Here is a 55,759-nt window from a genome sequence, read left to right as displayed (position 1 = left end):
CGAAGTGGGCGCCGCGCTCGCGGGGAAGGCGCCGAGGCCGCTGGTGGTCAGCACGGACGGCGGCGCGCCGAGCGGGGACGCATCGGCGCTCTCGACGCTGGTCACCGCGCGGCTGCTGCGCGACGTGGACGGCGAACGGGCGGGCGGGGCACGGGAGTAGGGCCCCGTTCCGCACAAGGAGCGGCTCATACGACGAGGGGTTCGAACGCCAGCGGCGGGTCGGCGGCGCCGGTGGCGTTGGCCTCGACGATCCGCGTCCACGGGTGGTCGCGGCCGAGCGCGCGGCGCATGTCCGCGACGCAGCGCTCGGCGAGCGCCGCCGCCGCCTCGCGCTCCCCGGCCGCGCGCAGCACAAGGGTGTGGTTGGCGAGGGCGCCGATGGTGAAGGGGTGCGCGTCGCCGAGCGCGGCGCGGTAGTCGGCGAGCACGCGTTCGCCCAGGTCGCGGGCGCGGTCGAGGTCGCCGTGCGCGCGCTGGGCGAACGAGTAGCAGGCCGCGATGCTCAGCGCGAGGGGCGCGGTGCGGCCGAGGACGCGCTCGACGCGTTCGAGGAGCGCGGCCAGCGCGGCATGGCCGCGCTCGCCCATCTCCCGTGTGTCGGAGGAGAGTTGGCACATGGCGGCGTTCCACTCGGCGGCCAGGGTCTGCGGGTGGTCGCGGCCAAGGGCGGAGCGGTGCTCGGCCACGGTGGGTTCGAGCAGCGCGGCGGCGGCCGCGGGAGAGCCGAGCAGCCGCAGGTCGAGGGCGTGCGCGTTGTGGGAGGCCAGGGTTCTGCTGTGCCGGGGGCCGTGCACCTGTTCGCGGGCGGCGAGGTTGCGGCGGTCGAGGTCCAGCGCCTCGGCGTAGCGGCCCGCGAGGCGCAGCGAGGCGGCGAGGTTGTGGCGGGCGTTGAGGGTGCGGGGGTGCCGCTCGCCGACCTGCTCCAGATAGCGGGCCAGCACGTCGCTCCCCACGCTCATCGCCTCGTCGTAGCGGGCTAGCCCGCTGAGGTCGGCGCACAGGCCCTCGGCGGCGCGCAGCACGGTGAGGTCGCGGGGGCCGCGCAGGGCGGAGAGCCGGGCGATGACCCGCCGGTCAAGGCGCTCGGACGCGGCGTATGCGCCGGTGGCGCGCAACAGGGTCGCGTGCTGCGACGCCAGATCCCATACGCGCGGGTCGTCGTCACCGAACTCCCGCCGCCAGGCGTCCATGGCGTGCTCGGCGAGCCGGACGCCCGCGGTGTACTCGCCTGAGGAGTGAAAGTAGTTCAGGCAGTGGAAGAGAAGCCGGTGCATGGTGGCGTCGTGGCTGGTCAGCGCGCCGGAGGGCTCCAGGTGCGGCACGATCCTGGCGAACCCGGGCCAGCGCCCGGGGTCCCATGGCGCGCCGGGGTTGGCGGCGGCGAGCGAGCGGCGCACGGCGCGGGAGTAGCGGTCGCGCTGCGCGGGGGTCAGGCCCAGGCGGACGGTCCTGTGGACCATCGGGTGCAGATGGATGTGATCGCCGCCCTCTTCGCCGCTCCCCCCGTCGCCGCCGCCCTCGCCGCCGCCCGACTCCCAGCGGATGACGGAGTACTGCGTCAACGCGGCCACCGCGGCGGCCTCCCGCCGGGGGTCACGGACCAACGCGGCGCCCTCATTGGCCAGTTGGTCCTCGGGGATGCCATGGATCAGGTCGACGGGGATGGCGCCAGGGGCGAAGAAGGCGCATAGCCGCAGCAGTTCGACGGACTCGGGGACCGTCTCCTCGAGCTTGCCGAGCAGCAGCGTGAACGTCGCGAAGTACGTCATCGGGAAGTCGGCCGCGACGCGCGGCCCGTCCGGGCCACCGGGGACGGCGTCGCCGCCCAGCAGCGCGAGGTACGCGTCGACGGACATGTCCGCGTCGTTGAGCCAGCCAGCGGCCTGGTCGAGCACCAGCGGCATGTCGCCCAGCGTCTCGGCGAGCCGGTCGGCCTCGTCGGGGCGGATCCTGGGGGCGCGGCGGCGGATGAACGCGACGGACTCGGCGCGGTCGTAGAGGTGGACCTCGTGGACGGCGGCGTTGTACTCGGCCCACTCGCGATTCTGCGAGGTGATGATCACATGACCCGGGCCGTTGGGCAGCAGATCGGCCACGTCGCCCGGCTCGTCGGCGCCGTCGAACACCAGCAGCCACCTGGCGTGCGGGCGCCCCCGGCGCAGCGCGTCGGCCACCGCCCGCAGCCGCTCGCCGTACTCGGGCCCCGTGGCCAGGCCCAGGTGCGGGGCCAGCTCGGCGAGCCACCGCCGCACCTCGCCTCGCCGGTCGGCCGCCACCCACCACACGACGTCGTACTCGGAGGCGAAACGGTGGGCGTACTCGGCCGCGATCTGCGTCTTCCCGACGCCCGAGAGGCCGAGCAGGGTGATCACGGCGGCGCCCGGCTCTGCGCCCTGGAGCAGGTCGTAGACGCGTTGCAGGGCCCCCTCGCGCCCCGTGAAACGGGCGTTGCGCTGCGGCACCCTGCCCCACACGCTCGGCTGGGCGCCGGGGAAGCGCGGGCCCTCGGCGCGGGGGGCGCGCGCCGGGGGCGCGCCCGCGGGGGACGGCCCGAGCAGCGCGGCGAGGCGTGCCTCGGCCTCGGCCGCGCCGCCCCTCCACAGCTCGACAACGGGCCCGAGCGCCAGCGCCTCGTCGGGCCAGTCGCCCGGGCCGACCGCCACCAGGCGGAAGCGGTGCGCGTGGGGCGCGACGACGGCGCGCAGCGCGGCATTCCACTCCTCGACGTCGCGGCGGCCGAGCGCGACATATCGCTCGCTGAGCACGACGACGATGTGGCCGTCGACCAGCAGCAGATCGCGCAGCAGCTCGTCGAGGGGCGCGTCGGCCACGGCGGTCCAGCGCTGGAACGCGACGTGCCAGCCGCCGCGTTCGAGCCGGTCGCCGATCCAGACGGCCCAGGCGCGGTCGAAGCCCGCGAAGCTGATGACCACGCGCGCGCTCCGCACGGCGGCCCTGCGGATCAGGGCGCGCGCGATCGTGGTGACGGCCATGCCGGGCAGGCCCGCCGCGGCGGCGCCCGCCGCGATGGCGACGAGCAGCCGCAGCCAGCGCGCCTGGTCGGCGGCGGGCTCCATCCCGGCCTCGGCCTCGGGCGCCTCGGCGTAGGGCCCGGCGTCGGTCCCGGGCTCGGGTGCCCCGGCTTCAAGCGCCCCGGCTTCAAGCGCCTCGGCCTCGGCGGTCGCGGCGGGCAGGAGCACGACGGGCTCGGGGGCGCGCGGCGCGACGCGCTCCCCCGGCCGGTGAAGGGGCGGCGCGCGGTGGTCCGTTCCGTTGCCGCCGCCGATCGTGACGCCGAGCGGCACGGTGCGGAACGGGACGCCGCCCGCCGTCACCAGCGTCAGCAGCAGCGGGCCCTCGGCCTCGGGCCCCGGCGCCTCGTCGACCTGCGCGACAAAGCGCGCCGGGCCGTATGTCCCGCCGAACCGGTGCAGCACCACGGCGGGGACGCCGACCGCCTCGACGGTGATCCCGGGGCGGCCGTCGAGCATGCAGCCGATCTCGAACTCCTCCCGCTCGTACGGCCATGGCCCCGCCGGATCCGCCAACTCCAGGTCGACGGTGATGACATGGGCGCGCCCCGGCGCCATCCGGCGCGGCCAGCCGACGACCGGGCGCAGCGCGACCAGCGGCTCGGCCGCCGCGGGGGCGGGCGGCTCCATCATGGCGCCTCCCGCGGGTCGGGGGCGACGACGCGCAGGCTGGAGTCGGGGTGCCCGTAGTACACATAGAGGAAGCTGTGCAGGAACAGCCTGAAGTCCGCCTCCGCGCGCCGGTCCTCCGCATCGGGCGTGCGCCGGGCGCGCCTGGCGTAGTGGCCGCGGTGCCGGTGCAGCGCGTCGGCGAACCGCGTGGGCCCCTCCTCGGCCTCGTGCAGGAGCCGCAGGGCGAAGTCGTGCGAGTGGTTGAGGTCGATGTCGCCGACGGTCGCGATAACGGCGCTCGCGCCCCGGCGCAGGAACAGCTCGGGGAAGCCGCGCGCGCCGGCGCCCGGCCTGCGCGGGTCGCGCACGGTCCGGCCCGAGGAGCACGCGTTGAGCAGCACAGGCGCGCGGTGGACGTCGAGCGCCGTCATGGGGAAGTCGGTGTACTCGTTGAGTGACAGGCCGCCAAGCGAGAAGTGCCGCGACGCGGGCGAGTGAACGCCATGGCAGCGGATCAGCAGCAGCCCGAACGGCTCGACCGGCTGGGCGAGCCGGTGCATCAGCGCCTGGACGGTTCGGGTGGGCGGCTCGACCAGATAGCGCCCGAAGTCGTCGCGCCCGTCGGCGAACCGCTCGTCCTCCAGCATCAGCACGCCGCCCTCGCTGGCGTGCCGCTCGGCCGAGTAGGACCGGGCGCGGGCGCCGTCGTAGACGCTGACCCAGCGGACGACGGGGATCAACTCGCCCAGCCAACCCTCGCGTTCGGCATCCCCGTCGCGCCGCGTGGATCGCGCGGGCTGGTGGTAGAGCAGCTCCCAGGGGATGTCATAGGGGGTGTTGTCCCAGACGACAAGCCGCGGTTGGCCCGCGGCGGCCAGTAACTCCCGCAGCCACTCGCCGAGTCGGGTCTCGGGGAGCCACCAGTTCATGATGTCGTAGTACGCCGCCCGCCAGGCGCGCTTCCCCTCCCCCTCGGCCGCGGCGCGCGCGACCAGCGCGGCCAGCGACAGCTCGGACAACGGCCCCTGCACGGACAGCCGTTCGTCGGGCGCGGTCCGCATCGTTCCCCTGTGGTGCCAGCTCAGGGTGAGCCGTTCGCTGCCGCCGTGCGAGGTGGCGGTGACCCGCAGCAGGGCGACATCGGGCGGCAGCGCGTCGGCCAGGCCAGCGGGCCGCGCCTCGAACGGGCTTGCCGGGGGCGGGGGTTCGGCGGGGCGTTCGGCGGGGCGTGCGATGGGGCGTGCGGCGGAGGGGTCGGTCGAGGGGGCCACCGCTGGCTCGGCGGCGCGGTCGGCGCCGAGGAAGGCCCGTATCCCTGGCTCGTTCACGCGCGCTCCCCCGCCCCGGCGCGCCGCGCCGCGGCGACCAGCCGCCCGCCGAGCGCCTCGGCCAGCTCGGCGGCCAGCTCGGGGTGGACATCGGGCGCGGGGGCGATCACCACGGGCTCCGCCCTGGGCAGGGTGCGCACGGCGGCGGCCACCCGCAGCGCGTCGTTCACGCCCTCACGCCCGACGCGCCGCGGGGGCCGCCCGCTGAGGCTGGCGTTCAGCGGAACGTTGCCCCGCCCGTCCGTCACCACGACGAGCAGCGCGTGTTCGAGCGCGGCCCGCCCGTTGCGTTGCAGCCTGCGCAGCTCCTGCACCGCGAGGTCGAGGGCGTGGGCGAGCGGACTGGCCATCCCGGGCGGGCGGTTAAGGGAGGCGAGCACGCGCGGGTGGAGCAGCGAGTCCACGCGGTAGCGCTCGGCGGTCAGCTCGTCCGCGGCGTCCTCGTGCCCGAACTCCACGATCGAGACCGAGGCGTTGTGGTGGTACGACCAGCGCAGATGGGGCGCGAGGGCCGGGGCCCAGTCCCAGCCCGCGTGGCACGTGTGGTCCAGGACGAGCACCAGCGCACGGCCGCTGTCGGGTCGGCGGCGGTACTGGCGCAGATCGGCCGCGTTGACCAGCAGCCCCTCCGCGCGGCTCCCCCGCGCGCGGCGGATCCGCTGGAAGCGCGCGGCCTCGAGCAGCGTGGGGATCAGCGCCACATCGCGCAGGTCCCGGGCGGGCCTGACGCCGACGGGGTGACCGCGCGATGGGCCCGCGCCAGCGCGCGCCACTCGGCTCGCGCGGGGCGCGCGCAACGATCCGAAGCGCGGCAGCGCCTCAGGGTCGTCCTCCGGATAGGGCCCGCGGTCCCCGCCCACCGGGGGCGCGGTCGCGGGCTCGAGCGGAACGGGCGCCCTGCCCGCCGTGACCGGGCGCACCCGCTGCCCCCGCGGCGCCTGGACGGCCCCCGCAGACTCAAGTCCCCCCGCGGGGGCGGGAGTTCGCCCGTTCGTGGGCGAGGGCGCGGGATCGCGGTCGGCCTCCTCGCGCCCTTCGTCATCGGGCGGCGGCGCGGGCAGGCCGAGCAGCGCGGCGGCCTCGCGCACCGCCGCCGTGCCCACGCGGGCGCGCCCGGCCGCGCGGGCGAGGGCGCGCGCCGTCCTGGCGAGCGCCAGATCGCGGCGCCTACTCGCGTTCGAGGGCATGAGCGCGACCACCTCGCGGGCCGCCTCGGCGGTGAGGGCGGGCGGCGGGCCCGCCCAGGGAGGCGCGGGCCGCGCGGCCTGCGCGGCCAACGCCGTGCGCAGCAGCGTGCGATCGTCGGCGCGCGTCGGCGCGCGCCTCCTGAGCGCGCGCAACTCCCGATGCGCCGACGCCGCGTCCACCCGCACGGGGAAGCGGTCGAGCAGGTGCGGCGAGAGCCGCCCCGCCTCCGCCCGCCCCACCGCGGCCAGCCAGCGGGCCATCGGCCGCCAGCGCATGCTGTGCCCGAACAGCTCCGCCGCCGCCGCCGCGTCGGCGTCGAGCAGCGTGACCGCGGCCTGCGTCACCGGCAGCGCGGCATGGCCGAGGTCGGGCACGAGCACCACGGGCGGCGGCGCGCCCTCGCTTTCCACCAGCGCCCCCGGCAGCACCGCGAACCCCTCCCCCGTCACGCCCGTGCGCAGCCACAGGTCCTCGGGCGCCGCCCACGAGCCAAGCGTCACGACGCGGGGGCGCGCGCCGTCCTCCACGAGCGCGCCGTCCTCCACGAGATCCGCGAGCAACTCGCCGACGAGCGGCAGCAACGCGGGCTCCAGGTCAAAGAACAGCACGCCGCCGAGGCGGGGTTCGGCCGCCGAGCAGCGCAGCACCGTCAGCACCCGCGCCAGCGTCCCGCCCAACTCCCCCTCGGACTCTGGGACGTTGGAGACCTCTTCCGCCGCCACCGCTCAGCCCTCGGCGTTCGGCAGCGTTCGCGCCACCCGCGCGTCGTCATCGGCGGTCCAGGGCGGCAGCGTCCCCGACTCCCCGCGCCCGCGCCGGTGGACCAGCACCAGCTTGGCGACGCGGGCCACATGCCCGGCGTCGGCCATCGGCGCGCCCTCGATCGCGGCCAACGCCCGTGCGGCGCGCCCGAGTACGAGGTCGCCCCGGTGGCCCACCAGATCGAACGCGTCAGCGACCCTGGCGCACGCGTCGATCACGCCTGGCCCGTACCGCACGGCGGTCAGCCGGGCGCGGGCCGCGTCGAGCGCCCTCTTCTTCTCGGCGTCCCGCGCCCTGGCCTTGGCCATGAACTCCGAGCCGGGATCGTCGCGTTCGGCCTCGAACCGCAGCACCGTCTCCACGATGCGCCGCCGCTACTCCGGGTCCTCCTCGGGCAGCACATCGGCCACCAGGCCGAAGCGGTCGAGGAGTTGGGGCCGCAGCCCGCCCTCGTCCGGATTCATGGTGCCGACGAGCGCGAAGTTGACATCGTGCAACTCCTCGGCGCGGCCCTCCCGTTGAACGCTGAGCACGCCGGTGGAGACGACATCGAGGATGATGTTGACGAGATAGTCGTCGAGCAGGTTGATCTCGTCCACGTACAGCATGCGCGCGGGCGACTTGGCGGCCTCGACCAGCAGCCCGTCCTCGGGCTCGGCCGCGCCCCGCATGAGCTTCTTGATCTGCCAGCCGCCAAGCACCCGGTCGTCGGTGGCGCCGATCGGCAGCGTCACCGGCAGGCGGCCCACCGTCATCATGGTGAACGCCCGCACCGTGGTCGTCTTGGCCGTGCCGCGCTGCCCGGTGGCGAGCACGCCGCCGACCGCCTCGTTGACATAGGCGATCTCCAGCGCGGTGCGCAGCTCCCGGTGGCCGACGAGCAGCGAGTAGGGCAGGATCATCGGGTCGTTCCTCCGGCGGGGCCCTGGTCGGGGGCCGTGTCCTGGGTGGGTTCAGGGGCGTAGCGCACGGCGGGGTCGAGCGGCACTCCCTGCCGCCACAGGTCGGACAGCTGGGCGTTGAGCGCCCGTTCGGGCAGGGGCCCGGTGGGGCGTTCGAGGCACAGCGCGCTCAGCAGGTCGAGGCGGTGCAGGTCGAACGCCACATGCACCGCCTCGCCATACGCCGACGCCGCCCGCACCGCGCCCCCGTAGGCGAGGCGCGCGGCCGCGAGCGGGATCAGCGCGAGCGCGAGCCACCAGCCGCAGCGCGCCAGCAGCAGCGCGGCGGCGAGCCCGGTCACGGCGAACACCGCCGCCATCCTGGCCGCCGCGTCGAGCGCGTCGCGGCGGTCGTCGACCACCGCCCTGGTCTCCTCGCCGAGCACGGGGTAGAGCCGGGGCCAGGCGGCGACCGCGTCGAACCCGTAGGCGCGCCCGGCGCCGTCCTCGATGGCGGCCAGCGCGTTCCCCAGCGCGGTGGGGCACACCAGGTGGTCAGGCAGCGGAAAGCGCCGGCGTAATTCCGAGCCCGCGCGCCCGGCGCGTTGCACGCGCTCCTCGGTGAGCGCCCCCGGGTCCGGCAGTGCGGCCTCGGCGGCGAGGGAGCGCTTCCTGGCCAGCTGGCGGCGCGTGGCGCGTCCGGCCCCGAGCCCCAGGCCGAACGGCCGCGGCCAGTCGCCCTCAAGCAGCCGGACGAGACCGAGCTGGAACGGCTGGAGCAGCACCGCCACCAGCGTCACCCCGAGCAGCAGCGCCACCGCCTCGCCCACGCCGAGCGCGCCCGCGGTGGCCCACGCGTCGTCGAAGCGCGGCGCGCCCCGGCGGGCGCTCCCAGCCGCGCGCCCCGGCCCAGCCGAGCACCAGCAGGAACAGCGCCGACGCCAGCACCGGCAGCTGGCCGACGGCGAAGAACCGGCGCCCGCCGCCGAGTTCGGGCGGCGGCCGCACCGCCGACGCCAGGCTCATCTGCGCAGCTCCATCGGCCCATGCCGCTCGTCAGGGCAGACGGGCACGGCGCGTTCGTCGTAGAAGCTGCGCGCCTCGGCGGCCCCGCAGCCCGGCGTGGCGCAGTCGAACCACACCGGCCTGTAACGCCCCGACCGCCCCGGCAGCCCGGCCCGGTCGCCCGCCCCCCACTCGGCCGCTGGCCCGGCCAACCCCTCGGCGGCGCGCAGGCGTCGGGGCGTCGCCACGCCCACGTCGCGCCCGTCGAGCCGGAGCATCACGCCCTCGATACCGGGGCGCGCCCCGAATAACTCCGCCAGCCTGCGGCTCACCTCGTCGGCCCGGTCGTCCGGATCGAGGTCGAGCGCGGCGCCGAAACGCGTGGCAGCGGTGTCGATCAGCCTCCCGTACAGGCCCCGCGCCCGGTTGACATCCGTGTCCACGATCACATCGTAGGAGGTGAACGGCGCGTGGCACCCCGTTCCGCCGAACTCGAGGCGGCGGAACGCCCCGCTGGCCAGTAGCCTCCCTGCGTGCGTTACGCCTACCGCTGCGAGACCTGCGACTCAACGGCCCCGGCCCGGGACACGGGCGTGGAGGCCGCGGTCGACCGCGACCACCACCGCGAGGAGCACCACACGACGTCCTGTCCCCCGATCGACCTGATCGTGGACTTCCCCCACGCGGGCGGCACGGCGAGAACGGCGGCGCACTTCCTGGTCGTCGGGGTGATCATGGGCGTGATCCAGGCCCTCGCGATGTGGCTCCAGGCGTCCCGCCGCCTCCACACGGCCATAGCCCTGACCGCGGCGTTCGTGATCACCCTGACCCTGGCGATCGCCTGGCTCTGACACCACATCGTCACGGACTGATCACAAGCGGAGCGATTCCGAAGCCCAACCCGGCTCTTTCCTCGACGATTTCCCGCACCCCCACACTCGCCACCATCGGAGGGGGAGCGCCCCCATGGCCCAACCCACCCTGCCACCCGCCCCGTCGTGGGCCGCGCCCCGCTGCTGCTGACGCACGCGGCGGTGGGCGTCGCCTGCCTGGCCATCGGCTTCGGCGCGGGCCTCACGCGAGCGGACGACGACGCCGCCCCGTCCGCCCCCTGGGCCCGAGCCGTCGCGACAGGCCAGGCCCGCGGCGTCGCCCTCGCCCTCGCCGGAGGCGGAGCGGGACTCGGACCTCACGGCGGGCGAGGCGGCCCCGGCGTACTTTGACGACGGCCACGAGGAGATCGCGGGCCGCCTGGCCCCCGGCGTGACGGAGACGAAGAACGCCGACTGGTCCCTGTCCGGGGAAACTACGGCCGCGACATCGTGGTCCAGGTCGCCCACTGGAACGAATCGGTCGACTTCCTGTCCCCCGACCCGGAATGGCTGATCACGATCACCTGGCCACGCACCACGGGCTACGGTGGCCCGGAGATCTGCTGGCCCGCTCGCCACCGGGCAGCCTGCCACTCGCCCACCTCAGCGGCCCGCTGCCGGGCCGCCGCGAGCAGCCGGAGCAGTGCCTGACCACCTCTCCGATGCCGTCCCCGCCCACCGTCCATGTGCTGGACCACTGCGACGACAGCGCCCTTGACTCCCCGATCCACCGCTTCCCGCTGCACGGCCTTCAGTTGCGGTGCCAGCGAGAAGTCCGCCCTGACATCCATACACGTGATTGTGACCGTCGGGTCGGACAACTCCCCTTGAAGGACCGGCTCCGCAACAACGTGGGTTGCTTCCCGGTATCGAAGTTGGCGGCAGGGGCACGCGCCTCCGTCACACCTGGTCACCATCGCACGAGGGCAACCACGTCGGCCTCACGAGTTGTTCGAGCTGATGTACGCCGGTCGCCGCAGGCTCCTTGGACTACACATCCGCGCACGTGGGCAGCGGGCCTGTCGGCCCGCCGGGGGACGGCCAGCGGGAGCGGGGCGTTCGTCGTGTGCGGGGGCCACCTCACCCTGTGCGGCTCTGCCTCGAACTGTACTTCAACGCCCGCCCAGAAGGCTTTCGCGCCCACTTCCTGACAGCGCTCGTCAACGCTTCCCGTGCATCGCTGAGCTCAGCGGCGGCCCGTTCACGCGCCTCCTCGCGCTCAGCTTTCCTCTCGTCGAGCTTCCTTCGGGTGTCGGCCGAGATGAAAAGGTCGTCGATCAAGTCATCCGAGCAGTACTCCGCACGCACAAGGGACTTCCGCACCGGAGCCGGGTCGGGCTCGCCTCCTTGGTCCTGTTCGGCGTAGAACGCCCTCAGCTCTTGACGCGCATACGACGCAGCGCCCTCACCCATGGGAATGCCGGTCTCGTCCTCTTCGACGCTCGCTGCGGCCCTTTCCCTGGCGACCGCCCGATCCAGAAGCGCGAGGCGATCGAAGTACGGGTGAGAGGCGCGGCTGCGAGGGCCGAGCTGCCGAAGAACATCCGCATGGACGAGGACGGACTGCAAGCCCTCGAAGTCATCCTTCTCTGTGGTCAGCCGGACCCGTGTGACAGCCGACTCGTAGCCAGGGCCGGGCGCTCCGTCGTTCCGCCACACGTCGGTCGCATCGAGTAAGTCGGCAAGGGCCTCGAACGTGCGGTCGGCGTGTGCGGCACGCCAAGACGTACCCGTCGTGCGTAAGGCCGCCCAGGAAGCGACCGAGGCGGTAACCAAGGCGGCGAGGAGCGCCGCAACGACAGTCATGTAGTCCACGCTCGTCACCATGCCATGGACAAGGAGTACGAGCCGGAGGCTTGAGGAAGTTCAGAGGCAGTCCTGAGATCAGCCACCACCTGGCGATAAACGCCCCACAATGGGATAAGCGAGACCTATTGCCCCATCTTCACAACTGCAGAATCATCCCATGCGGGCTCCATCGCCCTGTGAGGACGGCGTAGTCGTGGCGTGGCGGCACTAGAACGGCTCCTCGGGATTGCTCCCGAGGAGCCGTAAAACTCGCTGACCTGCGTCAACGCGCTGTGCCCCAGGCAGGATTCGAACCTGCGACACCCGCTTTAGGAGCGAGGCGGGGCAACGCGTGCACTCACCTGCGGTTCTCCCACCCTTCTCAATCCCCGCTCCGCTCGCCGACGTTCCCCCTCACTCCCCCCTCTTCCCCGCCCGACATGGCACGGACGTGGCACGGCCCCACAGACGGCCCGAGGGCGGTGGAACGGCTTTGGCCGGTGGCCTGCCCGGGTTGGGATCGAGCATGGCCAGGGGGCCGTACGCTTGCTGGCAACTCGGGCAGGCTTGACCCTGCCCGCAATGTGTCCGAGTGGCCCCCTGGTCTTGCTCGATGCGGGCCCCGGCCCGGGGAGGTGGGTAAAGCCGTGGAACCGACCGCCCCTGGCGCGACGGGAGTCCCCCGTTCATGGCCCATCTTGCTGCTGGTGCGCGGGCGGCGGGCTCGGGCCGGAGCGGGGCGGAGACAGGAGCGGCGGCCCGGGGGCCGCCGCTGCCGCGCGCGCCGCGCGGATGCGCGGCGCCTTGAAGACGTGAGGAAGGTTGTAACTCAACGGGCCTCGGTGGTGGGGTCGGTGAGGGTGAAGTGGTCAAGGCGCATGACGAGTTGGGCGGCGATGACCCACTGTATGGCGGGGTTGTCGAAGGGGATGCCCGCGGCGTCGGTGAGGACGGGGTGGGGGTGGCCTGGGCGGTAGAGGGCGCCGTGAACTCCGACCGGGGTCCAGGAGCGGACGCGTAGGGCGACATAGCGCTGTCGGAGGTGGGGGCAGGCGCGGACCGAGACGGACGCGCAGGGTTGGCAGACCGGGGGGTGGGTGGTCTCCAGTCCTTGGGGCCAGGTGCCGGGGGCGTCGGGTGCTTCGCCCATCAGCCACAGGACGCCGTGGTCGTTGCGGTCGGCGGGCCTGCCGCAGACCTGACAGAGCAGACCGGCCATGGCGACGCGTTGGCGGAGGGCGTGGACGGCGCCGAATTCGGGTTTGCCTTTGCCGGGGGTGGAGGGGATGCGGCGCCACAGGACGCCTCCGGTGTCGCGGTCGTAGGAGCGTTCGTCGGCGTAGGCCAGGCGGCCTCGGCGTTCGATGACTCGTACGTCGGCGGGGCGTTCGCCGCTCCACTGGGTGATGTACGGGACCACCCCCCTGGTGGTCACTGCGGGACTCGTCAGACATGCCGGATGGTTGGGCATGTGCGTCTTCTCCATGCTGGTGGGCTGGGGTCGTTGGCCGGGGCGTGGCGCCTGGCTCGGCAGGGGGCGCGCGGTGAGGAGGTAGCGCAGGGCGTCTTCGTGGATCGTGTGCGCGTACATCCCGCCCGTGGCCAGGACGTCCAGGGCGTATTGGTGCTCGTTGTCGTCGTGAAGCCAGGACTCGACCGGTCGGCGGTCGGGGCCGTCGAGCTGATCTCCTATGTGAATGGCGCGCTGTCGTAGCCACCTCAGGGCCAGGCGCGGGCTCGATGCCGGATGGGAGCTGAGCCAGTGCGTGTGACCGGTCGTGGCGTGAAGGGCTATCGCTTCGCACCAGTAGCCGGGCCGGAGTGCGGGAGTCGCTGCCGGGTGCATTGCTGGCTCAGGCGACGGGGCGGAGTTCGGCAGTGACGGTGTGGCCGTGGTTCTCGGTGTGGTGGATGACCACCTTGGCGGCGCAGGCTGCGACGACTTCGAGTCCGCGGCCGTGCTGAGCACTGGTGTCGGGGTGCTCGATGCGCGGATGGGTGGTGGCGCCTCCAGCGTCAGTGACCGTGATGGTCACGGTGCCTGCGGCCTGGTCGATGGCGAGGGTGAAGGTGCTGGTCGCGCTGGCGGTGTGGGTGATGGCGTTGGCGCCCAGCTCGGTGACGATCAGTGCGGCGTCGTCCGCGTGGGGATGGTTGCCGAGGATGTCGCGGGCCCAGTGGCGGGCTCGGCTGACCTCCTCCGGGAGTCCTGTGAAGGTACGGCGGTGGGTCGGCATTACGTTCCTCCGTCCGTCGTGACCTGCGGCTTTTCGCATCGGGGTGCGCGGTTGGGCTGACGCGGACCGCTAGGAGACGTAGAATTAGTACTAGCACCGTACCCAATGTACGCTCAGCGAAAGTATGCCATCGCACTTTTCGTGCGGGTCGTTGGCCGCTTAGCGTGGCTGAGGCGCGGTGCCCAACCGAGACGCCGACGAGAGAGGAACCGCCATGTTCGGACTGATGGTGCGCTTCACCTGCAAGGACGAGACAGCGGCAGCCGCGTTCGATGACCTGGTGGCGCGGACCGGAGAGCAGATCCGTGCGAACGAACCGGGAACGGTGATCTACACCGTCCACCGCGTTGACGGGCAGCCGCTTCAGCGGATCTTCTACGAGCTCTACCGCAACGTCGCCGCGTTCGAGGCCCACGAGTCGCAGAACTACGTGATCCACTTCCTCGCTGAACGCAGCCAGTACCTCGCCTCGACCGAGGTGGACCGTCTGGACTTCGTGTCCGGCAAGGGCGTCGACGTTGAGCGGTGAGGAGTACGAGAAGGCGCTCGGGCGCAAGATCGCCCGGCACCGGAAGCGGCGCGGCCTGTCACAGAAGGAGTTCGCGGGCCTGCTGGACCGGTCGGAAGCCTGGGTCTCGCAGGTCGAGCGGGGCGTTCGCCGCATCGACAGGATGACCGTCCTGGAGAAGGTTGCCGAAGTCCTGGACGTGCCGGTCGCCGAACTGGCCGCCGAAGCGCCGATCGTGGCGTCCGTCGTCGAGGGGGAGGCGCCTGGGGCGTCACGGCTGCGGCTGGTGCTGAGTACCGCGCACTCGCTGAAGGCGATCCTCGGGCAGTCCGAGCCCCCGGACGTTCCCGCGCTGCGGGCCGGGGTGGATCGGGCGTGGGCGCTGACCCACGAGGGCAACTACGCGGACCTGGCCGAGCTGCTCGAGGGCTTGGTGCCCCAGCTCGAATCCGCCACCCGGGCCGGGGCTTCGGAGGAGGAACGCGCCGAGCTGTTCCGGCTGCTGGCGTCGATGTACCACACGTGCAGCGCCGCCCTGGCGAACATGGGAGAGCCGGAAGCGGCCTGGATCGCCGTGGACCGCGCGGTCGTCGCGGCCGAGCGCGCGAACGACCCGCTGTTGATGGCGGCCGGTGAGTTCCGCCTGTCCATCGTGTTCATCGGCGCCCGCCACTACGGCCAGGCCGCCCAGGTCTCCGGCAGCGCCGCCGACGCCCTGGTGCCACTCGCCGAGTCCGGCGAGTCCGACGCCGTGGCACTGCGCGGAGCTCTCACCCTTCAACGCGCCCTGGCCGCAGGTCGGTTGAACCAGGCCGAGGAGGCGTACGAGCATCTGCGCCTGGCCAAGGAGCTGGCCGAACGCGTCGGCGACGGGCGCAACGACTACAACACCGAGTTCGGCCCCACCAACGTCGCCCTTCATGAGGTCGCCGTGGCCGTGGACCTGGGCGACGCGGGGGTCGCGCTGCGGGCGGCGGGGACCGTTGATCCGTCCGGCCTGTCACCGGAGCGGCAGGCGCGTTTCGGCATCGATCTGGCCAAGGCACACACCCAGCGCAGGCAGGTCGACGACGCCGTCACAGCCCTGGTGAACGTCCGCCGAACCCTGCCGGAGATGTTCCGCGCCAAGCCCGCCGTCAAGCAACTCGTCGCCGATCTTCTGGCGATGAGTCCGCTGCCGTCCGATCAGCTCCGGGCTCTGGCGAGCGAGTTGGGCGTACAGGAAGTGCGGACCGGCAGCTGAAGTGGCGCGCGCGGTGACACGACGAAGGGCCAGCGTCAGGGATCAAGCCCCTGAGCTGGCCCTTCGCTATGTGCCCCAGGCAGGATTCGAACCTGCGACACCCGCTTGAGGAGTTCAACTGGACACCACGCCCGCCCAGTGGGCACGGCACCCGGCCGTCCCCCGCAGTCCACATCAATCCGCCCTCATCCGGGCCCGTTGATGTCAACGATGGATGTCACGCGCGCCGCGCCCCTGGGTCACTTCCTGCGGCGCTTGGCAGCCTTCTCCGCCTCACGCTTCCTGCGTCTGGCGATAGCGTAGGACGTCCAGGCGCCCTGGTGCTCGCTGCATCGGGACGTGCCCTTCATAGGCGGCCGTGTGCAGGCACCGCCGCCCTTCCTACGTGCGCCACACTTGAATACCTGCTTCGCCAAACCGCATCCTCCTCGGTGCTCTGTGACAGGCCCGGCGGGCACCGGACCCGACTCGCCACCCTGGTCTTCGTCGCGCACGACAGGCAGGGCGCACAACCGGTCGCTGAGAGGCCCAAGGGCGCGTTCGCTCCCGAGTCGAACGCGCCTCCCTCGCCAACCGGCAAGGCAGGCGGTGGTCACTTCGCGCCATGATGAGGCCGTAGAGCTGTCTGCGGGCGCGTGACCGGGGGTAGCGTCGAAGGATCACCGGGCCTGGAGGTGCGCTGGATGGCGTCGGAGTTCACGGAGGACGTGGCGCGGGGCATTCTCGCGGAGGCGTGTGCTGCCGCGGGGCTGGACGCGGGCAGGGCCGAGCTGCTGCGGCTGGGGTCCAACGCGGTGTTCCGGCTGACCTCGGCCCCCGTGATCGTCCGGATCGCCCAGGATCCGAACGCCGCGGAGGAGATGAAGCGGGGCGCCGCGGTCGCCCGGTGGCTGGAGGCGGAGAACTACCCGGCGACCCGCCTCGTTCCCGGCCTGGCGCAACCGGCCGTGGTCGGCGGTCGGGTGGTGACGTACTGGGAGAGCGCTCAGGACCGGGTGGAGTATGTGCGGCTGGATGAGCTGGGTGATCTGCTGAGGCGGCTGCACTGGCTGGACGAGCCGGAGTCGCTTGGCCTGTCGTACTACGATCCGTTCTCGCGTGTGGCGGCGGGGCTGGCGGCGTTGACCGGGGTGTCCGAGGACGAGCGGGAGTTCCTGGAGCAGCGCGCGGCGCGGCTTCAGAAGGATCTGGCCCGGGTGGACTTCGTGCTTCCCTTCGGGGCGATCCACGGTGACGCGAACGTGGGCAACGCGATCCGGCACCGGGACGGGCACGCGATCCTGATCGATCTGGACAGCTTCGCGCTGGGGCACCGTGAGTGGGATCTGGTGCTGACGTCGCTCTACTACGAGCGGTTCGGGTGGCACACGAAGGCCGAGTACGAGTCGTTCGTCTACCACTACGGCTTCGAGCTGAGGAACTGGCCGGGCTACGAAGTGCTCGCCGACATCCGTGAGTTGATGATGACGCTGTGGCTGGGCACCCGGACGTCGGGTGACCCGAAGTTGGCGGAGGAGTTCCGGCGTCGGCTCGACGCGTTGCGCACCGACGGCAGTCGACGCGACTGGCGGCCGTTCTAGGCGAAGGGCTATGGGCGGGTGGCGAGCCAAAGCCGGTGTTCGGCCGCTTGCTCTTGGAAGTCGCGGGTCGCCGCGGTGTCGCCGACGTGGGCCAGGTGCTCGCGGAACTCGGTGAGGTAGCTGACGCAGCGGGCGGACTTGAGCTGTTCGCCGAGGTCCAACGCATCCAGCGCCACCCGGCACGCCTCCTCGACGTCACCGGCGCGGAGGTGGGCGTCGGCCAGGACCATGGTGGCGAAGAAGTCGCTGCGGATGTGGGAGCCGCTCATGGCGTTCTGGGCGTGGGCGACGGCCTGGCGGGCGCTGTTGACGTCACGGAAGCAGTGGGCGGCTTCGGCGGCCAGCTCGGCTTCGTCGAAGTAGGTGATCCACTCGGGCTCGTCGGCGTTGTTGCGGCTCTCCAGCGCTCTGGTCGCCTCGGCGAGCGCCATCTCGCAGGCGCGGGCGTCTCCGGTGCGGGCCAGGGCGCGGGCCTCCATCGCGTGGAACTGGGCCATGAGCGTCGGCGTCGCAACGCGGGCGATGCCCATGCGGGCGGCGCGGGCGAGGGTTGCGGCCTCGGTGTAGCGGCCGAGGAAGGTGGCCTGGTGGCTCATGGCCGACAGGATGCTTCCGGCGAGTCGGCGGTCGGCGCCGTCCTGGGCGAGCCGGAGCGCCTGGAGGAAGTACCGCTGCGCCAGGCCGTGATGGCATGCGTCGTAGGACATCCAGCCCGCGAGGAGCGTGGATTCGGCCGCGGTGGAGAACAACGCCCGCCCCACCGCCTCCTTGTACTGGCCTCCGAGGAGCGGGGCCACGTCCCGGCTGAGGTACTGGATCACGGAGTGCCGTGCGTGGTCCCCGCCGAAGCGGTCGTCCAGTTGCGAGAACAGGTCCGTCGTGGTCTTGATGGCCGCGACATCGGCCAGGCCGACACGCAGCCCGCTGCCGCGCTCGGCGGCCAGGGGCGCGGGGTCGGGCGCCACGAGCCAGGTCACGGATGCCTCGTGCCACGTCGGCTCGGACGGCTGTGACGTCAACAGCGGCTCATAGCCGTTGAGGTCGGCGCGCCAGAGCTGGGTCACCGTGGCGATGGCGCTTTCCACCGTCGCCGGGTAGCCGGTGTCGAGTAGCCGCGCGTCGTGGCCGCCGAGGTGGCTCAGCCCCAGCTCGGCGGCGCTCATCCCCAGGGCCCGGGAAAGGATGGGTCCGTAGAACTCGTCGGGAACGCTGTGACCGTTCTCCCAGCTGGCGATCCGCCGCTTGACGCTGGCGTCGGCGGGCAGCGACCTGCCGTGCCGGGCGGCGGCGGTGCGCATCTCCCGGACGAGCCGGAGCTGCCCCCAGCCGCGGTTCCTGCGGGCCTGGCGCAGGAGATCCCCGGCGAACGCGGGACTGTCGGTCATGGTTCGCCTCCTGCCTCGGCCGTTCCTCCGCTGGCATCTGACTGTACGGAGTCGAAGCCTCACTGTGAACCAATTCCCGTCTGCTATGGACCGCTTGGCCGGTGACGGGGGATGACGCAGACGAGTGTGACGCGTCATCCCCCGTCACCTGCCGTCATCTCCCGGGGCCCAGCCGGGGGCGCCGAAGCTGGGTGCACGGCGGCCGTCGGGGTCGTCCGACTGGCTCGGAGTGAGGTGAGTGGGCGTGCAGATGATGACGCGGCGGGGGCTCGGCTGGCTGTCGGAGGCGGCGGACCTGCCGGAGCATTGCCGCGAGGTGTGGGCGGACGACCCGCGCCGCCCCTACGCGCTGCCCACGGGCCGCGTCTTCGACATGGTGGTGCTTGAACAGCGGGTCGGCGTAGAGACGTTCGACCAACTGGAACGCCACCACATGCCCATCGGACCCGTCATGGCGGACTGGGCGACGCGGCAGATCGGCTTCTTCCTCGTGCCCGGCTCGCGCGAACGGTTCAAGCGCACCCTCTCCACCGAGACGGCCGAGCCACCCGCCTACCGTTACCTGGGAACGGACTGCGTGGCCGTCGTCCCCGGCCCCATGCCGCTCTCCGGCGACCGCTACACCTGGCTGCGCGCGCCGATGGTGCGCCTGGACAACGCCCCCACGCGCGCCGTCGCCCTGGCCGCGATGCTCGTCGCCGCCCACGAACTGGTCCGCCGCGCCGACCGATACGGCGAGGCGCTGTCACGCCGTCCCGCCGTTGCCCGGGGAGAGGAGCCCGGCCATGACCGGTAGCGACGACGAGCCGCCGATGGACGCGGCCACCTGGTCCCCGATCCACGGCCGCGAGTGGTACGCCGCCCGTGAGGCGGTTGCCGGACTGCGCGATGTCCTGATCGCGGCCGGACTCGACCGCGAATTCCCCTACCTGCGAGCGGACCTGAACGCGTTCGGCATGGGCCTGATCGAACTCGGCCGCATCTCCCCGGAGACGGCGGAACGGCTGGCGGAGCTGCTGCGCCTGGCGCTCACCTGTCAGCAAGAACACCAGGACATCGGCGGACTCGGAGGAGGGACGACATGACCGACGCACGAGGAGTCTGCGCGAGAAGCGCGACGGATCTGAGCGTCAACGCGCCATACGTCCGCGGCTGGGCAGAGGCCAAGCGGGCGGCCGACAGATTGGCTGAGCAACTCCACACCCTCGACCTGGACGCCCTCTTCCCCCAACTCAAGGCCGACGTCAACGTCTTCGGAGAAGGCATCGTCCGCCTCGGCACGGTCCGCCCGGCGGCGGCCGAGGCCCTGGCGACCCTGATCATGACCGGCCTGACCATTGAGGCGCTGCGCAATGCCACGCCCGAGGATGTTCCCCGGCCGACGGCCTGATCCACTCCCGCACTCCCGTGCCGCTGCGGGGAGAGAGGTCCACCCGCACCGACACGGGCCCCGGCCCCGCGTGCCACCGTTTGCCGTTTCCCCGACGGGCGGTCGGCGCGCGGGGCCTCTTTGTCACAGAAGTGTAAAGCTTCGCGCCGGGCAGACGTTTGGGCTGTTGGCGCGCCGTATTCAGGTAGGTGCACCGGACCGAGCGGGCGGCCGGAGAGTGTTGGGCCGGTGTCCTGCCCGGACTGGGGTCGGGCATGTTCAGGCGGCCGTACGCTGGCCCGCGAAATCGGGCAGCCCTTGGCCTGCCCGCTGTTGTGCCCGATTGGCCCCCTGGGCTTGCCCGACGCGGGCCCCGGTCCGGGGAGGTGGCTCAGGACTCGGAGGCCGTCAGCCCCAGCTACAAGGTACCCAGTAGTGGGTGGTGTCGCGCCGGGGCGTCCGCCCACCCGGCCGGACCGGCGCGTCAGCGCCGCAGCCGGGCCGGGGGCGGTGGGACGCCGGGCGGCGCGCATGCGCCGCCCTTGAAGACGTAAGGAAAGTCTGAGCCAACCGTGCTGCGGCAAGCGCCTCAAGGGCGATACATGAGCTCTACGTCGTCGCCTGGGATGTGGAACTCCTCCAGGGCGAGGGGCTTGGTGCCGTTGCCGTGCGTGACGCGGAGGATGTGGAGCAGGGGGACGCCTTCGGGGAGGCGGAGGGACTGGGCCTGGTCGGGGAGGGGCATCCGCGTGCGTACGTACTCGGTGAAGTCAAGTTCGTGGCCGAGTTCGGTCAGTGCCTCGTACAGGTGCGGCGCCGGAGGCGGTGCCTGATCCTCGTACTTTGTGCTGACCAACGCGGAGAACGGCACGTAGGTGCTGTGGAGTTGGCGGAGGCGGCCACGGTCGGCCGTTTGTAGGGCCTGGTACGTGAACAGCGGTTCGCCCGGGGGGATGCGGAGAAGGTCGGCGAGTGCGAGCGGGGCATCCGTGCGCGTGGCTGCTGGCTCCTCGGCGTCTTCCCAGCGGAGGCCGTCAGCCTCGGTGAAGCGGCCGTCCAGCTCGTGGCGGACCCCCCGGGGTCGGGTGAGGCTGGGGCGACCGTGTGGCGAGCGCACGAACATGCCCCGGCCCATGAGCACTTCGACCAGACCGTTCGCTCGCAGCTCCGCGACAGCCTGCCGGACCGTGGGCCGGGTCACGCCGAACTGCTTCGCCAGTGACTCCTCCGAGGGGAGCGGCTGGCCTGCCGGGTAACCGCCGCTGAGGATGCCTTCGCGCAGGTGGTCGGCGATGAGCCGGTACTTTGCCTGGGCTCTCTCTTGCGGCATGGGCTTCTCCGTGGGCTGTGGCTCTACGAGGACTTGTCCAAACAAGCTGACTTGCAGGGACAGGTTCCCGCACTTCGTCTCACTTGACAACCCGTACTACGGGCTCCACTCTTGAGGTCCACCCGTACTACGGGTGGAAGCCATCCCGGAGGTGTGACATGCCCCGGGCCCGAGAGAAGGGAGTTCGACAGTGGTAGCCCTACCGATCGACACCGCGAAGTTCACGGGGATCATCTGCGCCGTTCCGCCGATGCCGCGTGTCGCGAACCGGGAGACCGGTCAGCTTCGCGTGGACCGCGAAACCGGCAAGACGGTGTACCAGGTCGGCCTGTGCCTCATGGCGGGCACGTCGGCCGACGTCGTCAGCGTGAGCGTGCCGGGGGAGCCGACCGGCGTTCAGGTCGGCGTGCCCGTGCAGGTGCGTGACCTGGTCGCCACGCCCTGGGAGAACGAGGGACGGCACGGAGTCGCCTTCCGCGCGACGGAGATCAAGCCCCTGACCGCCTCGTCTGGGAAGGCGGCTTGACGGTGACCGTCGCGGAGGCCGGGCTGGCCTGGGTGCTCATGGTGGCCGCTGCGTTGGGCGTGGGCCTGCTCGTCGCGGGCCCGACCCTGCGCCGTCACTACCCGGTGGCCTGGTGGCTGTGCGTCGGATTTCCCGCGGCGGCCTGGCGGGTGGCGCGTACGTGGCGGCCGTTGATGGCCGCGTGCGGGCTGGCACAGAGCCGCAAGGCCGCGCTGACGGTGGTCTCCGGCCTGGTCGGCAACGGAGCGCCCCCGCCTCAGCCGCGCGTGCCCGGACGTGGGCGGATGCACCCGACGTCCGGCGGCTTCTGGTTCCTCGTCAGGACGCTGCCCGGCCAGGTCCCGGAGGACTTCGTCAAGGCGGCCCCGGCCATGGCACACGACTGGGAGATGCACGCCGTTCGCGTCACCACGTGGCGCCCCGGCGTCGTCCGGATCGCGGCGACGTTCGCCGATCCGCTGCACCGGCCGCGCGTTCCTCGGCAACGGGGCGCTGGTCGTCTGCTCCATGTGGCGGTTGGAGTGCTGGAGTCCGGCGCTCAGTGGGTCATCGACCTGCGCGAGGTGCCGCACTGGCTGATCGTCGGGGCGACACGGTCGGGGAAGTCCACGCTGGTCAACGCGCTCGTGGCGGGCCTCGCTCCGCAACGGGTCGCCCTGGTCGGCATCGACTGCAAGGGCGGCATGGAACTGGCCCTGTACACCCGGCGGTTGTCGGCCCTGGCCACCGACCGGGCCCAGGCCGTCACGCTGCTGGGCGCGCTGGTCGGGCTCACACAGGACCGGATGACGGTCTGCCGCAAGGCGCGTGTCCGGAACATCTGGAGCCTGGCCGAACAGGAACGCCCCGTCCCGGTCGTCGTCATCGTGGACGAGCTGGCGGAGCTGTTCCTCATCGCCAACCGCACCGAGAAGGAGGAGTCCCAGGCGGCGGCGACCGCGCTGGTCCGGCTGGCCCAACTCGGCGCGGCGCTCGGGGTCTTCCTCGTCGTCGCCGGGCAGCGTGTCGGTTCGGACCTGGGCCCTGGCGTTACCGCGCTGCGCTCCCAACTCGGGGGCCGCGTCTGCCACCGGGTGGCCGACTCCGGCACGGCTGAGATGGCCCTGGGGGATCTCAACCCGGACGCGTTGCATGCTGCGCAGTCCATAGCCCCAGGCGCGCCGGGAACAGCGGTGCTCGCCTCGGCCGACGGCTGGGAACGCGCCCGCTCGCACCTGGTCACGGAGACGGACGCGGAGGCGGTTGCCGCCGAGTTCGCCCACCTGACCCCGCTCCTGCCCGAACTCGCCGACCACGCCCCGTGAAAGGAGGTGTCCGATGCTGCTGTCCGTCTCCGCTGTGCTGCTGCTCGGCCTGCTGATCTGGTTCCTCGTCCGCATCCGCTACCTGAGGTCGCTTGAGGCCGTGCTCTGCACGACGTTCGGCTTCCTGCTCGGCCAGACGGCTGCCGCCCCGCTCATTCAGGCGGTGCTCAACGAGATCAGCGCGCTCCTGGCACAGATCCAGCTCTGACCCAACTCAACGACAGAAAGGAGAAGTTACCCATGCCCGCATACCAGATTCGCACCGGCGACCGGGCCGCGATCGTCGCGGGGCTCCGCGAGTTGGCCGACTTCCTGGCCGACCATCCCGACGTCCTGGTCCCGCCGTACCCGAGCGTGAGCGTCATCGTCCGGGCCGACGACGCCGACGTGCGCCGATCGGCCGCCGAGGCCGTCGCCGCGCCCCTGGGCGTCCCCGTCGAGTACTTCGGCGGGGGCCACTACGCCGCGCATCGAGACTTCGGCCCGGTGGCCTACCACGTCATCGCCCCGCCGCCCGAGAGGCGGCCGACATGATCCGCACGGAAACGGGCTCCCGACCGGGCGCGAAGTCGCCAAACCCGACCCGGTCAGGTGCCCACTCCAACCCCCGTATCAGGAGAGAAAGGAGCACCCCCACTGTGTCCAGCGCGAAGCGCTCGCGCAAGCCGCACTCGCCCCTGTGCGAGATACGCGAGGAGGAACGGCCCACCTGCGTGGGCCACGAACAGGTCGTCCTCGTCGGAACGGACGGTGCGGAACGGTGGCTGTGCCCGGCGCACGGCGCGGCCCTGTGGCTGACCGATCCGACGTTCCGCTTCTCAGCAAAGACCCGGCCCGCGGCCGTGGCGGCGGTCCTGCGGCAGGCGTTCGGGGAGCCGCGATGAACGACTCCCTGACAGCCCTGCTCGAACGCGCCGCCCAACCGGGCTTCGAGGACTGGCGACGCGGCATCGTCCGCCTCGGTGGCTGCACCAACCCCGTCAACCTGACCGGCCACGGCACCACCGTGGACCCGGCCACGGGCGAGGTGCTCCGCTCGCTGAACGGACGGCTGTTGGTCGCGTGCGGCAACCGGCGCGCGGTGGTCTGCCCCACCTGCGCCCGCGTCTACCGAGGGGACACCTACCACCTCATCCGGGCCGGACTGGTCGGCGGCAAGGAGGTGACAGAAGAGGTCGGCGGGCATCCCCGGGTGTTCGCCACCCTGACCGCCCCCGGCTTCGGCCCGGTCCACACGCGCCGCGAAGGGAACGGCAGGCTGCTCGCTTGCCGTCCCCGCCCGGCCAAGGACCGCTGCCCGCACGGGGAACCGGTCGGCTGCCACGCCCGGCACACCGAGAACGATGCCCGGCTCGGTGAGCCGCTGTGCCCCCACTGCTACGACTACGCGGGCGCCGTCCTGTGGCAGGCGTACGCGGGGGCTCTATGGCACCGCTTCACCTTGGAACTCCGTCGCGAACTGGCCCGGCGAGTTGGTCTCTCGCGCTCCGCCTTCGCCAAACGAGTCCGGCTGTCCTACGCCAAGGTCGCCGAGTACCAACGGCGCGGCCTCATCCACTTCCACGCCGTCATCCGCCTCGACGGACCCGACGGGCCCTCAACCACTCCACCCACCTGGGCAACGACCGAACTGCTCGCGGACACGCTCCGTTCGGCCGCTCAACGCGTCCGCCTCCGGGCGGTCGGCGCCGAGGTCGTAGGCCCCCACGTGCTCCGCTTCGGCGCACAGGTGGACGTGCGGCCCATCACCGCGTTCGGCGCGGAGGAGCGGCTGACCCCCTCCGCCGTGGCGGGCTACATCGCCAAGTACGCCACGAAGGGCGCTGAGGCGGCGGGCGCCGTCAGCGGCCGGATCCACCACGCCTCGGAACTGGTCGCGTTGCCGCTGCGCCGCCATGTGCTCCGCATGGCGGGCGCCTGCTGGTGGCTCGGCGGACTGCCCGAGTTCGAGCCGCTCGGCCTGCGCCGCTGGGCCCACATGCTCGGATACGGCGGCCACTTCACCACCAAGTCCCGCCGCTACTCCACCACCCTGACCGCCCTCCGCACCGCCCGCGCCACCTACCGTGCGGGCGGCACGGCCACGGTCACCGTGGGCCAGTGGCGTTATACCGGACGCGGCTACGACCCCGCCGGGGCCCTCATCGCCGCGTCCGTCCGCGCGGAAGGGGACGGCCATGGCGCGGTCTGAATCGGCAAGTGGCACCGCCCTGTTGACCGTGCCGGAGGTCATGGCCCGGCTCAGGCTCGGGCGTACGGCGGTCTACGAGCTGATCCGCTCGGGCCGCCTGTCCTCCCTCACCATCGGGCGCGCCCGTCGCGTCCCGGTTTCCGCCCTGGACGACTTCATCGCCAACGAGATCGAGGAGGTGGCCTGATGGCCCGGCAGCGCAAGCGGAACCCGAACGGCGCTGGCACGATCACCAAGCGCGCGGACGGCCGTTACCAGGCAGCGGTCTACGTGCCCCAGCCGGACGGGACCCGCGCCCGGAAGTACGCCTACGGCAAGACGTGGGCGGAGTGCGACGCCAAACGCCGTGAGCTGCTGGCCAAGGCGGAGAAAGGCGTCCCGGTGCCCACACGCTCGGCCAAGCTCGCCGAGTGGCTGCCGTACTGGCTGGAGCACATCGTCGGCCCTCGGCGGAGGCTGAGCACGTACGACAAGTACGAGGCGCACATCCGTCGCTACCTGGTGCCCATGCTCGGCACCAGGCGGCTGGAGTCCCTGGGCGTGGCCGACGTGCGGCGTTTCCTGGCCCGTCTGGAGAAGCGGACCACCGCCGCGACGGCCAAGGAGGCGCACCGGGTGCTGCGGAGCGCGCTCACGGCGGCCTGCCGCGAGGAGCTGATAAGCCGGAACGTGGCATCGCTGGTCGAGCCCCCGCGGCCCAAGTCCCGGGAACTGGCGCCCTGGACGCTGGACGAGACGCTGACGTTCCTTGCGGCAGCGCGCAAGGACCCGCTCTACGCGGCGTTCATGCTCGCCATCACTTTGGGCCTGCGCCGCGGTGAGATCGTCGGCCTGCGCTGGTCGGACGTGGACGTGGACAACCGAGTCCTGCACGTCCGGCAGCAGACCCAGCGGCGGCGCGGGCGGCTCTACGACGACGACCCCAAGGGCAGGCGGCAGCGGGCCGTTCCCCTCCCTGCGATGTGTGTGGCGCCGCTGCGCTGGCAGCGCATGCGGCAGACAGCCATCCGCAAGCAGGCGGGGAAGGAGTGGGTGGGCGGCGACTACGTGTTCACCACCCGCACCGGGCGGCCGGTCGAGCCGCGCAACGTGTACCGGTCGTTCACCCGGGTCGCCGCGAGCGCCGGACTCCGCGTGATCCGGCTGCACGACGCGCGCCACGGCTGCGCCACACTCCTGACCGCCGCCGGGGTGGCTCCTCGCGTCGTGATGGAGATCCTCGGGCACAGCCAGATCGGCATCACGATGGACGTCTACACGCACGTCGTCCAGGACACCCAGCGCGAGGCGATCAGCCACATGGACCGGCTGCTCAGGAGGCGTCCCGGTCGCGGCTGACCGCCGCCGTTGATGTCAAAGGTGGATGTCAAAGGTGGATGTCAAACGCCCCGGACCATGATCGGTCCGGGGCGTTTTCGCTTGTGCCCCAGGCAGGATTCGAACCTGCGACACCCGCTTTAGGAGAGCGGTGCTCTATCCCCTGAGCTACTGAGGCCGGGCTCGGCCCAGTGTAGCGGGGTCGGTCAGGTGCGGGTGGTCAGGAGGAGGGCGAAGCGGGATTGGGGGTCGGTCCACCAGTGGGTCGGGGGCAGGCCCGCGCGGGTCAGCTCCTCGGTCAGCGGCTCACGCCGGAACTTGGTCGAGATCTCCGTCAGGATGTCCTCGCCGCGCCCGAACTCCGCGGGCAGGTTCAGGTCGCGGATCTCCACGGAGTGGCTCACGCGGGCGCGCAGGCGCATCTCCACGCGCTCCGCCTCGGCGTTCCAGATCGCCTTGTGGTCGAACGCGCCCAGGTCGAACGTCGCGTGCAGCTCGCGGTTGAGGACGCGCAGGACGTTCTTGTTGAACGCCGCCGTCACGCCCTGGGCGTCGTCGTAGGCCCGGATCAGCGTCGAGGGCTCCTTCACCAGGTCGACGCCCAGGAGCAGCGCGTCGCCCTCGTGGGTCAGGACGGAACGCAGGCGCGCGAGGAACGCGGCGCGCTGGTCGGGGGTGAGGTTGCCGACGGTGGAGCCGAGGAACGCCACGAGCCGCGGCCCCGCGCCCGGCAGCGGGAGGTCCGTCTCGAAGTCGGCGACCGTCGCGGCGACCGTCAGGTCGGGGTAGTCACGGCACAGGCTCTCCGCCGCGCCCTCGAGGGCGGTGTCGCTCACATCCACCGGCGCGTACAGCTTGAGCGTGCCCGCCTCGGTCAGGGCGTCCAGCAGGATGCGGGCCTTCTCCGAGGTGCCGGAGCCCAGCTCGACCAGGGTGCGGGCGCCGGTCAGCTCGGCTATCTCGGCGGCGTGGGCGCGCAGGATCTGCTTCTCGGCGCGCGCCAGGTAGTACTCGGGGAGCCGCGTGATGCGGTCGAACAGGACGCTGCCGTGGGCGTCGTAGAACCACTTGGGCGGCAGCGTCCTGGGGCGTTCGGTGAACGCGGTCCCGGCGTCGGCGCGCAGGGCGCGGGCGGCGTGGTCGGCGGGCAGGCGGTTGTCGAGGGTGATGCGCATCCGGGGAATCCCTTCACTCGAACGTCACGCGGTCACAGGGGCTCGATTTCCGTGGTGCGGGCGGTGGCAAGGAGCAGGGAGTGGTCGGGGACCTCGCGCCAGCCGGACTCGTCGGGGGCGGGTTCGGAGGCGACGGTGATTTCGTCCGCGACGGCGCGGTACCAGAGGCTGTTGCCGTGCCGGGTCGCGGCGATCGCGTGGCCGTCGGTCATCAGGAGGTTGAGGCGCGCGGTGGGGCGCGCGGTGGTGGTGCGGCGGACGACGTCGGCGAGCGCCTCGCCGAGCGGGCGGCCCGCGGTGAGGCGGCGGCCGGTCATCGCGCACAGGAGGGCGGAGTCGCTGCGGGCCTCCATGCCGAGCAACTCCGCTGCCGTCAGCGGCTCGTCGGTGTCGGCGGGCAGCAACTCCCAGCGCGGCACCGAGCCGTTGTGGCTGAACAGCCAGCGGCCGAGCGCGAACGGCGCGGAGGCCGCCTCGTCCTGGCTGGTGCCCGGGGTGGCGGCGCGGACGGCGGCGAGAACGGCCCCGCTGTGGATCACGGCGGCGAGGCCCGGCAGGTTGGCGTCGGCCCAGATGGGCACGGAGCGGCGGTAACGCACCGGGCCCGCGCCGTTGCCCGGGGGGTACCAGCCGATGCCGAAGCCGTCGGCGTTGACCGTGGGCGCCGCCGCCTGCTGGGGGGCGTGCGCCGGCGCGTAGGACTGCTCGTAGAGGCTGTGCGCCGGGGCGGTCAGCAGCTCGGCGAGCGGGCGGGGCGGGCCGAGGTAGGCCAGGTGGCGGCACATCAGCCCGGCTCCGCGCCCCGGCAGGTGCGGAAGCCCGCGAAGATCTGGCGCCTGACAGGGAAGTCCCAGTTCCGGAACGTGGCGCGGCACGCGACGGGGTCGGTGCCGAACGAGCCGCCGCGCAGCACCTTGTGGAGCGCGCCGAAGAACACCTGGCTGTACTCGCGGTAGGGGTGCGCGGCGAAGCCGGGGTAGCCGGTGAAGTCGGTGGCGGTCCACTCCCATACGTCGCCAAGGAGTTGGCGGGCGCCGCAGGGCGCCGCGCCCGCGGGGTAGGACCCGGCGGGGGCGGGCTGGAGGTGGCGCTGGCCGAGGTTGGCGTGCGCGGGGGCGGGCGCGTCGTCGCCCCAGGGGTAGCGGTGCGAGCGGCCCGTGGCGGGGTCGTGGCGGGCGGCCTTCTCCCACTCGGCCTCGGTGGGCAGCCGCCGCCCGGCCCAGCGGGCGTAGGCGTCGGCCTCGAACCACGAGACGTGCAGCACCGGTTCGTCCGGTGGAACGGGCTCGGTGACGCCGAAGCGGCGACGCACCCACCCCGAGCCGTCGCGGCGCCAGAACGCGGGGGCGGCGAGGTCGGCGCGCTTGCGGTGCAGCCAGCCGTCGGGCTGCCACCAGCGTGGGTCGTCGTAGCCGCCGTCGTCGATGAACTCCTGGTAGGCGGCGTTGGTCACGGGCACGGTGTCGAGCCAGAAGTCGCGGACGTCGACGGTGTGGGCGGGCCGTTCGTTGTCGAGGGCCCAGGGGTCGCCGGTGGCGCCCATGGTGAACGGGCCGCCTGGGACGAGGACTTCGCGAGGCAGGGGGGTGGCGGGCGCGGTGCGCGGCGGGGGTGGCGCGTTCAACACGGCGGCGCCGCGCCGCAGTTGGTGGGTGGCCAGCATGGTCTCGTCGTGCTGCTGCTCGTGCTGGGCGATCATGCCGAAGAGGAAGCCGTCGCCCGGGTCGGGCGCGGAGGCGAGCACGTCGAGCGCCTGGTCGCGGACGCCCGCGAGGTAGCGGCGGGCGTCGGAGGGGCGCAGCAGCGGCAGCGCGGGGCGGTCGGAGCGGCGGTGCCTGAACGCGTCGTAGAGCGGGTCGAGATCGGGGCGGAGCGCGGGCCTGCCACCGGCGCGGCGCACGAGCCACAGCTCCTCCTGGTTGCCGATGTGCGCCATGTCCCACACCAGGGGGGACATCAACGGCGAGTGCTGCGCGGTGAGTTCGGGGTCGGGCAGGCAGTCGGTGAGGGCCTGGGTGCGGCGGCGCGCGGTGGACAGGGCGATGCGGGCCCGTTCGCGGACGGGGATGACGGTCGTTTCGGGGGCGAGGGTGTGCTCACTCATCGCCTGACTCCTTCGCGCTGGTCGAACGGGTCGAGCTGGTCGTCGGCGGGGCACCGGCCGCGGGCCGGGTAGCGCTCGGTGAAGTCGGCGACGGCGCGGCGCAGTTCGGCGCAGGCGGGGTCGCGGGCCAGCGCGCTCTCCGCGGCGGCGAGGCAGGCGTGGGCCGCGGTGGCGAGCGGCGGGTCGGCGGGGCCGAGGCGGGCGGCGCGCAGCCAGAGGTCGGGGCGGGGCAACGGGCGTCCGCCGGTGAGGGGTTCGGTGGCCCGCCATGCGGCGCGCGCGGCGTCGGGGTCGTCGAGCAGGGTGGTGGCGACGGCGAGGGGGACGCTCCAGTCGTCGCTCTGCTGGGCGTCGATCATCCTCAACTCCAGCCAGCCGCGCGGGCGTACGGGCGGGAAGAGGGTGGTCAGGTGGTAGTCGAGGTCGGCCAGGCGCGGGGGGCGTTCGCCGAACGGGCCGCGCAGCCACGAGCGGAACGTACGCCCCGGGGGCGCGGCCCATGGCGCGGGCGGGGTGCGGCGGACGCACAGCAGCTGGGCGTCCAGGGCGTAACGGGCCCAGTCGGCACGGGGGTTGGTCCCCTCGGGGGTGTCGGGGACGGCGGCGGCCTCGGGGGCGTCTGGTGCGGCCTCGGCCGGGTCGGGCGGGCGGGTGCGGCCCGGGTCGATGCGGGCCCACAGCGCCTGCCGCGTCGACTTCCAGCCGGTCGGACGGCCGCGCCACAGCGGGGAGTTGGCGAACGCGGCGACCAGCACGGGGCCGAGGCGGTGGGCCAGGAGCCAGCGGTGGCGGTAGCCGCTGACGCCGTCGCTCTCGTCGCCCGCCTCCAGGCTGATCTGGACGGACGCGGTGGCGCGCATCATGACGCGGCCCGCGGGACCGAACCGGTCGAAGTAGCCCTCCATCGCGCGGTAGCGCGGGTGGTCGAGGGTGCGCGGCGGGGTGAGGCGGGGTTCGAGGCCGAGGCCGACGGCGGCGAGGCCCGCGTCGGCGAGGGCGGCGCGGAGCCTGGCGACATCGGCCGCGGCGGCCTTCGCGCAGTCGGCGAGGGTCGGGCAGGCGCTGGTGGCCAGCTCGATCTGGCCGCCTGGCTCGCGCGTGATGCGGCCGCCGCCGGGGAGCGCGCCGGGCTCGGCGAGGGGCGCGAGTGCGGCGTCGAGCACCCCAGGCGGTGGGAGCCGCCCGGGGTCGGCGGGGTCGCGGACCAGCCATTCGAGCTCGACGCCGGTGCGCCCCGGCGGGCCAGCGGTGAAGCACGCGGCCCGCAGATATGCCTCGGCCTCGCGCTCGCCGAGGACCGCCTGCCCGGCGCGCGCGCCCTCGTCATCCGCCGGCGCGTCCCCCGGCGCGTTCGGTGTCTCGTGCGCCGCGGATCCGGGGCCCGGTTGCCACGCCATGTCCGCCACCCTCCTCCGCTGTCTCCGCCGTCGCGCTCGCTCCGACCAGCGACACCGAGAGAAGGAGAATCTCCCGGTATGTCGGATTCACGCTACGGCGGAAGGACGTGCCCCGCGCAGCGACGGGGGGCCAGCCGGGTGGCGGCGGAGCGGAGGAGGGACGGACGCCGCGTGGCGCGGCCGGGGACGGACGCCGCGAGGCGCGGCCGGGGACGGACGCCGCGAGGCGCGGCCCGACGCGGACGCGCCGCCTTACGCCGCGGCGGGCGCCTTACGCCGCGGCGGCCAGGCGCCGCACGGCGAGCTCGGCGTAGAGCGCCGCCCCGTCGGGCAGCACCGCCTCGTCGAACGCGGCCAGCGGCGAGTGGTTGGCGGGAGCGGCCTCGGGGTCGGCGCCCGCGGGGGTGGCCCCAAGGAAGATCATCGCGCCCGGCACGGCGTCGATGACCCGCGAGAAGTCCTCCGAGCCGAGGATGGGGTTCGCCATGGGGGCGTAACGTTCCTCGCCGTGCACCTCGCGCACGGCCCCCGCGGCGAAGGCGGTCTCGGCCGGGTCGTTGACCGTGACCGGGTACTGCTCGAAGAACGTCGCGTCCGCCGTCAGCCCGTGCCCCGCCGCGATGCCCTCACACAGCGCGACCGTGCCCTCGCGCAGCCGGGCGCGCGCCTCGTCGGAGAAGCTGCGGACGGTGGCGCGGAACGTCGCGCTGTCGGGGATGATGTTCGACTGCGTGCCCGCGTGGAACGTCCCGACGGTCAGGATCACCGGATCGAACACGTCGAAGCTCCGCGATATCCACGTCTGGAGCGCGGTCACCATCTCGCACGCCGCCGGGATCGGGTCCTTCGCGCGGTGCGGGGCCGAGCCATGGCCGCCCGCGCCGTTGACCGTGACCTCAAGGACGTTGGACGCCGCCATGGCCGGGCCGCCGCGCGCGGTGAAGACGCCCGACTCCCATGTGTGCGACATCACATGGAGCGCGTACGCCGCCACCGGGCGCTCCCCCGTCGCGTCGAGCAACCCCTCCGCGATCATGTGCCCCGCCCCGTCGAAGCCCTCCTCGCCCGGCTGGAACATGAACAGCACGTTCCCCGCCAGCCGGTCCCGGTGCGCGGAGAGCAGGCGGGCGGCGCCGGTGAGCATCGTCGTGTGCAGGTCATGGCCGCACGCGTGCATGCGGTCGGCTTCGGCGGCGAACGGCAGGCCCGTGCGCTCGGTGACCGGCAGCGCGTCCATGTCGCCGCGCAGCAGCACGGTGGGCCCCGGGCGCGCGCCGCGCAGCACGGCGGTGACGGAGGTCAGGCCCGTTCCTGTGCCGATCTCCAACGGCAGCCCGTCGAGCGCGGCGAGCACGGCCTCCTGAGTGCGGGGCAGGTCGAGGCCCAGCTCGGGGATGGCGTGCAGCGCGCGGCGGAGCTGGACGAGGTCGTCGGTCATGGCGCGGGCGTCGTCGGCGAGGTGCATGGTCGGGTCCTTCCCACGTGCGGTGTTGCGAGGGGCGTTGCGAAAGGCGTTGAGCGGGGTTCAGGGGCGCGGGGTGCGGGGCGGGAGGAGGGGGTCGGCGACGACCGGGGTGAGGATGGTGGCGTTGCCCGCGGGTTCGGTGCTCGACTTGCCCGCACCGTCGCTGACGCGGATGAGCAGCGCGACCAGCAGCCAGTTGGCGACGGTCGACGAGCCGCCCTGCGCGAGGAACGGCAGCGCCTTGCCGGTGAGCGGGATCAGCCCGGTGACGCCGCCCGAGACGATGAACACCTGGAGCGCGACCACCGCGGACAGGCCCATCGCCATCAGCTTGCCGAACGGGTCGGTGACCGAGAGGGCGGCGCTGACGCCGCGCTGGATCAGCAGCGCGTAGAGGAGGAGGACAAGCGTCACGCCGACCAGGCCGAGCTCCTCGCCCACGGTGGCCAAAATGAAGTCGCTGCGGCCCGCGAAGCCGATCAGGTACGAGTGGCCCTCGCCCAGGCCCGTTCCCGTGAGGTCGCCCGCGCCGAAGCTGAAGAGCGCCTGCGCCGACTGGTCCGATATCAGCCCGGGCGGGCGCTGGTCCTCGGGCAGGAAGATCGCCATCGGGTCGAGCCACGCCTGGACGCGGCCCTTCACATGCGGCTGCGTCGCGGCGACGACCACGGTGCCGAGGGTGGCCATCAGCCCGCCGAGCACGACCCAGCTGGTGCGCTCGGTGGCGACGTAGAGCATGAGGACGAAGACGCCGAAGAAGATCAACGACGTGCCCAGGTCGCGCTCGTAGAAGAGGACGACCAGGCTGACGGCCCAGACGAGCAGCACGGGTCCCGCGTTGCGCCCGCGCGGCAGGGCGAGGCCGAGGAAGCGGCGGCCGACGAGGGCGAGGGCGTCGCGGTTCGCCATGAGGTAGCTGGCGAAGAAGATCACGATCATGACCTTGACGAACTCGCCCGGCTGCGCGGACAGCGGCCCCACGGTGATCCAGCGCTTCGCGCCGAACTGGTCGGCACCGAAGAACGCCGGGGCCATCAGCAGCAGCATCGCGATGGCCATGCCGAGATAGGTGTACCGCTGGAGCACGCGGTGGTGGCGCAGCACGACCAGCGTGGCGATCAGCAGGCCCACGCCGACGACCGTCCAGATGACCTGGTCGGGGGCGGCGGGCGCGGACTGGTAGTTCTCCGGCGGGTACTGCTCGGCGTAGGCGTGGTCGAGGCGGTCGATGAGGACCAGGCCGATCCCGGAGAGCAGCACGGTGATCGGCAGAATCAACGGGTCGGCGTGCCGCGCGAACCGGCGCACGGCCAGGTGCGCGGCGAGGGCGAGCGCGCCAAGGCCCGCGGTGTGGGCGAGCAGGCCGGTCGGCAGCTCCTCCTCCATGGCGAGGTTCGCGGCGGAGTGGCCGAACGCGACGATGGCGATCGCGAAGACGATCAGGGCGAGCTCGGTGTTGCGGCGGCGGGCGACCCAACGCCTGACGGCGCCGTCGCGGCCTTCCTCGCGCTCGGCCATGAGGTCCGCCCCCTGTCCGTTCCTCGCCCCCGTCCCCGGCGCCCCCGGGGCTCCCCAGCCGACGGGGAAGGCGCTGACGGGAAACCTACAGGCGGCGGGGCGGGCCCACCAGAGCACCGCGGTCGCATGGGGGGGCAGGGCGTTGGGTACCCGGACGTAACCGGGGGAACGGGGGAAGCGGAAGCAACGGGAAGCAACTAACCGCGCGATTCGTTCGTCTTCAGGGATGTGGGGACATGTGGGGAGAGGGCGAGAGCGGGGGAGGGGTGCGGCGGGGCAGGATACTGCACCCAGGAAAAAAGATGCACCGCTTGGGAATTCTGTCCGGATTCCCGTCGTTGATTCGTTACGGACGCGGGAAACCAAGGGGGCGCCCCGGTCCGATCCGTTCTGATCACTTCGCAAGGGAGAGCACGTATGGCAACCCGTGCCGTCGCCCGGCGTCCGGACACCGATGACAGTGTCGAAGCGACGGGCAGTGTCCGGTCCAGCGCGGGCAGCGATGCCACGGAGCGCGATCTGGTCGGGATGTATCTCGACGAGATAGCCCGCACCCCGCTGCTCGACGCGGCGAAAGAGGTCGAGCTGTCTCTCACGATCGAGGCGGGGCTGTACGCGGAGCGCCTTCTGCGGGGCGAGGAGGAGCCCGCCGCCGGTGGCGCGGCGGCCACGGCGACCCGCGAGGAGCTCGAGGCGCTCGCGGCCGCCGGTGAGCGGGCGAAGGACGCGTTCATCCGCGCGAACCTCAGGCTCGTCGTCGCCGTCGCCCGGCGCTATCCGCGCAGCGGCCTGCCGCTGCTCGACCTGATCCAGGAGGGCAACGCCGGCCTGGTCAGGGCCGTGGAGAAGTTCGACTACAGCAAGGGATTCAAGTTCTCGACGTATGCGACATGGTGGATCCGTCAGGCCATCACCCGGTCCATCGCCGACCAGTCGCGCACCATCAGGCTGCCCGTCCACCTGGTCGAGGAGCTGGGCAGGATCCGGCGCGTGCAGCGTGAGTTCAACCGCGAGCATGGCCGCGAGCCCGAGCCCGGCGAGATCGCTGGCGAGCTCGGCACGACGCCGGAGCGCATCCAGGACGTCATCGACTGGGCGCGCGACCCCGTCTCGCTGAACATGTCGGTGGACGACGAGGGCGAGACCCAGTTCGGCGACCTGCTCGAGGACACCTCTGCCGCGTCGCCCGAGCAGTCGGTCATGGTGATGATGCGGCGCGAGGGCCTGGAGGACCTCATCGGCCGCCTCGACGACCGCACCGCGGCCATCATCAGGGCGCGATACGGCATCGAGGACGGCAGGGAGCGCACGCTGACCGAGGTGGGCAAGCAGCACGGGCTCACCAGGGAACGGATCCGGCAGATCGAGAAGCACGCGCTGCTGGAGCTCAAGCGCATGGCGAACGACTCGGGCTTCGACGCCGCCGCCTGATCCACTTGAGAGGCGGACCCCGGGGAGCGGACTCGACCCGGGGAACAGACTCGACCCGGGGAACGGACTAGAGGAAGGAGCGGCCGGGACCGGCGCCGATGAGGGCGCGGGTCCCGGCCGCTTCCGCGTCCCGGGGTGATGTGACGCGGAACACATGGGCTCCCGAAATAACCGGGGATGACTTCTCCGTTTTGGGGAGTGTTCTCAACCGGGGACTGGATCCCCGGTTGTTCACCGGAACGCTGGGAGGCGTTCAGATCCCCGGGAGTGACGATCATGGGTGCGACCTCGACGAGCACGGGCCCGCGCGCACGAACGCGTGCGGACGCCGTGCGCAATCGCGAGCGCATCCTCGCCGCCGCCAGGGAGGCCATCGTCGACCAGGGGCCGCACGCGCCCCTGGACGAAATCGCTCGACGCGCCGGAGTCGGGAATGCCACGCTGTACCGGCACTTCCCCGACCGGGAGTCGCTCCTGTTCCACGTGCTCCTCTACGTGAACGAGCGCATCGTCGAGCGAGCTCAGCAGACACTGGAGACCGAGCATGACCCCTTCGAGGCCCTGAGGTCGCTGATCCTGCACGCGGCCGAGGAGCGCGTCGGGGGCCTGTGCCCGATGCTGAGCTTCGGCGTCGACCACGAGGATCCCCGGCTGCTGGCCAGCAGGGAGACCGTGCAGAGGCTCACGCAACAGCTCATCGACCGGGCACACGCCTCGGGGCAGCTGCGGCGCGACGTCGGGGCGGGCGACCTGCTGGTCGCGGTGGCCCGGCTCACCCTCCCCGTTCCCGGGACCCATGGCAGCGACTCGGCCATGGCCCGCCGCCACCTCCAGATCTTCCTGGACGGCCTGCGGACCCCGCCGCACAGCGAGCTTCTCGGCGCGGCGATCACGTTGGAAGACCTCAAGGAAGAGTTCTGCCCGACGACGCCCTGAACACAGCCCGACGCCCGAACGGACTCCCAGCGCGGCCGGAACCGCGACGCTGAGTTTCCCCCGGCGCCGAGTCTTCCCTTCGAGACGTTCTCGCCCACCCTTTTTGCACCAATCGTCACGTGAGGTAGCTGCTTCCATGCCACCAGAAACCGCCGTGAGCAAAGCTCACAGCGCTCTCGACCCCTCGCGCTGGAAGGCGTTGATCTTCATCGCCCTGGCGCAGCTCATGGTGGTGCTCGACGCCACCATCGTGAACATCGCCATGCCATCGGCCCAGAGCGACCTGGGCATATCCGACGGCAACCGGCAGTGGATCATCACCGCCTACGCCCTGGCCTTCGGCGGTCTGCTGCTGTTCGGCGGACGCGTCTCGGACCTGTGGGGGCGGCGCCGGGCCTTCATCATCGGCCTGATCGGCTTCGCGCTCGCCTCGGCACTGGGCGGCGCCGCGCAGAACGAAGCCATGCTGTATGCCTCCCGCGCCCTCCAGGGTGTGTTCGGCGCGCTGCTCGCCCCCGCGGCGCTGTCGCTGCTGACCGTGCTGTTCACGGACGCCAAGGAGCGGGCCAAGGCGTTCGGCGTCTTCGGCGCCATCGCCGGGGCCGGTGCCGCGGTCGGCCTGTTGCTTGGCGGCGCGCTGACCGACTACCTGGACTGGCGCTGGACGTTCTTCGTCAACATCCCCTTCGCCGCCGTCGCCGCCCTTGGCGCCGTGCTGGTGATCCGGGAGCCGAACACCACCAGGGACGGCTCGTCCCTCGACATCCCCGGCGTGGTGCTGGGCTCACTCGGCTTGGTCGCCCTGGTCTACGGGTTCGCCCGCGCCGAGCACGAGGACTGGACCGAGTCCGGCACGATCGCCATGTTCGTCTCGGCCGTCGTGCTGCTCGCGCTGTTTGTGATCGTGGAGGCCCGGGTGAAGTCCCCGCTGCTGCCGCTGCGGGTGCTGACCGACCGGAACCGAGGCGGCGCCTATGCCGCCTTGGGGCTGGCGAGCATCGCCATGTTCGGTGTGTTTCTGTTTGTGACCTACTACCTCCAGATCGTGCGCGGCTACTCGCCGGTCAGGACCGGTATCGCCTTCCTGCCGATGGTGGTGGGCATGATCATCGGCTCAACGCAGATCGGCGCCCGCCTGGTGACCCGGGTGGCCCCGCGGAACCTGATGGTCCCCGGCTTCCTGGTCGCCTCCTTCGGCATGCTGCTGCTCACCCGGATGAACCTGGACAGCTCCTACACCGGCGTCCTCATGCCGTCGATGGTGCTGCTCGGCCTGGGGCTCGGCACGGCGTTCATGCCCGCGATGAGCCTGGCCACCGAGAACGTCCGGCCGTCGGACGCGGGCGTGGCCTCGGCCATGGTGAACGTGTCGCAGCAGGTCGGCGGCGCCATCGGCACCGCCCTGCTGAACACCATCGCGGCCAGCGCGACCACCGCGTACTTCACCGACCACCTCGCCGGGACCACCGACGAGCGGACCCTGACGTTCGAGTCGATGGTGCACGGCTACACGGCCGCCGTCTGGTGGGGCGTCTTCATCCTGCTGGGCTCGGCCGTGATCTCCGCCGTCCTCATCAACCGCAAGGGCGGCGGCCACGGCCAGGTCGCCACCGGCGGCGAGGGCGCCGAGGCCGACTCGGTCGTCCCGGTGATGGCGCACTGACGCGAGGCCCCTTCGAAGCGCCCGGCCCCCTCGCGGGGCCGGGCGCTTCGCCGTCCGGTTGCCGGGGGGACGGGGACGGCCACACGATGAGAGAGCCGGTGTCCCCGGACGCGCACGAACGCTCCGGGGTCACCGGTCGCCGTACAGCTCCCGATAGGACGGGAAGACGCCACCCGGGGTCTCCACTCCCTCGGCGGCGAGCAGCCCCTTGACCACCGCGCGGGTCAGCACATCGGCCCCCGCGGCGAGCAGCCCGTTGAACGCCAGCCCCACCTCGATCGGCGACCCCCCGCCCGGCCCGGGGCGCTCCCCGGTGGACAGCGCGAACACCGTGTCGCCGTCCGTCATCAGATGCGCGGGCCGCACCGCCCTGGCCAGCCCGTCGTGCGCCGTGCCCGCGAGCTTCCGCGCCTGCGCGACGGACAGCGCCGCATCGGTGGCCACGACGGCCAGCGTGGTGTTCAACGGGGGCCGCTCCCCCGCCGCCCGCGCGGCCGTGGCAGCCACCGCCTCCTTGAGACGCCGCGCCGCCTCGGCGTGCGTCGCCGCCGCCGGAACGCGCCCCGGCTCGCCGTGGAGCGCGCCCGTCGCCGGGTCGACCGGGGAGCCCGCGGCGTTCACCGCGGCGAGCGCCGCCACGGTGACTCCCGAGGGCAGCACCGCGCTGGCCGTGCCGATCCCGCCCTTGTACCCGCCGGCGACCGCGCCTGTCCCCGCGCCCACGCTCCCCTGGGCCACGGCCGCGCCCGGGTCCGTGTCCGCCGCGGCCTCGGCGGCGGCCCGGCCCAGGGCGGCGTCCGGCCTGGCCCGCCAGTCCCCGCCGCGCCCCAGGTCGAACAGCACCGCGCCCGGCACGATCGGCACCACCTGCCAGGGCTCGGGCCCGATCCGGAAGCCGCGCCCCCGCTCCTCGAGCCAGGCCATCACCCCCGAGGCCGCGTCGAGCCCGAACGCGCTGCCACCGCTCAGCAGCACCGCGTCCACGCGCTCCACCAGATTCCGCGGGTCGAGCACGTCGGTCTCCCGGGTGCCGGGGCCGCCGCCGCGCACGTCCACGGCCGCCACCGCCCCGCCCTCGGGCGGCAGCACCACCGTCGTCCCCGTCAGCCAGCCACCCCCGATCCGCTGGGCGTGCCCCACCCGCAGCCCGGCCACATCCGTGAGCGCGTCGCGCTCGCCCGTGCCTGCCGTTGTCGCTCGATCCATGGCCCATCCGTACCACGGGCCCGCCACGCCACCGGCCCGTCCACCGGGCGTTTATCGATCGTCAATCGCCGACCGGGATGCTGCGCGTCATGTCCGGAGATCACGAGGGCAGAGGGAGCGGCTCCGGGCCGACCGACGTCCTCAACCACACGCAACTGGTGCGCGAGGGCGAACGTGCGGCCCACGCCCTGGCCCGCCTCGGCGTGGCCCCCGGCGACCCGGTGGCGGTCATGCTGCCGATGTGCCTGGAGTCCGTGACCGTGACGCTCGCCTGTGTCAGCCTCTCGGCCGTGCGCGTCTCGCTGCCCGTCGGGCGGCACCCCAGCCTGATCCGGCAGCGGATCCGGAGCTCGGGCGCCCGGGTCGTGGTCGGCGCGGACGCCTGCCTGGTCGACGGGCGGGTGCTGGGCGTCAAGGCCGCGCTCGACCGCGCGCTGACCGGCTGCCCCGATGTGGAGCGGGTGTTCGTGGTGCGGCAGCTGGCCCAGCCCGTGCCCTGGCAGCCGGGCCGTGACCGCTGGTGGCACGAGGCACTGGCCGCCGAGACGCTGCCGCCCCGGCCGTATCCTGGCCGTGTGAACGACCACGCCAAGCCCGGCCGATCGCCCGCCCACCCGGCGAGCCGACTGGACTTCGACGACCCGCTGGAGCGGCCGTCGAGCGATGACACCGACCGGGGCTGGGGCGATGAGAGCCCCGAGGACCCGGGCTCCGGGGACCTGGCCCGCTTCCTGCGCGAGCGGCCCCCGCACCACCTCTGATCCCGGGCGGACTACTCCCGGGCGGACTACTCCCGGTCGGACTCCGCCGAGCGCTGCGGGCCCACGGTCAGCGCCGCCTCCCTGGCCCGCCGCTGGGCGACCAGCTCGTCGCGGATCTCGGCGAGCAGCTGCACCTCCGTCTCCGGCGGCTGCTCCACCGGAGCCTTGGCCGCCCGCCGCGCCATGTACCGGGTGAGGGGCATGATCATCAGGAAGTAGACCACCGCCGCGGTGATCAGGAAGGTCAGCGAGGCGCTGAGGACCGAACCCCAGCGGATCGGAATGCCGTTCATGATCTGGCCCGCGTCGTTCACCTCGCACGGGCCCCGCAGGCACGACTGGTAGGCGTCGAGATCCTGGGTGCCGAAGGCGCCCACCAGGGGGTTGATGATGCCTTCCACCACGGAGTTCACGATGTTGGTGAAGGCGGCGCCGACGACGACGGCCACGGCCAGCTCCACCACGTTCCCCCGGAGGAGAAAGACGCGGAAGCCCGCCAGCGTCTCCTTCGCCCCCGCCACGACGCCCTTGCGCTCGGTCACCGATCCGCCTCTCGTCCCTGGCTCCGCGCCTGCCGCGAAGCCGCAGCGGACCACGCTGCAACAGGCGCCGCAGGGCTGTCCAATCCGGCCACCACCGCGATGATCTTCCCCCGCTGACCGAAGGGTCCCGGCTCACGCTCACCATCGGGTCACCGCCAGCTCCGCGGCGGCCGCCGCACCCGCCAGCTCGGCGGCCGTGGCCGGGGGAACGGAGAGCACCACGAGCGCGCCGCCCACTCCGCCGGAAGGGGTCGAAGCCCCCTTGGCCGCGCCGCCGCCCGGCACCGACGTGACCCGCGCCCGACGCGCGACCACCCGCGCCGCCGCTCCCGCGTCGGGCCCGGCCCGCGCCGCGAGCACATCGACGCGGTCCCCCGGCCGCAGCAGCCGCACCGCCTCCGCGTCGGCGATGCGCACCGGCGCCATGACGAGGTCGCCAGACGCGGCGGATGCCTCATGCCCAGGGGCGGCGGCCCGCTCACCTGCGGCGGAACCCGCCGCTGAGCCGTCGGGCGAGCCCTCCGTCCCGGGCAGCAGCAGCGCGAGCACCGCCGTCATGATCGCGAGCGCGGCGCCCAGCGCCCGCCGTCGCCGTCGGCGCGGCCCGCGCATCAGCCACCACCGCGCCCCCCGCGGCCTGACCGGCGCGAACTCGGGCACGGGAACGGACGGCGCGACGGCCGAGAGAACACCGAGGGGAACACCCGCGGGACCACTCTCGGGAACGGACACGGGACCGCCCATGGGAACGGACAGGGAGGAAGGGGGACCGGCCGAGGGCCGCTGACCTGACGTCGTGACGCGTTGCATGGCACCACCGTGCCCGCTTCCCCACGATCCCGCCCGGCCCTGTGGACAACCCACGGCCTGTGGAAAACCGCCTCACCCGATCGAGTGAGAAGCCAGCCCCGCCCCGGGGGGACACGATCCACCGGGTAGGTTAGGGGCTACGGCAGCGCGATCCCCGGGGCCTGCCCGAGCAGCGCGGTCGGGCACAGACAGTCACGGTCCTTGGGCAGCCTGCCCACGACGTCGAACAGAACATCGCGCAGCCGCCCGATGTTCTCCGCGAAGACTTCGAGAACCTCCGCGTGCGAGACGCCCTCGCCCACCTCGGCCCCCGCGTCCAGGTCGGTGACCAGGCTCACGGACGTGTAGCACAGCTCCAGCTCGCGGGCCAGGATCGCCTCAGGGTGCCCGGTCATGCCGACCACGGACCACCCCTGGGCGGCGTGCCAGCGCGACTCGGCGCGCGTCGAGAAGCGCGGCCCCTCGATCACGACCATCGCGCCGCCGTCCACCGCGTCCCAGCCGTGGTCCCGCGCGGCCGCGAGCACGACCTCGCGCCCCGACGGGCAGTACGGGTCGGCGAACGAGACGTGCACGACGTTGGACTGCTGCCCGTCGGGGCGCGTCTCACCGTCGTAGTAGCTCTGCTGTCTGCCCTTGGTGCGGTCCACCAGCTGATCGGGCACCAGCAGCGTGCCGGGCCCGTACTCCGCGGTGAGCCCGCCGACCGCGCACGGGCCGAGGACCTGCCGGACGCCGAGCGAGCGCAGCGCCCAGAGGTTCGCGCGGTAGTTGATGCGGTGCGGCGGCAGCCGGTGCGTCCGGCCGTGGCGCGGCAGGAACGCCACCCGGCGCCCGGCGATCTCGCCCACGAACAGCGCGTCGCTCGGCTCGCCGTACGGCGTGTTCACAGTGACCTCGGTCACATCGTCGAGGAACGCGTAGAACCCCGACCCGCCGATCACCCCGATCTCGGCCCCTCGCCCGTCGAGGGCGCCCTGGCTCATGCGGCAGAGGCCGCGGCGCTGGACGACGAGCCCGACGAGGCCCCCTTCGACGCCCCCGACGCCCCCGACGCCCCCGAAGAAGACGAAGAGGACGAGGACGACGACGAGCCCGAGGAGGACCCGGAGGAAGAGGAAGAAGAGGAAGAAGAGGACGACTCCGCGCCGCTCTTCTTGCCGCCCGAGGACGCGGGGCTGCTCGAGGACGACGAGCTACGGCTGTCGTTCCGGTAGAAGCCGGAGCCCTTGAATACGATGCCGACGGCCGAGAACACCTTCTTCAGCCGCCCCTGGCACGCCGGGCACACCGTCAGGGCGTCATCGGTGAACTTCTGCACCACTTCAAGGCCCTCGTGGCACTCGGTGCACTGATACTGATACGTCGGCACGTCACCCTCCTGGCACTCATGGTCATGGAGTGCTAACGACGGTCCATCGTGCAGCATTCCGGCCCTCCAAGTCCACTGCCCCTCGCCTTCACCGCCCCTCGCCCCCACCGACCCCACTCCGACCGCCCTCACTCCGACCGCCCCCTCACTCCGGCGGTCGCCGCAGCCCCGTGCTGCCGCGCTGCCCGAGCCAGCCCGCCAGCTTGCCGCCGCGCCCGACGGCCAGCAGCCGCCGTTCGGTCGCGTCCCGCACCTCGTCCGTCGCCACCACCAGCAGCTCGTCGCCGCGCCGCAGCACGGTGGAGGGCTCGGGGACGAAGCTCGTGCCGCCCCTGACCACGAGCGTCACCGCCGCCTGCGACGGCAGCCGCAGCTCGCGGACCTCCACGCCGTGCATCCGCGAGGCCGAAGGGATCGCCACCGAGAGCAGATGGCCCCGCAGCCGGTCCAGCGGCGCCGACTCGATGTCCACGTCCACCGTCTGCTCGTCGTCGGTGATCCGCAGCCGCCTGGCCAGCCACGGCAGCGTGGGCCCCTGCACCAGGGTGTAGACGACGACCAGCACGAAGACGATGCTGAAGATGCGCTCGCTGTCCTCGACCCCGCCGACCACCGGGATGATCGCGAGCACGATCGGCACGGCGCCGCGCAGCCCGGCCCAGGACAGCAGCGCCTGTTCGCGCCAGCCCCTGCGGAACGGCAGCAGGCACAGCGTCACGGACAACGGTCGTGCCAGCAGCGTGAGAACGCCGCCGACGGCCAGCGCGGGGACCAGCGCTGGCCACAGCGCGCCCGTGTTGACCAGCAGCCCAAGCAGCACGAAGAGGCCGATCTGCGCCACCCACGCCACCGCGTCCGCGAAGCCGCGCGTGGCCGGGCCGTGCGGCAGCCCGGCGTTCCCCAGCGTGAGCGCCGCCACATAGACGGCGAGGAAGCCGCTGCCGTGCGCCAGCGCGCCCCCCGCGTACGCCAGGACGCAGAAGCCGAGCACGGCGATGGGGTAGAGCCCCGACGCGGGCAGCGCGACGTGCCGCAGCGCCAGCGTGCCGACGCGGCCGACGAGGAGGCCGACCGCCAGGCCGATGGCCAGCTCAAGGGCCATCACGCCGAGCAGGACGTACCACGTGGTGGTGTGGTGCGGGTCGGAGAAGGCGACGACGAGGATGATCACCGGGGCGTCGTTGAAGCCGGACTCGGCCTCGAGCGTGCCCGTCAGCCGCCTCGGCAGCGGCACGCGGCGCAGCACCGAGAAGACGGCGGCGGCGTCGGTCGACGAGACGACCGCGCCCATGAGCAGCGCGGGCGTCCACGCGAGCCCGACCAGGAAGTGCGCCGCGGCCGCGGTGACCCCGACGCTGACGCCGACGCCGAGCGTGGCGAGCACGGCAGCGGCCGGGATGGCGGGCCTGATGTCGCGCCAGCGGGTGGAGAGGCCGCCCTCGGCGAGGATGACCACGAGCGCCGCGTATCCGATGACCTGGGTCAGCTCCGCGTCGCTGAAGTCGCCGACGTCGACGCCGAACCCGCCCTCGCCGAGCGCGATGCCGATGGCGAGGTAGAGGAGCAGCGAGGGCAGCCCGGTGCGAGAGGTCAGCCGCACCGCCGCGACCGCGAGGAGCAGGATCAGGGCGCCGGCGAACAGGAGTTCGTTGAGGCGGTCGACAGTCAGGGGCGGATCCTCTCGCCGGTACGGCCGGTGAACCCGGATGAACGCGAGGTGGCCGAGGGGCCGGACGCAGCGTACAGGTACGGCAATTCACGCCGTTTGCACCGAATTTACCATCATATGAACGCAGGGGCCCGCGCGTGTGACTCCCCGTAGGCTCACCTCAGTGGCCGTATGTCTATGGTTGCCTCCTACCGCTCAGCTGCCCTCTGAAGGACAGAGATGCCCGCCAAGAAGCCCAGGCGACGCGGTCGTCTGACCGTGATCGCTCTCGTTGTGCTGCTCCTGGCCGGAATCGGCTACGGCGCTTACTGGAGCGTCAGTACCGTGCGGGCGTCCTTCCCGCAGGTCTCGGGGGAGATCGCGATCGAGGGCCTGTCCGCCCCCGTGACCGTCACCCGGGACGGCAACGGCATCCCGCAGCTGTACGCCGACAGCGCCGACGACCTCTTCCGCGCGCAGGGGTATGTGCACGCGCAGGACCGTTTCTGGGAGATGGACGTCCGGCGGCACATGACCTCGGGGCGGCTCTCGGAGATGTTCGGCGACGGGCAGGTCGAGACCGACGCCTTCCTGCGCACCCTGGGGTGGCGCGAGGTCGCGCAGGAGGAGTACGACACGCTCCTGACCGACGAGACCAAGGCGTACCTCCAGGCGTACGCGGAAGGCGTCAACGCCTACCTCGGCGAGCGCGACGGCGCCGAGCTCTCCGTCGAGTACGCGGCGCTCGGCTTCGTCAACGACTACGCGCCCGAGCCCTGGGACCCGGTCGACTCGGTGGCCTGGCTCAAGGCGATGGCCTGGGACCTCCGCGGGAACATGCAGGAGGAGATCGACCGCTCCCTGCTGGCCGAACGGCTCAGCCCCGAGGAGATCGAGCAGCTCTACCCCGAGTACCCCTACGACCGGAACCGACCGATCGTGACCGAGAACGACGCGGACGACACGGGAACGCCCCCCGGCTCGGGGCTCCCCGGCGACGGCTTCGGCGACGGCTTCGGCGACGGAATCGGGGACGGGATCGGCGAGGACCCCGAGGGCGCGGCGAGCGGGATCGGCTACGAGGACCCCGACGACGCGCTCGGCGGCGCCGCGACGCAGCTGGCGTCCATCTCAAAGACCCTGGACGAGATCCCCGCGCTGCTGGGCACCAACGGCAGCGGCATCGGCTCCAACTCCTGGGTGGTGTCCGGGGATTACACCACCACCGGCTCCCCCCTGCTGGCCAACGACCCGCACCTGTCGCCCTCGTTGCCCGGCATCTGGTACCAGATGGGGCTGCACTGCTCCGAGGTCAGCGCCGAGTGCCCGTTCGACGTCTCGGGCTTCTCCTTCTCCGGCATGCCGGGCGTGATCATCGGCCACAACCAGGACATCTCCTGGGGCCTGACCAACCTCGACGCGGATGTGAGCGATCTGCGACTTGAAAAGCTCGAGGACGGCAACTATCTGCGCGACGGTGAGCAGATCCCCTATGAAACGCGCACCGAGGTGATCGAGGTCGCGGGCGGCGAGCCGCGCGAGATCACCGTGCGTGAGACCGAGAACGGCCCGATCATCTCCGACCGCGGCGAGGAATTCGCCGATGTGGGTGACAGCGCGCCCGTCGACTCGTCGGCGCCCGACCGCGGCGAGGGCTACGCCGTGTCCCTGACGTGGACCGCGCTCGAGCCGACCGGCACGATGAACGCCGTCTTCTCCCTCAACGCCGCGACCGGCTGGGACGAGTTCCGCGCGGCCGCCCAGGACTTCGCCGTCCCCTCCCAGAACCTCGTCTACGCCGACACCGAGGGCAACATCGGCTACCAGGCCCCCGGCCTGATCCCCATCAGGGGCGAAGGCGACGGGCGCTACCCCTCCCCCGGCTGGGACTCGGCCTATGACTGGGTCGGCTTCATCCCGCAGGACGAGCTGCCCCGCGAGTTCAACCCCGAGCGCGGCTACATCGTCACCGCCAACCAGGCCGTCGTCGACCCCGACGCGTACGGCTACGCGCTCACGGAGGACTGGAGCTACGGAACGCGCAGCCAGCGCATCGAGGAGCTGCTCCTCGCGACCATCGAGGACGGCGGCAAGATCTCGATGGGCGACATGCAGTCGATCCAGCTGGACAACAGCAACGAGATGGCCGAGACGCTGGTCCCCTACCTGCTCGATGTCGAGATCGGCGACGAGTACGTCAGGGAGGCCCAGCGGCTGCTCGAGGGCTGGGACTTCACCCAGGACGCCGACTCGGCCGCCGCCGCCTACTACAACGCCGTCTGGCGCAACGTGCTCCAGCTGGCGTTCGGCAACAAGCTCCCCAAGGAGCTGCGCGTCGAGGGCCAGTGCCTGCGCGTCCCGCCCGCCGACGAGTCCCAGCCCCTGGAGAACCTCGACGGCGGCGAGCGGCTGATCACCGAGTGCGGCGAGCGTTCCCCCGACACCGCCCAGCCGGACGGCGGCGACCGGTGGTTCGAGGTGGTCCGCGGCATCCTCGATGACCCGGAGAACGTCTGGTGGCAGGCGCAGGGCACCACCACCCAGCCCGCCGTCGACAACCGCGACGACCTCCTCGCCCGCGCCATGCGCGACGCCCGTTACGAGCTGACGGCCGAGCTCGGCAAGGACATCGACACCTGGAGCTGGGGCCGCCTGCACCGCCTGATGCTCAACAACCAGACGCTGGGCACCGAGGGCCCGGGCCCCGTCCAGTGGCTCCTCAACCGCGGCCCGTGGAACCTCTCGGGAGGCGCCGACGCCGTCGACGCGAGCGGCTGGAACGCCGCGGGCGGCTACGACATCACCTGGGTCCCCTCGATGCGCATGGTCGTCAGCCTCGACAACTTCGACGAGTCGCTGTGGATCAACCTCACCGGCGCGTCGGGGCACGCCTACCACGACAACTACACCGACCAGACCGACCTCTGGGCGGATGGCGAGTACCTGCCATGGGCCTACGGCCGCGACGCCGTCGAGGAGAGCACCGAGCACACCCTGACGCTCACCCCGGCGGCGGCCGGGGGCTCCGAGGGCTCCGAGGGCTCCGAGGGCTCCGAGGAGTGATTCACCCCGGCGCGAACCGGTGCACGCCCTCCGGCGTGAGCGCCGCGTGCACCGGTCGGTCATGCGGCTCGTGCGGCAGCTCGTCGACCACCTCGTGCCCGTAGACGACGGCGACGAGCGCGGGCCGCGCGTCCGCGTCGGCCAGGCGGGCCAGCGCCCGGTCGTAGCTGCCCCCGCCGCGCCCCATCCGCACCCCGCGCCGGTCCACGGCGAGCCCGGGCAGCAGCACCACCGCCGCCCCGGTCACCGCCCCGGGGCCAAGGCGCCGCCCGCTGGGCTGCAACAGCCGGATGCGCCCCGCGTGCTCGGCCTCCACGAGCCGCCCAGCGCCCTCGTACTCCGCCCAGTCCAGGTCGTCGTCGGCGAGAAGCACCGGCAGCAGAACGCGCACGCCCCGCTCGCGCAGCACGTTCAACAGCGCGAGCGTGCCCGGCTCACTCCCCACCGAGACATACGCGGCGACCGTGCCACCGCGTTCACCCACGCCCTCGCCCGCGCCGCCGCCCTCGCCCTCGCCCATCAACGCGGCCAGCTCCGGCAGTTCGAGGGCGCGCGCCGCCAGCGCCTGGGCCGCCTGCCGCACCTCGTCGTCCGCCATCGCCGCCCGCACCGCGAGCAGATCCCGTCTGACCGACCGTTTCCATGTCGCGACGTCATCCACGTTCCGCGCCCGCTCCCTTCCCGATCCCCGGCCCCGATCGCCCGTCCGACCTGGGCCGACGCGCCGGTAACACGGCGCATACCCTGGCTTGCCCGGTGCCCGCACACTAGATGGATAAAGTGACCGGCATGACGTCACCACGCCCCCGGATCAGCAAGGCTGTCATTCCCGCCGCCGGGCTCGGCACACGGTTTCTGCCCGCCACGAAGGCCACCCCCAAGGAGATGCTGCCGGTCGTCGACCAACCCGCGATCCAGTACGTGGTGGAAGAGGCGACGGCCGCAGGGCTCACCGACGTGCTCATGATCACCGGCCGCAACAAGCGTCCCGTCGAGGACCACTTCGACCGGAACTACGAGTTGGAGGACGCGCTCCGCCGCAAGGGCGACGAGGAACGCCTCCGCCGCGTCCAGCAGTCCACGGCCCTGGCCACCATCCACTACGTCCGCCAGGGTGACCCCAAGGGCCTGGGCCACGCCGTGATGTGCGCCGAGCCGCACGTCGGCGACCAGCCGTTCGCCGTCCTCCTCGGCGACGACCTGATCGACCCACGCGACCCGCTGCTGACCCGCATGATCGAGGCCCAGGCCGAGCACGGCGGCAGCGTCATCGCGCTGATGGAGGTCGACCCCTCCCAGATCAACCTCTACGGCGCCGCCTCCGTCGACCCCGTCGCCGACGGTGTCATGCGCGTGACGGGTCTGGTCGAGAAGCCCGACCCCGCCGACGCCCCGTCGAACCTCGCGATCATCGGCCGCTACGTCCTCGACCCCAGCGTCTTCGAGGTGCTGGACAAGACCCCGCCCGGGCGCGGCGGCGAAATCCAGCTGACCGACGCGCTCCAGGCCATGGCGAGCGACCCGGCGGCGGGCGCGCCGGTCTACGGTGTGGTCTTCAAGGGCCGCCGCTACGACACGGGCGACCGCGCCGACTATCTGCGGTCCATCGTGAGGCTGGCCTGTGAACGCCCCGACCTCGGCCCGGAGTTCCGCTCCTGGCTGCGGCAGTACGTCAGCGAGGAGATGCCGCACGTTGAATGACACCTGGTCGGTCGAGGAGCACCGCGACGACGTCCTGGGGGCCATGCGCCCCCTCGAGCCCATCGAGCTGCCGCTCCTCGACGCCGCGGGCTGCGTCCTGGTGGACGACGTGGTGGTCACCGCCCCGCTGCCGCCGTTCGACAACAGCTCCATGGACGGCTACGCGGTGCGCACCGCCGACGTCGAGACGGCCACCGAGGAGTACCCCGCGGTGCTCCGCGTCGTCGGCGACATCGCGGCGGGCAGCGACACGTTGCCAGCCGTCGGCCCCGGCGAGGCGGCGCGCATCATGACCGGCGCGCCCCTCCCGCCCGGCGCGCAGGCCGTCGTTCCCGTCGAGTGGACCGACGGCGGCGCCGGTGGCGGGCCCGCCACCGGCATGAACGGCCAGCGCGAGCACGGCCCCGAGGTGCGGGTCAACCGCGGCGCCCCGGCCCGCGCCTTCATCAACGGCCGCGGCAGCGACGCGGCCACGGGCGCCATCGCGCTCACCGCCGGCACGGTCCTCGGTCCTCCCCAGCTCGGCCTGCTCGCCGCGCTCGGCCACGCCACCGCGCTCGTCCGCCCGCGCCCCCGGGTCGTCGTGCTCTCGACGGGCAGCGAGCTGACCGCGCCAGGGCAGCCGCTCGGCCCCGGGCAGATCCATGATTCGAACGGGTTCATGCTCACCTCGGCCGCCCAGGCCGCGGGAGCGGTGGCCTACAGGGTCGCGGCCGTCGCCGACGACGCCCCCTCGCTGCGCGCCGCCCTCGACGAGCAGCTGGTGCGCGCCGACCTCGTGGTCACCAGCGGCGGCGTGAGCGTCGGCGCGTTCGACGTGGTCAAGGAGGCGCTCGCAGGCGAGGTGGACTTCCGCCGCGTGGCCATGCAGCCGGGCAAGCCCCAGGCGTTCGGCCTGCTCGGCCCCGACCGCGTCCCGCTCCTCGGCCTGCCGGGCAACCCCGTGAGCGCGTATGTCTCGTTCGAGCTGTTCGTGCGCCCGGCGCTGCGCGCCCTCGCGGGGCACGCGCCCGACGCGCTCGACCGGCCGCGGGTCACCGCGCGCCTGGCGTGCGAGGCGCCGCTGACCTCGCCCCCAGGGCGCCGCCAGTATCTGCGCGGCACCTACTCCTCCGATGAGGGCACGGTCGCACCGGTCGGCGGCGCGGGTTCGTACCTGGTGGCGTCGCTCGCCCGCGCCAACGCGTTGATCGAGATCCCCGAGGCGGCCACCGCGGCCGAGCCGGGGGCCGTCCTGACGGTGGTGCTGCTGGGCTGAGCGAGGGGTACCGTTACTGCTCATGAGCAGCTCCCCGCACCTCACGCATCTCGACGACTCGGGGGCCGCCCGCATGGTCGATGTGTCGGGCAAGGACATCACCGCCCGCACCGCGCGAGCCACCGGCCGGGTCCTTCTCGCCCCCCGCGTGGTCGCGCTGTTGCGCGGCGAGGGGCTGCCCAAGGGCGACGTGCTCGCGACCGCGCGGATCGCCGGGATCATGGGCGCCAAGCGGACGCCCGAGCTGGTCCCGCTCTGCCACCCCCTGGAGATCACCGGCGTCACGGTGGACCTGACCGTCGCCGACGACGCCGTCGAGATCGCCGCGACGGTCAGGACCACCGGGCGCACCGGGGTCGAGATGGAGGCCCTGACCGCGGTCGGCGTGGCCGCGTTGACGGTCGTGGACATGGTGAAGGCGGTCGACAAGGCCGCCGTCATCACGGATGTGCGCGTCGAGGAGAAGTCGGGCGGCCGGTCGGGGGACTGGAGCCGTTCCTCATGAGCGACCCGTCCCCGTACCGCGGCCTGGCGATCACCGCGTCCAACCGCGCCTCCGCGGGCGTCTACCCCGACACCACGGGACCCCTTCTGGTCGCCGCGCTCGGGGAGTTGGGCTTCGCGGCCGACGGGCCGCGCGTGGTCCCCGACGGCGAGCCGGTCGAGAAGGCCCTGCGCGCGGCGCTCCACGAGGGCTACGACGTCGTCCTGACCACCGGGGGCACCGGCATCTCGCCGACCGACCGCACGCCCGAGATGACGCGCCGCGTCCTGGACTTCGAGATCCCCGGCATCGCCGAGGCGATCCGCGCGGCGGGCCTGGCCAAGGTGCCGACGGCCGCCCTCTCGCGCGGCCTCGCCGGGGTCGCGGGCCGCACCCTGATCGTCAACCTGCCCGGCTCGACCGGCGGCGTGAAGGACGGCCTCGCGGTGCTGCGCCCGCTTCTGCGGCACGCGGTCGACCAGGTGAACGGCGGCGATCACCGGCCGTGAACGCGCACTCGTGGTCCGTGGAGCTGGGATACGGCGAGGTCACGCTCCGGCCCATCCGACAGCGCGACCACCGCGCGTGGCGCGAGGTCAACCACCGCAATCGCGACTGGCTGCGCCCCTGGGAGGCCACCATCCCCCCACCGCCCGCGGGTCATCTGGCCGCGCGCAGGCCGACGTTCCGGCAGATGGTGCGGCATCTGCGGGGTGAGGCGCAGGCGGGCCGGATGCTGCCGTTCGTGGTGGAGCACCGGCGGCGTCTTGTGGGGCAGTTGACGGTGGCGGGGATCACCTGGGGCTCGATGTGCTCGGCGCACATCGGATACTGGGTCGACCGCGCGGTGGCAGGGCGCGGCCTGATCCCGACGGCGGTGGCGCTGGCGACGGACCACTGCTTCGGCGCCCTCGGGCTGCACCGGGTGGAGATCTGCATTCGCCCGGAGAACGGCCCGAGCCGCCGGGTCGTGGAGAAACTGGGATTCCGTGAAGAGGGTGTGCGCCCGCGTTATCTCCATATCGACGGCGCGTGGCGCGACCACCTCGTCTTCGCGCTGACGGCGGAGGAGGTCCCGCAGGGGCTGCTGGCCCGCTGGGTCAGGGACAACGCCACCCAGAAATAAAATGCGTGTTCGATTTTAGATAACAATACGAAGAAATACCCGGGATGACGGCCTGATCGTGCGACACACCGCCCAATTTGGCAGATGGACTCACGCGAATCCCTCTACGGTGTCAGCGTGAGTAGCAGTGGCCTCATCTTCGCAGTCATCGTCGGGGCCTGGGCCGCCTATCTCGTGCCGATGTGGCTCCGCAGACAGGACGAGCTCAACGAGGCGCGCCCGACGGAGCGCTTCAGCACGGCCATCCGCCTGCTGACGCGCGGCAGACGCGCGCAGGAGGCCGAGGCCACCGCCCAGGACGACCCCAACGCGCCGCACGACGCCCCCCACTCACCCCACGGCGGGCACGACGACAGCCCGTCGGGCGACCCCGGCGCCGACGAGGGCGGAGCCGCGCGCCCGAGCGCGGATGTCCGCGCTTTCGCCAAGCCCGTCACCGCGCCGAAGCCCGCCGCCACCCCGAACCCCCGTGCGCCCCGCACCAAGGTCCTCGTGCGCCGCAGGCGCACCACCATGGCGCTTCTGCTGGCGTTCACGCTGGGCGGGATCTTCACACTCTCCACAGGCCCCGGCTTCCTGTGGCTCCCCGCGATCCCCGCGGCGCTGCTCATCGCGTACGTGGTCCACGTCCGCCGCCAGGAGCGCCGCCGCTACGCCGTTGCCCTCGACCGCCGCCGCGCCGAAGAGGCCGCCCGCCGCCTGCGCGAGCGCACGCAGAAGAGCGCGTCCGCCGTTCCTGAACAGCCATCGGCGCGGATCGTCGAGCAGACCGAACACGCGGAGTGGGTCGACCAGGAGCGCCGCCGCGCCCCGGCCGCGGCCGCTGAGGAGCCGGAGAGCTGGGACCCCGCCCCGGTGCCGCTCCCGACGTATGTGAGCGCCCCCGTCGCCCCCCGCACCACCCGCGGCGTGGACCTGGACGCCCCGGACACGTGGAGCGCGGCCCGCTCCACCACCGCGGGCAGCCCGCCCGCCCCGCCCACCCCGCGCGCCGACCCGAAGGCCCCGCAGCGCACGCCGCTGTTCGACCAGTACGCGGAGGAGGACCACCGCAGGGCCGCGGGCGAGTGACGGGAACAGATTTCGGCCCGCGGCGCACTGGGTGCTACAGTTTCGTCAGTCGCAAGGGCCTGTAGCGCAGCCTGGTAGCGCATCTCGTTCGCAACGAGGGGGTCAGGGGTTCAAATCCCCTCAGGTCCACAGCAGGGCCCGTTTCCAGGACCAGGTGGAACGGCAGACGGGAGCCCCCGCCGATCAAGATCGGCGGGGGCTCCCGCGTGTGTGCAAGCAGCGAAGTACAGCAACCCGCGAACGCCGTCGGTCGGCAGAGGTGCAAGTCCAACCTCAACGCGGAACCGTGCCGCTTCCTTGGCACATCTCGCATGGCTCGCTCGTACGCGGATCTACTCCCCCACCTCCGCAGTCTGGACAGGTCATGGAATCTGGTTCGTTGATCGCCATGCCGTTAGCCTCTCGGCCCTGGCCTGGGCAAACTGGCCCTCATCTGCGCCTGGTTCGGCCACGGCGCGCAGCAGAAGGGCAGAGTTGCTGGCAAACTGACCTGCATGATGAGTGCTCTGTGTGTCGACACCCTCACGTGGGGTTTGCGCATCACGGACGTCTACGGCTGGCCCGAGTGGACATTCGAAGCCGAATTGGACTGGCGAACTGGGCGGGTGTGTGATCTGCGCGTATTGCCGCCGCCGAAGGCCCGCCGCAACGTGCGTCGCCCTTCCGAGCGTGAGCTACAGCGCATCACGGCGCTCGCAGAGCGCATGTCCGGACACGGAACCGGCACACTCCTTGACTTTGTCGCCGCCGCTGTGCCAGAACCACGTGGCTCGAAGAAGCCAGGCGAGCGCGCCAAAGCCGTCACCGCCATGTACCTGACCGCGTTGCAGCAGGGCTACTCGCCCCGGCGGGCGATCTCAGCCGTGTACGGACTGCCAATGGAGCCCGCCTGGGACTCGGAGCAACCTTCCTCAGGGACACGAACCGAATACTCCAGCACCCTAGAACGGTGGCTGAAGGAAGCCCATGCTGGTCCCCTGGGCCCGTTCAACCGCGAGCGTCACACTCCTCGACGCTGGCCGGCAAGGACTCCGAAATTCGAGGAATCGAAGGCTGCCAAGCTGGAGCCGAAGCGAGCGCCCGCCTGGAAGAACCCGAACGAAAGAGCCAAAAGACGCAAGGGCGGCCAGGCCAACGCCTGACACAACACCGCTGTGCCCTCCGCTTGTCAGAGGGCACAGCGGTCAGGCTTCGCCATCGCTGGCACGTTATGTGGACAGCTGAGCGCCCAAGTGCTTGCCGAGCCGACGCAGGGCCTTCCGCGTCTCCTCGGACGGCACGTGGGTGTAGACCTCCATCGTGACGGCGATCTTGCTATGCCGCAGGATCTGCATGGCGATGCGCGGGTGCACGTCGAGCGCGGCCAGGAGCGACCCGCAGGTGTGCCGGGTGTCATGCAGGCGGATGCGCCGTACCCCCGCACGGTCCGCTCGGCCGGCGAACTGCCGGTTGAAGTTCCTCGGCTCCACAGGGGTGCCGTACCGGGTGGTGAACACGAACCGGTTCTCGGTCCACAGCTCGCCCGCGGCATTCCGCGCGGCTTCCTGCGCTTCCCGCCGGAGCTTCAGCGCGGCCACGCAGATGTCGGGCAGCGGCAGCACGGCCGTCGAGGCTTCCGTCTTCGTCTCGTCGTGGACGAGCCGCCGTTGGATGCGCTGCAACGAGTGCTCGACGGTCAGCTCCTGGGCGTCCAGGTCCACGCTGTCCCAGGTGAGCCCGAGCACTTCGCCGCGCCGGAGCCCGAGTACCAGCGTGAGCACGTACGCCGGGTAGAGCGGGTCACCGGCGGCACGAGCGGCTTCGAGGAAGGTCCGTGCCTCCTCCACGGACCACGGCTTCGGCTTCTTCCTCCGGACCGACCGCACCTTGACGAGGCCGGCCACGTTCTTCGTGATCAGCTCCTCCGTCATGGCGTGCGTGAGCGCCGACCGCAGCACGGTCCTGGCGTCCTGGACGGTCCGCCGAGACGGAAGCTGCTGGCAGCACCGGCCGACCGCGCAGCAACGCCGCCGTTGCTTCGGGTCCCTGTGCTGCTCGGGCCGCCGGGCGTCCTTGCCCTGGGCGCAGCACTGGCACTGAACCATCAGGTCGTTGATCCACTTGCGGACGTCCCGCACGGTCAGCTTGTCGAGCCGCTTGCCCCCGAGCCCGGGCGTGATGTACAGGCGGACGTGCATCGCGTACGTCTCGGCCGTTTTCGGCTTCAACTCCGGCTGCACCACTTCCCGTACCCAGTCCGCGAGGTACTGCCCGAGGGTCGGCACGCTGGTCGCGACCGGCCCCTTGCTGGCTTCGGCGTGCAGATTGACCCACTTCTCATGGACGACGGTCCGGCTCGGCCCGTAGACGTACTTCCGCTTCCGTTTCTCGTCCGGGGTGGTGACCCAGACGTAGGCGGCGAAGCCGTTCCGGTAGGGGTAGATGGACCCCTCGCCGTTCCCCCGCTTCCCGCTCATGCCGCACGCTCCCGGGTGACCTGCTCCACGTATTCGTCGACCCAGGCGGGGAGTGTCCGATAGACGGCGGATCTGATGATCAAGGAGACGCCTGATGAGCGAGACCACTACTGA

56 protein-coding genes and 2 tRNA genes (1 of these 58 cut by a window edge) are annotated in these 55,759 nt (G+C 72.5%); 31 read left to right on the top strand and 27 right to left on the bottom strand.

What is annotated here, in order from left to right; genetic code table 11:
- Positions 1-160, top strand: partial view of an SPFH domain-containing protein gene (locus DEH69_RS16150; protein WP_113687676.1) — the end only. The gene continues 1,130 nt to the left of window position 1, outside the view; 160 of the gene's 1,290 nt are visible here — the last part of the coding sequence; its start codon lies beyond the left edge, outside the window; it ends in the stop codon at positions 158-160.
- 25 nt (positions 161-185) lie between these two features.
- Here DEH69_RS16150 and fxsT read toward each other — a convergent pair whose 3' ends face one another.
- The 7 genes from fxsT to DEH69_RS16110 all read right to left on the bottom strand — a co-directional run bounded on the left by fxsT (position 186) and on the right by DEH69_RS16110 (position 9,251).
- Positions 186-3,665, bottom strand: a complete 3,480-nt coding sequence (gene fxsT / locus DEH69_RS16145; protein WP_147255621.1) for an FxSxx-COOH system tetratricopeptide repeat protein — start codon at positions 3,663-3,665, stop codon at positions 186-188.
- Positions 3,662-4,972: a CHAT domain-containing protein gene (locus DEH69_RS16140; RefSeq protein WP_113687674.1), complete on the bottom strand. Its 1,311-nt coding sequence runs from the start codon at positions 4,970-4,972 to the stop codon at positions 3,662-3,664. The genes fxsT and DEH69_RS16140 overlap by 4 nt, the downstream gene beginning before the upstream one ends.
- Positions 4,969-6,882, bottom strand: coding sequence for a hypothetical protein (locus tag DEH69_RS16135; protein ID WP_113687673.1), 1,914 nt, complete (start codon positions 6,880-6,882; stop codon positions 4,969-4,971). Before DEH69_RS16135 ends, DEH69_RS16140 begins: the two co-directional genes overlap by 4 nt.
- Before the next feature lie 3 nt (positions 6,883-6,885).
- A complete protein-coding gene (locus tag DEH69_RS16130) occupies positions 6,886-7,275 on the bottom strand; it encodes a hypothetical protein (RefSeq protein ID WP_147255619.1) in 390 nt (129 codons plus the stop codon).
- Between the two features lie 21 nt (positions 7,276-7,296).
- The gene (locus tag DEH69_RS16125; RefSeq protein WP_113687671.1) at positions 7,297-7,824 is read right to left on the bottom strand and encodes an AAA family ATPase; all 528 of its coding nucleotides are present in this window, start codon (positions 7,822-7,824) and stop codon (positions 7,297-7,299) included.
- The gene (locus DEH69_RS16120) at positions 7,821-8,633 is read right to left on the bottom strand and encodes a hypothetical protein (protein ID WP_113687670.1); all 813 of its coding nucleotides are present in this window, start codon (positions 8,631-8,633) and stop codon (positions 7,821-7,823) included. Before DEH69_RS16120 ends, DEH69_RS16125 begins: the two co-directional genes overlap by 4 nt.
- Before the next feature lie 192 nt (positions 8,634-8,825).
- Positions 8,826-9,251, bottom strand: a complete 426-nt coding sequence (locus DEH69_RS16110; RefSeq protein ID WP_147255617.1) for a hypothetical protein — start codon at positions 9,249-9,251, stop codon at positions 8,826-8,828.
- A 90-nt stretch (positions 9,252-9,341) separates the two neighbouring features.
- Here DEH69_RS16110 and DEH69_RS16105 point away from each other — a divergent pair, with 90 nt between their 5' ends.
- Positions 9,342-9,659 (top strand): hypothetical protein, encoded by a 318-nt coding sequence (locus tag DEH69_RS16105; RefSeq protein ID WP_113687667.1) that lies wholly within the window; start codon positions 9,342-9,344, stop codon positions 9,657-9,659.
- Between the two features lie 147 nt (positions 9,660-9,806).
- On the top strand, positions 9,807-10,031 hold the full coding sequence (locus tag DEH69_RS31020; RefSeq protein ID WP_147255616.1) for a hypothetical protein: 225 nt from the start codon (positions 9,807-9,809) through the stop codon (positions 10,029-10,031).
- Between the two features lie 729 nt (positions 10,032-10,760).
- On the opposite strand, the gene DEH69_RS16095 is transcribed toward DEH69_RS31020, so the two are convergent.
- Complete coding sequence (locus DEH69_RS16095; protein WP_147255614.1) at positions 10,761-11,495, bottom strand: hypothetical protein; 735 nt, start codon at positions 11,493-11,495, stop codon at positions 10,761-10,763.
- A gap of 802 nt (positions 11,496-12,297) precedes the next feature.
- The gene (locus DEH69_RS16090) at positions 12,298-12,903 is read right to left on the bottom strand and encodes a hypothetical protein (RefSeq protein ID WP_258534705.1); all 606 of its coding nucleotides are present in this window, start codon (positions 12,901-12,903) and stop codon (positions 12,298-12,300) included.
- 144 nt (positions 12,904-13,047) lie between these two features.
- Between DEH69_RS16090 and DEH69_RS32770 the strand changes: the two genes are divergently transcribed.
- Positions 13,048-13,182: a hypothetical protein gene (locus DEH69_RS32770; RefSeq protein WP_258534704.1), complete on the top strand. Its 135-nt coding sequence runs from the start codon at positions 13,048-13,050 to the stop codon at positions 13,180-13,182.
- Positions 13,183-13,321: 139 nt separating this feature from the next.
- Here DEH69_RS32770 and DEH69_RS16085 read toward each other — a convergent pair whose 3' ends face one another.
- Entirely contained in the window at positions 13,322-13,705 is a 384-nt protein-coding gene (locus DEH69_RS16085; protein WP_113687664.1) for an ATP-binding protein, read from the bottom strand.
- Positions 13,706-13,919: 214 nt separating this feature from the next.
- Here DEH69_RS16085 and DEH69_RS16080 point away from each other — a divergent pair, with 214 nt between their 5' ends.
- The 3 genes from DEH69_RS16080 to DEH69_RS16070 all read left to right on the top strand — a co-directional run bounded on the left by DEH69_RS16080 (position 13,920) and on the right by DEH69_RS16070 (position 17,036).
- On the top strand, positions 13,920-14,234 hold the full coding sequence (locus tag DEH69_RS16080; RefSeq protein WP_113687663.1) for a putative quinol monooxygenase: 315 nt from the start codon (positions 13,920-13,922) through the stop codon (positions 14,232-14,234).
- Positions 14,224-15,456, top strand: a complete 1,233-nt coding sequence (locus DEH69_RS16075; protein WP_113687662.1) for a helix-turn-helix domain-containing protein — start codon at positions 14,224-14,226, stop codon at positions 15,454-15,456. Before DEH69_RS16080 ends, DEH69_RS16075 begins: the two co-directional genes overlap by 11 nt.
- Before the next feature lie 683 nt (positions 15,457-16,139).
- Positions 16,140-17,036 (top strand): aminoglycoside phosphotransferase family protein, encoded by an 897-nt coding sequence (locus DEH69_RS16070; RefSeq protein WP_113687661.1) that lies wholly within the window; start codon positions 16,140-16,142, stop codon positions 17,034-17,036.
- 8 nt (positions 17,037-17,044) lie between these two features.
- Here DEH69_RS16070 and DEH69_RS16065 read toward each other — a convergent pair whose 3' ends face one another.
- On the bottom strand, positions 17,045-18,334 hold the full coding sequence (locus tag DEH69_RS16065) for a hypothetical protein (protein ID WP_181727458.1): 1,290 nt from the start codon (positions 18,332-18,334) through the stop codon (positions 17,045-17,047).
- Positions 18,335-18,671: 337 nt separating this feature from the next.
- Between DEH69_RS16065 and DEH69_RS16060 the strand changes: the two genes are divergently transcribed.
- From DEH69_RS16060 to DEH69_RS16050, 3 genes are read left to right on the top strand one after another with little or no spacing between them, the layout of a single operon-like run.
- Positions 18,672-19,217: a bifunctional DNA primase/polymerase gene (locus DEH69_RS16060; protein ID WP_258534711.1), complete on the top strand. Its 546-nt coding sequence runs from the start codon at positions 18,672-18,674 to the stop codon at positions 19,215-19,217.
- Positions 19,207-19,506: a hypothetical protein gene (locus DEH69_RS16055; RefSeq protein ID WP_113687659.1), complete on the top strand. Its 300-nt coding sequence runs from the start codon at positions 19,207-19,209 to the stop codon at positions 19,504-19,506. The genes DEH69_RS16060 and DEH69_RS16055 overlap by 11 nt, the downstream gene beginning before the upstream one ends.
- Positions 19,503-19,811, top strand: coding sequence for a hypothetical protein (locus DEH69_RS16050; RefSeq protein WP_113687658.1), 309 nt, complete (start codon positions 19,503-19,505; stop codon positions 19,809-19,811). The genes DEH69_RS16055 and DEH69_RS16050 overlap by 4 nt, the downstream gene beginning before the upstream one ends.
- Before the next feature lie 568 nt (positions 19,812-20,379).
- Here the strand turns inward: DEH69_RS16050 and DEH69_RS16045 are convergent.
- Positions 20,380-21,120, bottom strand: a complete 741-nt coding sequence (locus DEH69_RS16045; RefSeq protein ID WP_113687657.1) for a GntR family transcriptional regulator — start codon at positions 21,118-21,120, stop codon at positions 20,380-20,382.
- Positions 21,121-21,310: 190 nt separating this feature from the next.
- Here DEH69_RS16045 and DEH69_RS16040 point away from each other — a divergent pair, with 190 nt between their 5' ends.
- The 8 genes from DEH69_RS16040 to DEH69_RS16005 all read left to right on the top strand — a co-directional run bounded on the left by DEH69_RS16040 (position 21,311) and on the right by DEH69_RS16005 (position 26,479).
- A complete protein-coding gene (locus tag DEH69_RS16040; RefSeq protein ID WP_113687656.1) occupies positions 21,311-21,646 on the top strand; it encodes a hypothetical protein in 336 nt (111 codons plus the stop codon).
- A 38-nt stretch (positions 21,647-21,684) separates the two neighbouring features.
- Entirely contained in the window at positions 21,685-22,950 is a 1,266-nt protein-coding gene (locus tag DEH69_RS16035; protein WP_113687720.1) for an FtsK/SpoIIIE domain-containing protein, read from the top strand.
- A gap of 13 nt (positions 22,951-22,963) precedes the next feature.
- Entirely contained in the window at positions 22,964-23,158 is a 195-nt protein-coding gene (locus DEH69_RS16030; RefSeq protein WP_113687655.1) for a hypothetical protein, read from the top strand.
- A 32-nt stretch (positions 23,159-23,190) separates the two neighbouring features.
- Positions 23,191-23,484, top strand: a complete 294-nt coding sequence (locus DEH69_RS16025; RefSeq protein WP_113687654.1) for a hypothetical protein — start codon at positions 23,191-23,193, stop codon at positions 23,482-23,484.
- A 104-nt stretch (positions 23,485-23,588) separates the two neighbouring features.
- On the top strand, positions 23,589-23,834 hold the full coding sequence (locus DEH69_RS16020) for a hypothetical protein (RefSeq protein ID WP_113687653.1): 246 nt from the start codon (positions 23,589-23,591) through the stop codon (positions 23,832-23,834).
- The gene (locus DEH69_RS16015) at positions 23,831-25,141 is read left to right on the top strand and encodes a replication initiator (protein ID WP_113687652.1); all 1,311 of its coding nucleotides are present in this window, start codon (positions 23,831-23,833) and stop codon (positions 25,139-25,141) included. Before DEH69_RS16020 ends, DEH69_RS16015 begins: the two co-directional genes overlap by 4 nt.
- Positions 25,128-25,328, top strand: a complete 201-nt coding sequence (locus DEH69_RS16010) for a helix-turn-helix domain-containing protein (protein ID WP_113687651.1) — start codon at positions 25,128-25,130, stop codon at positions 25,326-25,328. The genes DEH69_RS16015 and DEH69_RS16010 overlap by 14 nt, the downstream gene beginning before the upstream one ends.
- Entirely contained in the window at positions 25,328-26,479 is a 1,152-nt protein-coding gene (locus DEH69_RS16005) for a site-specific integrase (RefSeq protein WP_113687650.1), read from the top strand. Before DEH69_RS16010 ends, DEH69_RS16005 begins: the two co-directional genes overlap by 1 nt.
- 84 nt (positions 26,480-26,563) lie before the next feature.
- Here DEH69_RS16005 and DEH69_RS16000 read toward each other — a convergent pair.
- From DEH69_RS16000 to DEH69_RS15970, 7 genes are all read right to left on the bottom strand, one after another.
- Positions 26,564-26,636 (bottom strand) — tRNA-Arg (locus DEH69_RS16000).
- Positions 26,637-26,664: 28 nt separating this feature from the next.
- A complete protein-coding gene (egtD, locus tag DEH69_RS15995; RefSeq protein ID WP_113687649.1) occupies positions 26,665-27,633 on the bottom strand; it encodes an L-histidine N(alpha)-methyltransferase in 969 nt (322 codons plus the stop codon).
- A gap of 32 nt (positions 27,634-27,665) precedes the next feature.
- The gene (gene egtC, locus DEH69_RS15990; protein WP_113687648.1) at positions 27,666-28,418 is read right to left on the bottom strand and encodes an ergothioneine biosynthesis protein EgtC; all 753 of its coding nucleotides are present in this window, start codon (positions 28,416-28,418) and stop codon (positions 27,666-27,668) included.
- A complete protein-coding gene (gene egtB / locus DEH69_RS15985; protein ID WP_113687647.1) occupies positions 28,418-29,737 on the bottom strand; it encodes an ergothioneine biosynthesis protein EgtB in 1,320 nt (439 codons plus the stop codon). The genes egtC and egtB overlap by 1 nt, the downstream gene beginning before the upstream one ends.
- Positions 29,734-31,134 carry an ergothioneine biosynthesis glutamate--cysteine ligase EgtA gene (egtA, locus tag DEH69_RS15980; RefSeq protein ID WP_113687646.1) on the bottom strand — a complete coding sequence of 467 codons (1,401 nt, stop codon included), beginning with the start codon at positions 31,132-31,134 and terminating at the stop codon, positions 29,734-29,736. The genes egtB and egtA overlap by 4 nt, the downstream gene beginning before the upstream one ends.
- Positions 31,135-31,405: 271 nt before the next feature.
- Positions 31,406-32,599 (bottom strand): M20 family metallopeptidase, encoded by a 1,194-nt coding sequence (locus DEH69_RS15975; protein WP_113687645.1) that lies wholly within the window; start codon positions 32,597-32,599, stop codon positions 31,406-31,408.
- 60 nt (positions 32,600-32,659) lie between these two features.
- Positions 32,660-34,117: an FtsW/RodA/SpoVE family cell cycle protein gene (locus DEH69_RS15970; protein WP_113687644.1), complete on the bottom strand. Its 1,458-nt coding sequence runs from the start codon at positions 34,115-34,117 to the stop codon at positions 32,660-32,662.
- Between the two features lie 417 nt (positions 34,118-34,534).
- On the opposite strand from DEH69_RS15970, the gene DEH69_RS15965 reads away from it, so the two are divergent.
- The 3 genes from DEH69_RS15965 to DEH69_RS15955 all read left to right on the top strand — a co-directional run bounded on the left by DEH69_RS15965 (position 34,535) and on the right by DEH69_RS15955 (position 38,147).
- Positions 34,535-35,548, top strand: a complete 1,014-nt coding sequence (locus DEH69_RS15965) for an RNA polymerase sigma factor RpoD/SigA (protein WP_113687643.1) — start codon at positions 34,535-34,537, stop codon at positions 35,546-35,548.
- Between the two features lie 276 nt (positions 35,549-35,824).
- A complete protein-coding gene (locus DEH69_RS15960; protein ID WP_113687719.1) occupies positions 35,825-36,484 on the top strand; it encodes a TetR/AcrR family transcriptional regulator in 660 nt (219 codons plus the stop codon).
- A gap of 136 nt (positions 36,485-36,620) precedes the next feature.
- A complete protein-coding gene (locus DEH69_RS15955) occupies positions 36,621-38,147 on the top strand; it encodes an MFS transporter (RefSeq protein WP_113687642.1) in 1,527 nt (508 codons plus the stop codon).
- 129 nt (positions 38,148-38,276) lie between these two features.
- Here the strand turns inward: DEH69_RS15955 and DEH69_RS15950 are convergent, their stop codons facing one another.
- Entirely contained in the window at positions 38,277-39,353 is a 1,077-nt protein-coding gene (locus DEH69_RS15950; RefSeq protein WP_113687641.1) for a P1 family peptidase, read from the bottom strand.
- Positions 39,354-39,442: 89 nt separating this feature from the next.
- Between DEH69_RS15950 and DEH69_RS15945 the strand changes: the two genes are divergently transcribed.
- Positions 39,443-40,114, top strand: coding sequence for an AMP-binding protein (locus tag DEH69_RS15945; protein ID WP_113687718.1), 672 nt, complete (start codon positions 39,443-39,445; stop codon positions 40,112-40,114).
- Positions 40,115-40,140: 26 nt separating this feature from the next.
- On the opposite strand, the gene DEH69_RS15940 is transcribed toward DEH69_RS15945, so the two are convergent.
- The 5 genes from DEH69_RS15940 to DEH69_RS15920 all read right to left on the bottom strand — a co-directional run bounded on the left by DEH69_RS15940 (position 40,141) and on the right by DEH69_RS15920 (position 44,546).
- Entirely contained in the window at positions 40,141-40,656 is a 516-nt protein-coding gene (locus DEH69_RS15940; RefSeq protein ID WP_258534703.1) for an MscL family protein, read from the bottom strand.
- A gap of 138 nt (positions 40,657-40,794) precedes the next feature.
- Positions 40,795-41,316, bottom strand: a complete 522-nt coding sequence (locus DEH69_RS15935) for an RcpC/CpaB family pilus assembly protein (RefSeq protein WP_258534701.1) — start codon at positions 41,314-41,316, stop codon at positions 40,795-40,797.
- Between the two features lie 287 nt (positions 41,317-41,603).
- Positions 41,604-42,452, bottom strand: coding sequence for an S-methyl-5'-thioadenosine phosphorylase (locus DEH69_RS15930; protein WP_113687640.1), 849 nt, complete (start codon positions 42,450-42,452; stop codon positions 41,604-41,606).
- Positions 42,449-42,838: an FmdB family zinc ribbon protein gene (locus DEH69_RS15925; RefSeq protein WP_113687639.1), complete on the bottom strand. Its 390-nt coding sequence runs from the start codon at positions 42,836-42,838 to the stop codon at positions 42,449-42,451. The genes DEH69_RS15930 and DEH69_RS15925 overlap by 4 nt, the downstream gene beginning before the upstream one ends.
- 145 nt (positions 42,839-42,983) lie before the next feature.
- Entirely contained in the window at positions 42,984-44,546 is a 1,563-nt protein-coding gene (locus DEH69_RS15920; RefSeq protein WP_113687638.1) for a potassium/proton antiporter, read from the bottom strand.
- A gap of 180 nt (positions 44,547-44,726) precedes the next feature.
- On the opposite strand from DEH69_RS15920, the gene DEH69_RS15915 reads away from it, so the two are divergent.
- The gene (locus tag DEH69_RS15915; protein ID WP_113687637.1) at positions 44,727-47,549 is read left to right on the top strand and encodes a penicillin acylase family protein; all 2,823 of its coding nucleotides are present in this window, start codon (positions 44,727-44,729) and stop codon (positions 47,547-47,549) included.
- Between the two features lies 1 nt (position 47,550).
- Here the strand turns inward: DEH69_RS15915 and DEH69_RS15910 are convergent, their stop codons facing one another.
- Positions 47,551-48,210, bottom strand: a complete 660-nt coding sequence (locus tag DEH69_RS15910; protein ID WP_309302800.1) for a 5-formyltetrahydrofolate cyclo-ligase — start codon at positions 48,208-48,210, stop codon at positions 47,551-47,553.
- A gap of 128 nt (positions 48,211-48,338) precedes the next feature.
- On the opposite strand from DEH69_RS15910, the gene galU reads away from it, so the two are divergent.
- The 8 genes from galU to DEH69_RS31015 all read left to right on the top strand — a co-directional run bounded on the left by galU (position 48,339) and on the right by DEH69_RS31015 (position 54,331).
- Positions 48,339-49,250: a UTP--glucose-1-phosphate uridylyltransferase GalU gene (gene galU / locus DEH69_RS15905; protein ID WP_113687714.1), complete on the top strand. Its 912-nt coding sequence runs from the start codon at positions 48,339-48,341 to the stop codon at positions 49,248-49,250.
- Entirely contained in the window at positions 49,243-50,508 is a 1,266-nt protein-coding gene (gene glp, locus DEH69_RS15900) for a gephyrin-like molybdotransferase Glp (RefSeq protein ID WP_113687636.1), read from the top strand. The genes galU and glp overlap by 8 nt, the downstream gene beginning before the upstream one ends.
- Before the next feature lie 22 nt (positions 50,509-50,530).
- Positions 50,531-51,013: a cyclic pyranopterin monophosphate synthase MoaC gene (moaC, locus tag DEH69_RS15895; protein WP_113687635.1), complete on the top strand. Its 483-nt coding sequence runs from the start codon at positions 50,531-50,533 to the stop codon at positions 51,011-51,013.
- Positions 51,010-51,501: a molybdenum cofactor biosynthesis protein B gene (locus DEH69_RS15890; protein ID WP_113687634.1), complete on the top strand. Its 492-nt coding sequence runs from the start codon at positions 51,010-51,012 to the stop codon at positions 51,499-51,501. The genes moaC and DEH69_RS15890 overlap by 4 nt, the downstream gene beginning before the upstream one ends.
- A 17-nt stretch (positions 51,502-51,518) precedes the next feature.
- Positions 51,519-52,118, top strand: coding sequence for a GNAT family N-acetyltransferase (locus DEH69_RS15885; RefSeq protein ID WP_113687713.1), 600 nt, complete (start codon positions 51,519-51,521; stop codon positions 52,116-52,118).
- A gap of 117 nt (positions 52,119-52,235) precedes the next feature.
- Positions 52,236-53,189, top strand: coding sequence for a gephyrin-like molybdotransferase receptor GlpR (glpR, locus tag DEH69_RS15880; protein WP_258534700.1), 954 nt, complete (start codon positions 52,236-52,238; stop codon positions 53,187-53,189).
- A gap of 55 nt (positions 53,190-53,244) precedes the next feature.
- A tRNA-Ala gene (locus DEH69_RS15875) sits at positions 53,245-53,318 on the top strand.
- Between the two features lie 365 nt (positions 53,319-53,683).
- Positions 53,684-54,331, top strand: a complete 648-nt coding sequence (locus DEH69_RS31015; RefSeq protein ID WP_147255612.1) for a hypothetical protein — start codon at positions 53,684-53,686, stop codon at positions 54,329-54,331.
- Positions 54,332-54,397: 66 nt separating this feature from the next.
- On the opposite strand, the gene xerC is transcribed toward DEH69_RS31015, so the two are convergent.
- Positions 54,398-55,645, bottom strand: a complete 1,248-nt coding sequence (gene xerC, locus DEH69_RS15870; RefSeq protein ID WP_113687632.1) for a tyrosine recombinase XerC — start codon at positions 55,643-55,645, stop codon at positions 54,398-54,400.
- Positions 55,646-55,759 lie beyond the last annotated feature (114 nt).

Source organism: Streptomyces sp. PT12 (assembly GCF_003311645.1).
Taxonomy (GTDB): domain Bacteria; phylum Actinomycetota; class Actinomycetes; order Streptomycetales; family Streptomycetaceae; genus Streptomyces.
This window is presented reverse-complemented; position numbering and strand designations above follow the sequence as displayed.

Bases quoted from the DNA above. Each gene is read 5' to 3' on its own strand.
- egtC (WP_113687648.1), bottom strand. From the start codon at position 28,418: ATGTGCCGCCACCTGGCCTACCTCGGCCCGCCCCGCCCGCTCGCCGAG.
- DEH69_RS16080 (WP_113687663.1), top strand. From the start codon at position 13,920: ATGTTCGGACTGATGGTGCGCTTCACCTGCAAGGACGAGACAGCGGCA.
- DEH69_RS16025 (WP_113687654.1), top strand. From the start codon at position 23,191: ATGCCCGCATACCAGATTCGCACCGGCGACCGGGCCGCGATCGTCGCG.
- DEH69_RS16015 (WP_113687652.1), top strand. From the start codon at position 23,831: ATGAACGACTCCCTGACAGCCCTGCTCGAACGCGCCGCCCAACCGGGC.
- DEH69_RS15960 (WP_113687719.1), top strand. From the start codon at position 35,825: ATGGGTGCGACCTCGACGAGCACGGGCCCGCGCGCACGAACGCGTGCG.
- DEH69_RS16035 (WP_113687720.1), top strand. From the start codon at position 21,685: ATGGTGGCCGCTGCGTTGGGCGTGGGCCTGCTCGTCGCGGGCCCGACC.
- galU (WP_113687714.1), top strand. From the start codon at position 48,339: ATGACGTCACCACGCCCCCGGATCAGCAAGGCTGTCATTCCCGCCGCC.
- DEH69_RS15975 (WP_113687645.1), bottom strand. From the start codon at position 32,599: ATGCACCTCGCCGACGACGCCCGCGCCATGACCGACGACCTCGTCCAG.
- DEH69_RS15965 (WP_113687643.1), top strand. From the start codon at position 34,535: ATGGCAACCCGTGCCGTCGCCCGGCGTCCGGACACCGATGACAGTGTC.
- DEH69_RS15955 (WP_113687642.1), top strand. From the start codon at position 36,621: ATGCCACCAGAAACCGCCGTGAGCAAAGCTCACAGCGCTCTCGACCCC.
- egtB (WP_113687647.1), bottom strand. From the start codon at position 29,737: ATGAGTGAGCACACCCTCGCCCCCGAAACGACCGTCATCCCCGTCCGC.
- moaC (WP_113687635.1), top strand. From the start codon at position 50,531: ATGAGCAGCTCCCCGCACCTCACGCATCTCGACGACTCGGGGGCCGCC.
- DEH69_RS15915 (WP_113687637.1), top strand. From the start codon at position 44,727: ATGCCCGCCAAGAAGCCCAGGCGACGCGGTCGTCTGACCGTGATCGCT.
- DEH69_RS16045 (WP_113687657.1), bottom strand. From the start codon at position 21,120: ATGCCGCAAGAGAGAGCCCAGGCAAAGTACCGGCTCATCGCCGACCAC.
- DEH69_RS16005 (WP_113687650.1), top strand. From the start codon at position 25,328: ATGGCCCGGCAGCGCAAGCGGAACCCGAACGGCGCTGGCACGATCACC.
- DEH69_RS16055 (WP_113687659.1), top strand. From the start codon at position 19,207: ATGACCGGTAGCGACGACGAGCCGCCGATGGACGCGGCCACCTGGTCC.
- DEH69_RS16010 (WP_113687651.1), top strand. From the start codon at position 25,128: ATGGCGCGGTCTGAATCGGCAAGTGGCACCGCCCTGTTGACCGTGCCG.
- egtD (WP_113687649.1), bottom strand. From the start codon at position 27,633: ATGCGCATCACCCTCGACAACCGCCTGCCCGCCGACCACGCCGCCCGC.
- DEH69_RS16125 (WP_113687671.1), bottom strand. From the start codon at position 7,824: ATGATCCTGCCCTACTCGCTGCTCGTCGGCCACCGGGAGCTGCGCACC.
- DEH69_RS16050 (WP_113687658.1), top strand. From the start codon at position 19,503: ATGACCGACGCACGAGGAGTCTGCGCGAGAAGCGCGACGGATCTGAGC.
- DEH69_RS15945 (WP_113687718.1), top strand. From the start codon at position 39,443: ATGTCCGGAGATCACGAGGGCAGAGGGAGCGGCTCCGGGCCGACCGAC.
- DEH69_RS16060 (WP_258534711.1), top strand. From the start codon at position 18,672: ATGATGACGCGGCGGGGGCTCGGCTGGCTGTCGGAGGCGGCGGACCTG.
- DEH69_RS15930 (WP_113687640.1), bottom strand. From the start codon at position 42,452: ATGAGCCAGGGCGCCCTCGACGGGCGAGGGGCCGAGATCGGGGTGATC.
- fxsT (WP_147255621.1), bottom strand. From the start codon at position 3,665: ATGATGGAGCCGCCCGCCCCCGCGGCGGCCGAGCCGCTGGTCGCGCTG.
- DEH69_RS15950 (WP_113687641.1), bottom strand. From the start codon at position 39,353: ATGGATCGAGCGACAACGGCAGGCACGGGCGAGCGCGACGCGCTCACG.
- DEH69_RS31015 (WP_147255612.1), top strand. From the start codon at position 53,684: ATGATGAGTGCTCTGTGTGTCGACACCCTCACGTGGGGTTTGCGCATC.
- DEH69_RS15890 (WP_113687634.1), top strand. From the start codon at position 51,010: ATGAGCGACCCGTCCCCGTACCGCGGCCTGGCGATCACCGCGTCCAAC.
- egtA (WP_113687646.1), bottom strand. From the start codon at position 31,134: ATGGCGTGGCAACCGGGCCCCGGATCCGCGGCGCACGAGACACCGAAC.
- DEH69_RS16030 (WP_113687655.1), top strand. From the start codon at position 22,964: ATGCTGCTGTCCGTCTCCGCTGTGCTGCTGCTCGGCCTGCTGATCTGG.
- DEH69_RS16065 (WP_181727458.1), bottom strand. From the start codon at position 18,334: ATGCGCACCGCCGCCGCCCGGCACGGCAGGTCGCTGCCCGCCGACGCC.
- xerC (WP_113687632.1), bottom strand. From the start codon at position 55,645: ATGAGCGGGAAGCGGGGGAACGGCGAGGGGTCCATCTACCCCTACCGG.
- DEH69_RS16085 (WP_113687664.1), bottom strand. From the start codon at position 13,705: ATGCCGACCCACCGCCGTACCTTCACAGGACTCCCGGAGGAGGTCAGC.
- DEH69_RS16070 (WP_113687661.1), top strand. From the start codon at position 16,140: ATGGCGTCGGAGTTCACGGAGGACGTGGCGCGGGGCATTCTCGCGGAG.
- DEH69_RS15970 (WP_113687644.1), bottom strand. From the start codon at position 34,117: ATGGCCGAGCGCGAGGAAGGCCGCGACGGCGCCGTCAGGCGTTGGGTC.